Genomic DNA, 52,890 nt, shown 5'->3' with positions numbered 1-52,890 from the left:
GCATCTTTTTCGCTCTATACCCCTTGGGAGTTATTCAAGTTCTTGGAGCTACAGCTGCCATTGGAGCTGCAGGAGCCTTAATTGCAAGTCCAACTTACGCAAAAAGTGTTGATAAATTTATAAACAGTGCATGGTCTAAATATCAATCAGGAGACATTAAAGGAGCAATGGTTGATTATCAAAAAGCTATAGATATAAATCCGAGAAGCCATGCTGCTTATTTTTATAGAGGGAATATAAAGGTAGATCTTAATAATAATTAAGGAGCAATATTAGATATAACTAATGCTATTAAAATCAATAAATTTCAACCAGTTTATTATGGTCGTAGAGCAGATGCATATATGGGAATTGGAGATTCTGAGTCAGCCTTAAATGATTTAAATAAATCTATAAATTTAGATAGAAGAAGACCTTCTACCTTCTATTCTTTATCTCGTGTCCACGCAATGATGAAAGATCTCGATAAAGCAACTAGTGCTATCGATTAATCTTTAAATCTAGATGCTAAAAATGAAAAAGCTTGGGCTTTAAGAGCGAATTTAAGAATTCAAAAGTTTGAACAAACTGAAGAGGAAGAAAACTTGGAATCTGCATTACAAGATTCAAATAAATCTATAGAGATAAAGGCTACGGCTGATGGCTATGTTCAAAGAGGGTTAGCTTATTTATATGCAGGCGATTAAGAACAAGGATGTGCTGATATTGATCAAGCCAATTCTCTTGGTCATCCAACTATCAAACAATCTTTAGCTCATATTTGTTCTTAAATATTGTCACTAGATGATCCGCTTCTTTTTCATAGCTATAGCAACTGCACTTCTCCTCCCCACCCCATTACAATCAGACACAAATCACTAGAGATGGCTCTCTTCAAATCAAGTCAAAGCATCAAATCCTGAACACAAAAGATCCTATTATTACAAAGGAATGATTATGACAAATGCCTGCTTGTTTAAAAGATCAAAGGATCAATAAAAAAACATAACTGTGTTAACAAAGCCTGAAGCAATACCAGAAGTTAATGAAGAATTGGCTGGTTAAAGCATGATGAAGAAATTAGGTTGAGAAAGATAATCTATTTGCTTATGAGTGACATAAGAGATTCTTATAACTAGCTTTTGAAGACAAAAGGTTCCTATCGTCACCATTAATACAGTTTCCATCTCAACTTTGTTAGATTCTTACCCACAAATTTTTTTTAATATGACTTTAAAACTTACCGATAGATACGCTTCCACATTATTAAAGATGGAAGAGGCTGTTGGCAGAAATGAGTATTTGGATTTAGCAAAAGAGGCCAATCTTTTATGGCATCAAATGGAGAGCAAGAACACCTTCCAAGAAATAATTAAGGAACTTGAACAATGGGGCGCTAAAAATTTACGAAACAGAAACGAATGACCAGGAGTTTACAGTTCAACTTCAATTCGAGACTCCGCTGCTTATTCTCTAGAGAAACTTTTTATTGATTCTTTTTTCTAAAGCCTTTACTTGATGCTTGGATCTCAATTGTTTATATGTGCTAGCTCTTCAGCTATGTGGACAAGCATTTGTCTTGCAGCCTTTACAAGCTCGAAGACATACCTATGAGTCTGCTTCATAGAAGAATCCATGGTCGAAGCAGGAAATCTATATGAATAGTTAATAGGGAATAATAACCATTTATTTATGTAAAAATTTAATTTGAGTATTAGTGACCAGAGCCAACCTTTTATCCTATGCGATTAGGTCTCAGACATTTCTGGCAAAAAATTCTAAGAGTAATACCTTGTATAAAAGAAAACTCGCTCTTAATCTCACTTTGTTTTTCTTTAGATTTTTAACGAGCTTCTGGGAAATCTTCATAACGCCTCCCTTGTAGGTTTGTTTCAACGGTATGAAAAATGCATCGCAAGCCATCATTGCCTATTGAACATGCGGTGTAAATTCGAGCTATTGCCTCCTTGCCTACGACAATGAAACGTGTAGGGAAAGGATCTCTAACGGACATAACTTGCACCTCCTTTAGGGTGACTGAAATTACCATCAAAATTCTTTTAGTTGATTAATTAACAAAGAAAGGTTAAGTACCTAGGTAATAGCTACAGCACTAAGGCCAAAATCAATTCTTAGCAATTACACAGAGAAAGCAATAAAAAAAGGGGCTAATTGCCCCCTCATGATCGTCTCTCATCCGCTGACCATATTTACTAAGCAGAGACTTTTTTTTGCTGCTTGTGCATGGAATGGAAATATTCATCACGAGATATATTCTAAATACATTGAAAAGTCATCCCTGAGTAATCTTTTTATTGAGCATAAGTTTGGGGGAGGGGAGGACAGAACTTCTTTCAATCTTCGTATCGATAGCAGCAATATTTTATTTCCGATTTCAATTATGGGAACATGATGATCAAGAACAAAAGTTTTAACAATTTCACTGCTAAGACAAAGTTCAACTATCATTAATTTAAATTATCACACCATAAATTTTCATAAGTTTTATTCACAAGATAGCATGAATAATTACTTAGGCTTTTATTCTCATTCACAGGTTAAATGATTAAATGGGTACTTTACATTTAGTATTAAATAATTATTTTTTGAAACTTTAATGCTAGCTTCGTTGACCATTAAGAGGTGCAAGTTATGACTATTAGAGATTCATTTTCCAAACAAGATGTTGTCATCGAAAGAGATGCTATTGATGATTATTTTGAATGCATTACTGCATGCTCAATAGACAATGAAGGGATGCAATGTATAACACAATGTGTTGAAGTTCATCTTAAAAATGAGTTAGATCAATGATTACCAAAAATCCTCTTTTAATATCTTCTTAAGGTGGAACAATTACCATTTTGAAAGGAGATTCTGGGAAAAAAATTTATCACTCATGCTCTAGAAATAATTGCATCTACTCAGGAGACTTACATACAGCAAAATCATCCTTAGACAATCTTAAGGGTGGCAAACAATATCCTGCTAAAAACAAACTGAGAATATTCAAAGAAATAGTTTACGAATATCGAACATCTATAAGAGAACCTGCTTTTCAGGGGAGGCACTCTTCTCCTTATCTTGAGCAAGCAGTTACTGCCAAAATTAAGTCTTAAACCTAATCAATTGTTTTTGTTTTCCTTCTTTTTTATTTAGCCGTTCTCAAGAAACTCGACAATTTCTTTTTGTTAAGTGAATTGCGAGTTCATTTCCTTGTCAGACATCTTTTTCGCTTTCTACTTTCTCTGCAAGTTCTCTAAGCATCTTTGCAATTACATCTTTTGACCAACTAAACTCTTCTTTCATACCATCGACACAGTCCATGACTGATTCCCAAGCCGCTTCATATTCTTCAGGATTTACTTTTGTCATGTTCCTAATTTAGGAATTTTTTTTATTAAACCTTCAAATTCTATTTAAAGGAACTCCAATCAAAATAAAAAAATGAATTGAGTTTTAAAGATGTTGCATTATGAGCCGTTAGTTTATGAGTAATTACTTGTGTGGTCTCCACATAGATTTTCACATTCATTTGAAGTAGACATGAATTAAGGATATTTAGGAGGTTTTACTATGACCCGCGGAAATCCCTTCAACCATATGCTCAAAAATATTTTGATTGAGATGGTTGATTCTCCTACTCTATGGATAAACATAGACGAAAAAGAAATGGATTGTCTCACTTATGGATTTTGCTCTAAGCCAGAATCATTTCCTCGGCCTAGACGAGTAATTCTTTAGGGTTTTTGTCCTATAGATTTTTTGAATTAAGAGGAGTAGATATAAATCAAGCACTATTAGGAGGTCAAACCATGTCATGCGGTAATCCTTTTAAACATGCAATCGAAGACGTAAAGGAAACATTCTCAAAATCTTGTGGAGTTCCTATGCAAGGGAACGATTGGTGCGATCTGGTTTCGAATTATGAAACTGATTTTGATGAGGTCGATTACGAGAATGAATGTTTGCAGTTTGGCAACTGCTCAATGGACTACTAAAAAACATTGAACTCACAGGAGGTCTAATCATGCATGCAACTCGTAGTTTCAGAACTAATGGTTCTAATACTCTTTCATCGATCTTTCTTTGGTTTTCTGTCCTTTTAATCTCACTTGGAACACTTCCACACCTTGTTCCTTATTACTTTCAGTTGAAATATTGAGGTAAAACAATGATTCTCGATCTTCTCAAACTCATTCTCAGAAAACACAAAGATTATTGGGTTGTTGGTTAAACAGGAGTTTTTTCTCATGTTCACCTGATCTGGATTTGTTATTAATGAATTAGGAGTCACAGCACCTCCTGTGGGTCAAAGTTAAATAAAGGATGGAAATCTAGTTCAGCAAGGGGAGTGCTTGACTCAAAGGGGGCGACCAAAATCTCGCCCCCTTCTTCATGGCTTTTTTTCTTTAAATTTGTAAAAAGCGAACTTGCCAATACTTAGTTCTTCGTACTAAGTAGGTATGAAATGTTTATCCATTATCTGCTATGAGATTTGCAGTCACAATGGTTAATTCAAAAGGAAAGACACACGAAGAGACCGTCATTGCCAACAATAAACAAGAGGCAATGTGGCAAGCACAGGATTGCAATCCATTCTCAAAAATTATTGAAGCCAATTGGGTTTACAAGTAAGAGAATTTCTTACGGGAAATCTTCTTCGCATTTTGAATAGCAGTTGTTATGGCTTCCGTCATATGTATATCATCATGCGTCTTAAAGCAGGTGTACCTGTCCCTGTGATCGCTGCTAACACAGACACAAGCATGAAATATATCCAAGAGCATTACTTCCATTACAGAGCTGATGAGTCGACAGAGATCCTTGGTAAAGGTAGAAACATTCGTCCTGCAGAAGAAAATTTGAGATGGATCGGATCTGTTTGAGCGCTTCACTCTCATCAATTACTTGTTCATGAGATCCATTACCCTAACTACGTTTTGAGCGATCCCATCCCTATAAAGGAGAAGACAGAAAGCGCGCGCTCAACACCCCCTGTCATACCAACAGATTTTTTAACCACCACTCTATAAAGGAGAAAGATAGATATTTCGATCCCTCATGTATAAGGGGGAAGATAGATTTTTGACCCGTCCCGTATAAGGGGGGAGGAAAGACAACTAAGACAACAATTACCTCTACTGATGTCCCCTTAATGGACATCCTGTGAGTACTTTCTTTTATCTCTCCCTACTACCTATTAACTCTTCAATCATGATGATCTCTTTCGTCCCTGAATGACGATCTGGATCATCCCTATTGATACTTACCTAACAACTACAAATGAAAGAGAAGAAGAAACAACAACCTACTACCTCAAAGAAATCAAGTCACAACACTCTTGATTGGGTAGAGAAGCAGTTGAGAGATATCAGAGCATTTGATATGGGTGTATCCATCCAGCAAGAAAGTGAGAATAAAAGTTCTAGTCGAGATATATAATCTAGAAGATTAGTATTTTTAGTTTCCTAGATCAACAAAGAGCAATTCAATGATTTGATGGATTGAATCAACAAATGAGTGATACATCTACACCAATAATCACTTCGAATAACATGTCATTAGGGACATGGGAAGACAAAACAGAAGCTTGGGGGAATGGAGTCATTACGCTTAACACTTGGAAATCAAGCTTAGATACCAAAATATATGGATGGGCAACTAGAGCAGGATTTAATATTAACTACGAAGGCGGAAACTATATTGAATGGGGGAAAGTATATCTTGATTCAAACCAAGATGGTATTTTTCAAATTGAAACGGATGAGTTGATTGTCCATTTTTACAAAGCTGCCCATGCAAATACAAGTACAGGAACTTGGAGCAGAGATGTCAATTTAGATGGAGGTTATGTATACGATCTCAATTCAAAATTATTAGGGATATATGAAGTTATTGTCCCCTTAAAATTTGATGTGACTGCAAATAATGATGAACTAGTAGGCACGGCAATAAATGATGATATTCAAAGCCTTGCAGGAAATGATTTTATAAATTCAAGACCAGGAAATGACACGATTACTGGTGGAGAAGGGAATGACACCATCGACGGTGGATCTGGTTCAGACACTTCTATTTATTCTGGAAAGTTTTCTGATTATTCCTTTACAAGAGAAAGCAATTCTTTAAAAATTGCCGATCAAAGAACAGGTGCTAATGATGGGACAGATACTCTCTCTAATATTGAATACATTCAATTCACCGATCAAACCGTAGAGGAATCCAAAGTAGATATTGTTAAAACCTATAGCGGTGAGTTTAGTGATTACAAGTTCTACAACAAAGGCAATGGTGTCTATCAAATTAAAACCAACTCTGGGTATGACGACATCACAGGACTTCCCTTATTAACCTTTACTGGAGAAGCATCAACAAGTTCCTTTAGAAACGTTAGCGCCATTATTGATATAAAAGGTACGTTTGATCAAGTCACTGGTTTAGAAACTGATGATGCAAAAATGTTCCGTCTCTATAACGCTGCCTTTAAGCGTCTTCCTGATGCTGATGGATTGAAGTATTGGATTGAAAAATATAGTTCTGGGGAAAATGATGAACGAGCAGTAGCATCTTCATTCTTAGTTTCTGCAGAGTTCAAGCAACGTTATGGAGAAAATGTCTCTGACACTATTTATCTCAACAATCTCTATCAAAATGTTCTGGGAAGATTACCTGATACAAGTGGACTGAACTATTGGTTAGGTCAACTCAGTAGTGGCGATGAAACACGGTATGAAGTTCTCTTAGGTTTTTCTGAATCAGATGAGAATAAAACTCTCTTTACTGAAATGACTGGTTTCGTATAACCAATGAAATACTTTTTATTACTCGCTTTAACCACTACTCTTCTCCTCCCCACCCCATCACAATCGGAGACCAATTACTTTGGTGCAGAAGGAGTTTTTCAATTAGATCTAGGCAATAGTGAGATACCTTTAACACCGAAACAAGAGGGGCAACAAAATCTTTTATAAGAACAGTTGAAGTAAAAAGAATCATTACTGAGGTTAGTTTACTGTTTACTACACATGTCTATTAGTGGGATTAGAAAAATAAAAATATGATCATAAAATCAAAGTCAGTTGAGTCTAAATTCTCCTATAATACAGTCTGAAGATGACTTTAGAATGTGTTTTATTTGCTCACAATCAGAAGGATTTGAAACAGATATTGCAACAGTTATCGGACTTACAAAACATTCAAAGGTGTTGGTGAACAACACAGTCTCAAACGAAAATCAACCAAAAAATTATTTAACTAATCTTTCACAGTCTACTTCATTTAAGCCAATAGATCCGAAATATCTGATCATGGGATACGCAGATGGACGAGATGAAATTGCTATTAGAAAAGAATACGCTGGTAGCAAAAGGCAGATAAAAATTTATCTATCAAATGGTGGAGATGAATTAATAGATATTAATCTTGGAGATTCTGAAGAAAAGAAATACTACTCATTAAAACCCGAAAATTGGCAAAAGTCATATGTAATTGATTCTCTTGAAAAAATAAATGAATTTATTGATATTGACTTAAAGCTCATTAGCAAAAAAGATGAAGCTGACTATACAATTGTGATATCTCCTTTAGCCGATAATAACTTTCTCTCAGCAGACCCTGAAAGAGGAAAAAGTGGAAATCTTCTGTCTGTAAGTTACCAAGCTGGACTATATACGACAGAAACTAATTTAGATGTCCTTAATCACACTGATTTCAGCAGAAAGATGCAAAAAGCAACTTTCGTTCATGAACTAGGTCACTTACTTGGATTAGAGCACCCATTTGATTTGATTGATGATGATGTACTTGATCCGTATTATCCAGAAAACTTTTCCTATATCAGGACTGAACCATCATTTCCTTATGAATACACACTAATGGGGTGGAATGGTAGCTATGTGGACGATACTAGCTATGAAGATATTTGGTTCAGAAATGCCGACCTTAAATCACTAGAAGTTATATGGGGTAAATCAGAAGTTCAATCTTTTTCAGATAAGAGCTATGACTATAAGTTTTACAATCTAGGAAATGAAGATTATGGAATCAAAAGTGAATCCTCTGAAAATATTGACTCTCTCAGCGGAATAGACCTTTTAAAATTCAATGATAAAAATTTAAATCTTATTAACGACATTAAAGCAACTTTCGATCAAGTCACTGGTTTAAATACCGACTCTGGGAAAATGTTCCGACTATATAACGCATCTTTTAAACGTCTACCTGATCCAGATGGATTACGTTATTGGATTAATAATTTCAGTTCTGGTAAAGATGATGAAAGAGCAGTTGCCTCTTCTTTCTTGGCGTCAGCAGAATTCAAAGAGCGATATGGAGAAAACGTTTCCGATTCAACATATGTCAATACTCTCTATAAAAACGTTCTTGGACGTGATGCTGATACAGGAGGCTTAAATTACTGGTTAGGTCAATTGAATAGTGGAGCAGAAACTCGATACGAAGTTCTGCTTGGCTTCTCTGAATCAGCAGAAAACAAAGCTCTCTTCACTGAAATGACAGGCTTTGGATAACCAATGAAATACTTTTTACTACTCGCTTTAACCACTACTCTTCTCTTCCCCTCCCCATCACAATCAAACAACAATCACTTTGGTGCAGGAGGAGTCTTCGAATTAGATCTAGGCGATAGCGAGATACCTTTGACACCTAAGCAAGAAAGAGAACAAAAGCTTTTAGAAGAGCAGTTAAAGAAGGAAGAGAAGTAATTCATTAGTGAATTAATCAACTACTTCCAAACGTATTCCATTCCCCACAGGATTATGGATTAAAATCGCCTATAGCCGACATTAAGCTACTTTTAGATAGATATAGTCATCTAATCCTATAAACCCCTTAGCAGCGATTTAACGCGGAAGGTCATTATCTCTTTTTCCATGCTGCATCTCTTCTTTTTTGATCCCTGTCTTTCATCCGTTCATATTCTTTCTCAACATCGTCCATAGTTTTTGGAAATCCCATTCGCTTCTCCCATGCTTGGATGTAATCCTTTTTGCAATACTCTAAAACGTGTTCTAGATAACGATCAACGGCATCCACGCACTTAGCTCTCTCATGGATATAAAAAAAGATCTCAGCTAACAACTCAGATCTATTAGTTTGACAATGTATATCGACTTCTCCTACAGCAATATTCCTCGAAGCACCATGATGTAGAACTCTTTCTACTTCATAAGTTCCTTCCGTATTGCTGGGCTGTCTATTTAATACAACAAGACGTGCTGAACCCATATTCAAATAATCAACTAATTAAATTCTAGTCGCTCATAATCTGGTGAATCTTACCGAGGTCTCCCGTATACAGGAGAGCAAGTCGATGGTCTTTGTATACAGGAGAGATAGAGTCGTCATCTATACAGAGAGACAACAAGATCTACTCCATAACTGAATTATTTTGATACGTCACGTATACAGGGAGAAAAGATAAATCCCTACTAAAAATTGATCGACCTATCGGACGTAACTACCCGATCTACCAACCGTGACAGGCGGCGGCTGGTTAGTAAAGAGACAACATTTCTCTACAGGCTGCAGGCTTCTGAGCGTTAGCGAAGAAGTCAATGAGACTCCAAGACGAGGCGTAAGCCGAGGATTGGTAAGTCGAATTGATTACCAACAAGAGGTTCAGCGAACGTAATCTGAATATTACTTATATCCCTTAATTGGATATATCTAATATACGTATTACTGACGTTGAACCTCTTTGTATATATCTATTTACCTTTAACTATTACCTATCATCTATGCGTACTAAAACTGGATTAACTACAAAAGATCAAAAGTTTATTAATTCAACTTGTCGCTCCATTGCGAAGTTAGATCAGCATGGCGTATCTGAACTCGCACTCAGACAACAAATCTATATGCTCGGCTTATTTACCTTCAGGCAATTTTATAAAGCAGGATTCCCAAGTGATTACAAGAATCCAAGCTTGAACAACTTAGCCAGTGTGAGTCGTTAAGAGCTCACCCATGAAACAAGCAATACGAGTAAGGGGCTGGATATCAACGGCAAATCTAATTAATCCTAGGAAATTATTTACTGATGAATTACCAAGGTATTACTTAGCTATTCAGCCAGAAGATTCAATACTTTTTGATGAGCTCGAATATCAAATAGACCGAAGGAAACTTGAAGCTGAAACTCCCTACTCCTCAACAGAGAACGTTGCAGACGAGATCTTCGATGGCTGCGAAGTCATCTTTCAAACCACAATCGAACCAAGGCTAGAGAATGGATTAATGGACATACAGCATGATGATGAATTCATCGGTAAGTTTGTTCAAGTCGTTGGTCATATACAGATTCTTGAAGCTGGCAATGCCATGCTCTCCATGCATATCGTTGAACCTGCATTCAATTCTTTAGATGGGTTTGATCCCACTGCATAAGAAACATTCAATTCACAATCATCAAACAAATGAAAGCATCAACCCATAAGAACAATCTGAAGATTGGTAAAAAGACAATTAGAGATGGGTCTCTTCAAATCAAGTCAAAACAACAAATCCTCACCAAAAAAGATCTTATGTTTAATGGCTGAATCTATTGAAAAACAATTAATTAATACTTGACAACACCTCCTTACCATTGCTAGTACAGATGTACTGCTACAAATACATGGCTCCAACGTCCTCACCCTATGCCGTTTTTCGCGCATCAGATTGGAATTCAGTGGTAGCAGAACCTATTGGATTAAGGCAATGTCTTCGTACCGCACCCAAAAAGTTTTACCCCAAAAGCGTTACAACTCAGAAGAGGAATGGGACTATCTCGAAGAAGACACTCTTAAGCACACACGTTCAGCTAGCGTTTGCATGACATGTCAACATTTCAATTATTGCTGCGACAGGTATTGCAGAACAATTCTTACCTGCCATCTACATCAACGTCTTATTCCGCAAGGAGTACACCTAACTACTAAATGTCCTCTATGGCACAGAAACCATGAGGATAAATTTGGCCTCTGCCCTGAAGCTGCTTAACAAATGAATAAAGATCAACTCGCACAACAAATCTCTCTAGCGATGCATAAGGCTCCTAATGCTCGCTTAGATACTGTTCACTCCTATCTCAATACCTATCAGTGTTTATCCAATTATTTCAAAGAACTTTCTATTGATGATATTGAAGGGATTGCGACCAAGTATGGAGTCAAGGTCTAGTCATTAGTACTCTGACATGTCGTAGGTTCGGTTGTATTGTTGCAATTATCTCCTTATGTGTGGTAGAGATAGAAGTTCGGATTTAACTACCCAACATGGGATCATTAACGATAAAAGTCTCAGCTAAGGCTGAGGCAATGATTGCAACTCTCCAGAAGGAGATCTTTAATCGTAGACGCAAGAAAGTTACTGCAGTGGGTGTAGTAGAAACTCTTGTAGAAAGCGGTGCGAAGTCTCAATCTGATAAGCGTTATGCAGCTTCTTGGAAGAACCTAATCAAGGACATCGAGAAAGCAGCTAAAGCTTCAGAAGTACATGGCAATAAGCCAGCTAACATCTCTGCTGAAGAGTGGGCAATGCTGGTTGCTCACCGTACACGTAAAGGAGCTGCAGCTAAGAAAGCAGTACCTAAGAAGCGTGTAGCAAAGAAAGCAGCTCCTAAGAAGGCAGCAGCTAAGAATACTGTTGCTAAGAAAGCTGTAGTTAAGAAGGCAGCAGCTAAGAATACTGTTGCTAAGAAAGCTGTAGTTAAGAAGGCAGAAGCGGCTCCAGCAGCAGCAAAGCCAAGAAAGGCTAGACGTGCAAAAAGAGCAACTAAAGCAGTAGCTGCTAAGTAGTCTCTCTGTAATAACTAATGATCTTCTGAGCGTTCTCGTCGCTCAAACAGCTAATCCTTGAGTTAGCTGGAATATCTAATAAAACGCAGATGGCAATGATGTCTTCTGCGTTTTTTTGTATCCTCTCGGACAATTCCAGAACTCTTATCAACTTTCCCATTACTCAGAATCGTTGGCATTGTTAGCGATGTCTTCTAGACGCTGCATTTGTTCTTTGGTTTGTGTTGTTCGACTTGGCTTTTTAAAACCAAACCATCCTTGTTCTTTGATCCCTCGTTAATCGCAGCGGTCAACGCACCGAAGAAGAAAGTCCCAATCATTAACATGATTAGTCTTACGGTATCGAAGCTTGTTACGCCTCCTGCTACTGAATTAAGAGGATCTAATGAATCCAATTAAATATAAAACTCTTATCTCTTTTGCTTAATCTCTCCCATGAGCAGTTCTTAAATTACCTGAAAAATTAAATTGAACTCCGTTATTTCCTGATCCTAAATTCTGAATGAGTTTTGACGTAGTGAAACGAGATTGCTTTGCTGCATATAGGGATTTTTCTCCTAAGTTCAAAGTTTGGATAGATCTTTGAGGAGAGGTCTTTTTAGAAACAGGAGTAGCTACAGCCATGCAATTAAATAAATCATATTTATAAGGTAATTATAAAAAGACGAGTTGGATGCCCTTCTTTACGAATCAAGGAATCCATTAGGAAGCTAAGTAGTTCTAATCACTAATAAGCGACTCGAGAGAAAGATTGGATGGTGTCCCGAGGCTGCTTGATCAAATGACAAAAGAACAACTTGCACTCAAGATTGCTAGGTAAATCTACAAAGGGAATAGGAAAGCTAGAGAGCTTTTACGCCTTTAAATATATTAGGAGTTATTTCGCTGATCTTTCTTTGGATGATCTAGAGGATATAGCTGGACAGTATGGAATCAATATTAATTGGTCGAATTTAAAGGCATCTAAACAAGATCCACACCAGACGGAATTGCAGATCTATACACCAAAAGGAAAAAACTACTAAAGCTGTATAAAGCAAGAGAAGCTATGTTGTTGTTCAAGCTGTTGAGAGTCTTTTTCTGATATTGATCGAGACATGACAAAAAAGAAGCTACCACCACACATAGTGCTTAAAGAATCGAAAGAAGTGATTTTCTACTTGGAAAACCCATTGCCTTCAGAAATCACAATTCCTACATGGATGAAATCTTTCCCTGATGAGTACAAAGGAATGATTATGACAAATGCCTGCTTGTTTAAAAAATTAAAGGATCACTCATAAATCGGAATTAATAGCATTTATTGAGAGTTATCTTCTTTCTTTTCAACAGGTTGAACTTCTTCGCCAGGCTGAGTCTCTTCAACAGACTTAGCTTCTTCAACAGACTCAGCTTCTTTGACAGGTTGAACTTCTTCGACAGGCTGAGTCTCTTCAACAGACTTAGCTTCTTCAACAGACTCAGCTTCATTGACAGGTTGAACTTCTTCGACAGGCTGATTCTCTTTAACAGGCTGAACTTCTTCAATTGGTTGATTTCCTTTAAAGAATTCAGAAATTTTGTCGCTAAGTCCCTTTAAAAGATCAGCGATTTTCTGACTTATCTCTTTTAAGTAGTCAGAAAGTTTTTGCAGAAAGTTTTTCATTGATTTAAAACACCTATAAAAATCAGATAACCTTATGAAGATTGCGGACTCATATAAACATTTTTTATACAGAGTGTCACTGGAGGCTAATACTCAAAACAAATGCAGTTGTGCTTTTTTGTCGCTCAAATAATTAATTCGGATACATTAGGCGTTGAGAATAATATTCTTGGTATCTTCTTTACTTACTCTTATATGTCTAATTCGTACTTTTTATTAAATGAATTAACTCACAATATATCTATAAATCGTAGTTAAAAAAAATGACTCTTGAGATTTCAGAAATTGTTCTCGCTAAATCATTTTTAGTCTTAGGCTTGCTTGCGTTTGCTTGTATCGGATTCGCATCGTTAGTTAATCAAAAACAAAAAGGAGCAGCTGTTAAATAAACTTATGCTCTCCTTTTTAATAGAGCATTACCTTCTGAAAAGAGCCAAATAGTTAATCTCCTTTTTTATTATCCTCACCTGAATAAGGTTGAGTCCCTATATCTGGTGGTGGATTATTACCAAAGTCATCAACCAAAGCATCTGCTTCGCTGGTGAATAGTTTGCTGAACCATTGCTTAGTTGCAATGATGGCAGTCCAAATTTTGTCTCTTTTTCTACTCATAACAATATTACTTTTATAGTTTTTTCATTATAAGACAGGTGTTTTTTCTTATTCTCACCTGTTCCAACAGGGTTTAAAAATAGATTAGGAGACAGGGCACGACAGGTATAAAAAACAAGTGCCTGTCTCAAAGGGGGCGACCAAAATCTCGCCCCCTTCTTCATGGCTTTTTTTCTTTGAATTCGTATAAAGCGAACTTGCCAATAATGAGTTCTTCGTACTAACTAGGTATGAAATGTCTATCCATTATCTGCTATAAGATTTGCAGTTACAATGGTTAATTCAAAAGGAAAGACACACGAAGAAACCATAATTGCCAACAATAAACAAGAGGCAATGTGGCAGGCACAGGATTGCAATCCATTCTCAAAAATTATTGAAGCCAATTGGGTTTACAAGTAAGAAATTTCTTAAAGGAAGTCTTCTTCTCATTTTGAATAGCAGTTGTTATCGCTTCCTTCTAATTAAAATTTGATGACAAAACTTTACCAATATCTCCTTTTGCCAGTCCAGTTATATAGCAACCAAATTACGAACCCAACCATAAACAATGGCATAAAGCTATCAATAAATACATAGGCTGCATAGACAATTATGGGGAATAGAATGACGCGTTTGATATTTAATCGTCTTTGATATCTCATTTATTCTGAATCATTGTGATAGGAGGAAAAGAAGCAAATTACAGCGAGAAGAACAAAGGTATTCAAGACAAATGTTTGAAATGGAAAAAATGAATATTCCTCCTCAATCAATTGATTACACGTAATAAATTTTGGCTGTCCAATGTCCGAATTCGAATCTCTAAAAAGATCTGATCCACCAATATAAGCAGAACAAATTTGATTCATTTGCTCGATACGTTGTCGTGCTCCAAAGGTAGTCGTTACGCCAGCGATACAAGCTGAAACAACCAGATAAATGAAAGTTTGCTTGTTGACAAATCTCATACAAACATCATGACTCTTTTTCTAAAGACTCATTACCTCATACCCCCCTCAAGATTTGTTATTGATCATGAGAGAACCATACATCTTATAGCACTGTTACTTTAGTGTCTTCAAAACTATTGCTGCTATTAAGCTCTAAAGCTAATTAGTTTAAACGGCATTAGTTGGTCTGTACTTGCCTCCAAATAAAGCCTAGAAGTAAACCCATCACAATCAAAGGGAAAAGGGCTTTGAGAATTCCTACAGTAATGAGAACACCTAAACCAATCGCTCCATAAACAAGCCATCTAGGAATTGAGCGAACAGCATTCGAGCCAGCATTACTATATGGAGGAATCACTTCAGGATCAATCGACATTGATTTTCTTAGGTCATTAATTTCAAGATAATTCTTCCCAATGATTTGAGTAAATAATTTTACAAATTAGAAAGAACAAAGATAGTAAGTACTAAAAATTAGGAACAGAATCAACTGCTTTTTTTACAGTCTCTTTCACTCCTTCAACAGCCTTCTTCGCTTTATCTTTCAACGTCTCAGAAGCTGATGGAGAAAGTGCCTTGATCTCTTTTTTAATTGCACACTCACGTTCTTCCAGCCATTGACTTTGACGCTCATAAGCTTCATCTAATCTCTTTCTTTGATCAAGAATTGAATCAAGTTCTACCTGATTCTCTTGAAGTTCTAACGTCTTCATCTCGCTATCAGATATGACATATACAGGACTTCTACACACATAACGAGGTGAGAGTAAATATTCGAATGTTGAATACATGGTAATAATGCGAACGACTCTTTAACTATGAGACAAGTTCCCAAAATAAGAGTGCAGTAAGCCGCAATAAATCATTCGGTATCTACACCGAATTTCGGTTTATACCAATTAACCCACAAGCAATAACCGTAAAAATTCAGTTCTTATCACTAAAAATAAACCTAAAAGTTCTTAAGCACGTGAGAAAAGCGGAAATGCACTTGTCAGATGAATTCTTCTTTTTTAAAAGTTCTATTCTGATGCAATCTCTATAGCTATGACTAAATTCTCTGTTATCTACAAATCTTGTAAACGTTTAAAGGATCCCAGAGACAACCAGCATCTGCTTAATAACCACGCCAACAACACAGAAAAGGATTACTCGGCTTAAGACATAAAAGGGGAGGTTATTCATCTAACTTTTAAACAGATCGATCAATCACCAAAACGATAATGTTTACGGACTGCTTTATGAACATCCCATCGACAGTCCATACCTGCGGGGAAGACAACTAAATCACCTGCACCAAACATCACAGGATCTCCTCCTTCAGGAGTAACTGTGACCTCACCCTCAAGCAATAAGCAAGTCTCCTTATCGTCATATGTCCAATCAAAAGAGCTGGCATCACACGTCCAGATTGGCCAGTTTTTAATTCCTAGTTCATCAACGATACTCTCAGGACAAGGAGAGGTGACTGATATAGACAAGAGATAAAAACTTAGTGGACTTCTTTTTTAGCTACTAATAGAAACAGTTGTCTAATAGCTACTCAATTTATGACAAAAATGTTTGAAAGCATATTACGTATGGAGTGAGAATCGAGAGTCCCCCATACCCCCTTCTATTAGCAAGATAATACGTCTTGAAATACTGTTACCTTAGTGTTACCCCTTTAATCTATACTCTTCAAAAGCTTTAGTATAACTGTAGTCTTGAGCTAGGTTGTATAATCGGCATTATTAGAAACATATAATACTACTCTAGTTATAGCAATGCTTTTAAAGCATGCTACTATGATTACCATAAGATTACCAAGTCGTTTCTCAAGCTGAAAAGCTTGTCACTGCGATGGCATCGTTACCAAAAGATTACCAATTGGCTTAAATCTTGCCTAAGAACTCACTAGCGAAGAAAGAAAATATCCTCGATAGAAAAGAGATTCCAGGAGATCCTTATGCATACGTCTACAGAAGAGTAGACAGAAATAATCGTTGGTTCTTATATTACCTTGATGCGGATAAAGGTAATAAACACAGATTCACTCTAAAGAATAAAGATGGGAGTTACCCTCTGCCAACCAAAGGAGGACAAGAAGAAGCTTGGATGCTTGGTGTGGCAAAGTTTATTGAGCTAAAGGCAAAGACTGATCGAGGAGAGGAGATCAAGGCATTAACGTTTGGAAGTATGGTGCATCAGTTCTTAGATAAAGAGAAAAGAAGAATCAGTTCTATTCCTCAAGAGGGTATTACGAAAGAGAGTTATCGGTTAATTGATACGCAGTGTCGTTGGATCAGAGATTATATAAATGACGATAAGAAAGAGATTCATAAGCTCAGGAAGAATACCTTCATGAACTATGAGACCTGGAGAAAAGAAAGAGCTGTTCAATTCAACAAACCCATCCCAAAACAAACAACCATCACAGCTGAGATGTCATGTCTTAGAAGAATGTTTAAACAGATAGCTGTAGACAACAACTTTATGCATCAAGATAATGTTCCATCTATACCTTCTATCAAACAGTCAAAAGATAAGAAGCACAGACGAGATGATCTAACCGCTAAAGAGTGGGAAGAGCTTGAGAGAGTTGCTCGCCTCTACTACATCAAAGGCAAAACAAGGATATTGGATGAGAAGTACACCATCAAAAAAGACAGTCAGGGTAAGTATGAAACCATCTCAAATATTGCTTTCAAAGGACCACGAGGTAAGAAGCAATTAGTGCATAGAGAGTTGTCTTACTTAGCGATGAGAGTATCTATGGATACTGGGATCAGACCAGGCTCAATGCGAAAACTTAAGTGGAAAGACATCAGTGAAAACACAACCATTCCAAAGGAAGAAAGAAAGATCTGGGTGAATATTGATGTGCCAGCTGAGAAGACTAAAACAGGAAGGTCTTATCGAGTAGCCGCTCCCATTGCCAAGTTCTTAGAACGCATAAGAGTCCTGACTAAATACAAAAAGATGGAGGATTACATCTTTGCCAATCAAGACTCAGGTAAACAAATTAGTGAACGCATATGGCAAAACAATCTTTGTGAATTATTAGTTGAAGCCAGACTCGCAGACTGGAGAGAAGACCATGACAGTCAAACCAAAAAGGTCATTGTTCACTCTGGTAAAACACTGACTTGGTATAGCTTCCGCCATACGTATATCACCATGCGTTTGTCTGCAGGCGTTCCACTCCCAACAGTTGCAGCAAACACCGACACGAGCATGAAATATATCCAAGAGCATTACTTCCATTACAGAGCTGATGACTCCACGGAGATCCTTGGTAAAGGTAGAAAGATCAAGCCAGCAGAAGAAAGTCTTAGATGGATTGGATCAAGTTAGATTCACAATCACAATGTCAAAGAACAAGCTGAACTCGGAACAACGATTCATTAGAAATCTCCTTATTGGATTTTTCTCAGCACTATTTATTGTCTTTGTAATAGCGATGATTGCGCTCTTCCAGACATTGACTACTTATCCAAGTACGCCTGATCTACCAACAGTCACCATACAAAAATGCTACGACGGAGATACATGTACAACTACAGAAGGAGAAAAGATCCGACTCGCTTGTATAAATACTCCTGAGTTAAGAGGTAAGAAGGCTGATCCAATTCCTGCAAAAGCAGCAAGAGATTATCTAAATGATCTAGTTGCTGGATCAACAGTCACTATCAGAAGAATTACTGAAGATCGATATGGAAGAACAGTCGCTGAATTATCCAAAGGTCCTATGAATATTCAAGAACACCTAGTTGAAAAAAGCTTTGCGAGTATCTATGAAAGGTATTCAAGTCAATGTGAGTGGAGCATTGCTAATGACTAATTCTTGGGATGCTTACTACGACGCTTTTAAAACTCTCTTTAAAGATGAAGATGGTGAGGAAGCAACGTTCGATGAAGAGCATTCTTTAGATATTGATTTATTCATTGAGCACGAAGATAAACTTATTTCTCTTGGATATAAAAAAAAGGTTCCAAAAGATGGGAAGTATTCAATGTATGAGTTAGATGATGGGGAGTATTACAAGTTTGATGAAGATGGACATCTCACACTTAGTTTTGGACTTCCTTGGACATTTTATGAAATTGATGATTTTGATGAGAAAGCCCATAAGCTTTTAGGTTTTAAAAAAGAATGTATTAAAGAATCTGCATGTAATGGTTGAGCTATGACTGAGCCATCTATAATTGAAATTATCAAAAGTTCTTATGACTTAGAGGCATGTGAACTTATAAGAGCTAAAGGATGTGTGAGTGGTGCTTGTAATAAACACAATGACATCAAATCAACTAACAAGTTATTTGATCATATAAGTGGTGAGGATATCACAAGCTTTTTAGAGGAAATTATAAATAGCCGTGACGTTACTGATAGATATATCGAAATTGCACACGCATGTGGATCAACCTTGGAAGATCGTTATGAGATTGAAAGAGAATATAACAAGCTTTTTACCAATTCTAATAATAAGGAAGAACTTTATGGTGCAGTTGATCCTGAGGAAGTGTTATGGGTAATGGAAAAGACACTTAATAAACCACAACTAGAAGAATTTAAAAAAAATCTGATTTGGATGTTAATCGAATATTCAACCGATCTTATTCTTGATGAACATGAGGAGTCTTCAACCGAGAAAATCAAACGGAAAGAACAGAGAACTGCTGCTGAATATCTAGATAGTGGATGCGACAAGGACGATCAAAAAGACTCAAAAGGAGCAATAGAGGATTACTCAAAAGCAATAGAACTCAATCCCAACTATGCAGAGGCATATGCAAATCGTGGATGTGCAAAAGAAGAGTTGGGTGATAAAGGAGGTGCTATTTCTGATTGGCAAAAGGCAGCAGATCTTGGTGATGAAGAAGCAGCAAAGTGGATAGAAGAGTTAAGAGCAAAGAATCCAAAAATAACAACAGATAAGAATGTTTTTACTCAATTAATCAATTACGACCTTCAAAAGGATTATGTGGACAAACTTAGTGAAGAAGAAAAGTTAGAACTTTTTAGGGGGTTAACCTGGGAGATTGAAAAAATTGCTGATAAAAACTGGAATAGTGAAGAGAATTACACTGAGGAATTTATGGTTAATTGGATAACTAATAGTTATGCAAAAGAAGTCTTAACACCATTTGAAAATGCTTTAGATGCAGAAGATGAAGATGATGAATATGAACCTTGGGATGATCATCTACTGATCTTTACCTTCAATGAGAAGTTCAAAGACTTTGATGATTATGAGGTGGAAGCATATCAAATTAATGAGGAAGATAATCAAATATCTTTTCAATGTCCTTCTTTCTGGTTGGATGTTCCAAGAGAATTTTTAATCTCTTGGGCTCTAGAGTTTTATGAGATTGAGGCAAAGTTTGTTGAAGATATGACGATGTATGGGTAATTAGATATGACTCTCTTCCTTGCAGTATTCATCCCAATAGCAATCTTGGGATTTCTCTATCTCTTCATCATTGAAAACAATGGTCTTCCAGACTGGATGGCAAGAGCATCTCGGAATAGTAGTTCGATTTGGACCTATGGAATTATCACAATCACATCTCTCTCAATCATTAAATTCCTAGCGTCTCGTTGAGACAAGGCTCAACTTGCTTAACATAAAAAGCTTGTCATACCAACGTTAAACAGGAATTACAACTTTTACACAACGAAACGGCTGCGTCTCAAGCTGGAATCATGTCATATATCGCAATGAGAATTGAAGACTATTTCTAGTCAATCTAGTTTTGTAGAAATAAGCATATACTTCGATGGCTAAAGAGGAATGGGCTGTCTCAGGTACATATTTACTCAAGGCACTGAATGATCTTAAGGAGCAGGGACACAACGAGCAAATATTCCCAGAACTTCTCGGTTATTGCGATGACAAAGACTTAAGTGAAGCAGTAGAAGCAGCAAAGAAAATTCCTGCAAAAAAGCTAACACCTACAAGGTCTCACTCAGATCTAAATAATCCTGACTTTAATTTCATACCAGACTTTTTCGTAATAAATGATTTTTTAGCTCACACGCTTTATGAAGAAGCTATCGTATTCATGACAAAAGAATATTTTGACAAACATCATGAAGATGATGATTGGGGATACGATTTGGACTGGGAAGAACTAGAGGAAGATGAAGACAGTTATGTTTATAGCAAAATAGGTAAAGAGGCTTTTGATGCTTTTGATAAGCCAATGGTCGCTACTTTTATTGATCGATTGATCTATGCAGATGGTGAACCAGTCGAATTTGATGACATATTGGAGCACAATGGGAATCTAAAAAAACATTTTTTAGATTTAGATAATTCCTTTTGGTATGGCAAATCATTTGTAGCCCAGAGGTATTCAGGAGTTAGCACGCCTTATGGGATACAGGATAATTAAGAAAAAAAAGAGTAAATGATCAATCTAAAAAAAGTCACAACTATCAGATTACCAGCTTCCATTGATTTAGGACTCCCTTGGGTAGGCGTTTGGAATATGAGAAATGAAAAAGAAATTGTGTTATCACATATTCCAAGGAGTATTTGCAATGAGTGAATTAACCAGTGAAGAAAAAGCTAAAAAGTATCTCGAGCTAGCTGATGAAGTTGATCCAGTGAATTTCTTTGATAAGTATCCAGAGGTATTTGAGGCTTATCAACAAGGCTTAGATAATGCAGCTGAAAACTATGTAGAAATACTCTCCGTTGATGAGGGTAGGGATTTTATTGCTTATGAATACAAAGAAAAAATCCTGACAGACGAGCGCACGAGTCTTCCCGATGAATTTAAAGAGATAGCTTTTGAAATGATTCTTGATGATATAGAGCTTAATGGTTGGTCTGAAAATGATGGCTACGAAGCTGGTTCCTTTAAACATGCAGAGCGAAATTTACCTCGTAATACAAACAAGACAGGGAAAGGACTCAAAAGCTACTGGCAATATTGGGAAGAGCAATTCGATCAATTAACTGAAGAAGAGGCAGAATTAGCTGATGGGAGAGCATGGAGTGAGAACTGTGATGAATATTTGAATATTGTTCTAAAGGGAGAATCAGAGAAATATTTAGGACAGCTTGGTTTTTATGAGGCTAACGATGTTGATGACGATGGTTTTGTTTTTAAAGTATTTGAGGGAGAGGTTTTTATTGAACTAGACGTACCATATAACAAAAATGAAATTGATGATTTCGAAGAGAAAGCACTTGAATTACTAGGCATAGATGAAGACTGGATTATTTCTATAAATTAATGAACAACCTGACAAAAATCACAACTATAGGATTACCAGCTGCGATTGGCTTAGGACTCGCATGGGTAGGCGTTCAGATTATGAAAAATGAAAAAAGGCTTGCAACAAGAGAAATGGAATTACGACTTCAACTCGATGCAAAGGCAATTAAGGGTTTATAAATGAAACGTTTCATACCACTCGCCCTATTCTCTACTCTTTTCTTCCCTACCCCATCACAATCAGACACAAATCACTTTGGTGCAGGAGGAGTCTTCGAATTAGATCTAGGCGATAGCGAGATACCTTTGACACCGAAGCAAGAAAGAGAACAAAAGCTTTTAGAAGAGCAGGTGACGAAGAAAAGACAACAATCACTAGATCAATAATCTTGCTTTGAGGATTGGCTTTTGTTTTAAAAATATCCAAACTTAAAAAGTAAATAATGTCAGAAAAGCAATTACTACACGAAATAAATTCAAGTCGAGAAGCAACAGAAGAAATTAGGAAACAAGTTCTCCAAGCAAAGCAGAAAGGTTATTTCAGCAGCACAGAATTTGGAAGACATTTCCTAAGTATCTTCGTTCCCGATTTCGCGAAAGAACTTCTCCAAACAACAAGCAAAACAGCTTGGGGAAGAGCAACAACTACAAATATTGTTGTGGCATATCCATTGATGCAGGATGCAATCTCATTGCTTGATCCTGAAGGATATATCCTCTCAGTTATCTGTCTAAAATCAATCCTTGATAGCTTTGGAGTTTGTAAGTACGACTTACCCAGAACAGCAGAAGCGGCAAGCTTTATTGGTAGAAGAATAGAGGATGAACTGAGAACCAATTACTACATCGAGGTAGCCCCAGAGTCGCCTGTGACAGCTCTAATTAAAGAGTTGGACACCAAAGGTTCCAACCCTCACTTCAGGCAATACGGAGGCAAAAAGACCATCGAAAAACTACTGAAGGAGGGAGGCTGGAAAGGAGACGACCTTTATCCAGATTGGACAAACCAACAGAGTCAAAGAGTAGGTCTATTTGTTTTAGACGTAGCCTTGAAGCTTCAGTTCATCTCAAAATCTACAAAGCAACTCACACCTAATAAGAAGCAAAGTTTTCTTCAACTATCACCAGAACTAGAAGCTCACTTCGCTCATTATCAAGCTGAGTTAGAAGCAATTAGCGTTAAAACTCATCCGTTAATTGAGGTACCAATTGATTGGGAATATGAGGTTGGAGCATCTTGCAAAAACTACACTGGCGGCTACTACCACCAATGGATCAGACAACTTAATCCGCTTGGTCGTAATGGATCTAAAAGCGAATTTGGAAATGATGCAATCAATCTCTTAAACACACTCAACAAGACATCATGGATCATTGATCAAGACATTCTCAATGTTGCAAGTAAGGCACTTGAAAGAGGATCAACAATCGGTTCCTTGAATGCCATCAAAAGAAGTGAAGTTCTTGATCAGGAGATGCCTGAGCGAATTAAGCAACTAGAACCAACAGATATCGAAAGAGTTGACTGGAGAAAAATGAGAGCAGTTGCCTATACAAAACTTGCTGAATCAAAAGAAAAGAGCGTCAGATCAAGACGCGTTATCTCACTAGCTAATAGATACCAAAAAGAAGCTCGCTTCTACTTGAGTTGGAGCTGTGATTCAAGAGGAAGAATGTACAGCCAACAATCATTTCTCCATCCACAATCGAGTGATCTTGAGCGTGCCATCATCAGCTTTGAAGAAGGCTGCAAACTAAATAAGAGAGGAGAAGAGTATGCAGCTCAAGCAGTCGGTGCGGCATTTATTGGGAGCAAAGTCTCGTATGAAGAAAGAAGCAAATGGACTTACAACAATAAAGAGCTCATTCAAGAGATAACTAAAGATCCACTCAAGATGAACGAGCATTGGGAAAGCTGTGATGAACCTTGGCAGTTCTTACAACTCGCATATGAATTCAATAAAGTTTGTTTCCTTAGGGAAACAAATGAATGGAAAGTAGGAATAGGAGCTGACTCAACTGCCTCTGGTCTTCAGCTATTAAGTGCAATGAGAAGAGATCCAAAAGGGATGAAGTTTACCAATCTCTTAGCACCTGATCATCCCGAAGATCCTCCGCAAGATGCCTACAAAGAAGTCTTGAGAATTGCTCGAGAAATAGTCTCACAAGACCCAGCGACCGAATGGCTTGCAGAGTATTTAGTAAAAAGAGAGCTAGGGAAAAAGATTCTGATGAAAGCAGTGTATGGAGCAACATTGCAAACCTACAGATCCGACATCAAACAGTTCTTCATCGATGAAGGCTTATTCCCTGACACCATCAGCTACAAACCACACATTGAATACATCACGAGTGTCTTAGATAAAGCTTCAAGAGAAGTATTCCCTATGGCATTTGAAAGCTTGAGATGGATTAAAGATTTATATAAACAAGCTCGAAAGAATGGATCACAATCAATCCAATGGACTACACCTAACCAAGACAAGATCCATTTGTCTAAAAATAAGATTGATGTCGTGCAGGTCAGAACAACTCACCTAGGCAAAGTGACACTCGGCATCGGTGAAGGTAAGAGACCTGATTACAAAGCCATTGAAAAAGCTTTAGCACCATCATTTGTACATAGCTATGACGCTGCTGTTCTTAAATCATCCTTCCAAGATTGGATGCAACCAATCGCATTGATTCATGACTGCTTAAAAGTACTTCCGAACGATATGGACAAAGCAAAAGAAAGGATTAGGCATGGATTCGTTCACACATGCAGCGGGGATCCTTTATCGAAACTAGCTGATGATTTAAATGTTCAACCAGAGCAATTGCCTCGTTTAAGGCAAGGTTCAGGTGATCTTTTAGAGGTTTTCAAGTCGAGTTACATGTTCAATTGAGCTTGAAATTAGCTTGTTTTTGCTAAAATCAACATTTTGTAATAAAAAATCAGACCAAACCATGATCTGAGCAAATCCACTGCACTACAGCCAGTTTCAGAAGAATATAGGAAGGAAATCTTGGTGTTTTATAAACTTCTGGGCTTAGAAGTTTCCGGAAGTAGTTGCTTTTTTCTTTCTGGATGATGTATAAATAGTTCATACAAACAAACAAGCTTATGCTTACCACAAAACACTTCGGATCTCGCATCCAACAAAGAGGCATTCTTCAATCAACCATTGAGATGGCTCAACGCTACGGATTCCCAAAAGGGGAAAAAATAGTTTTAGGAACAAAGCAAATTGATTCCGCTATTAAAGATCTTGACCAAGGGAAAAAAGACTTGGAGCAAGAGAAGAAATGCTTGGACAAAGAGAAGAAAAATCTACTCAAGGCTCGTGACCAGGGTGGGATTGTCGTAGTCCAAAGGAATGGAGCATTTATTACCGCTTATCGCGTTGACTCTTACGTCAGGGGTTATGGAAAATGATTACAAAAGGCAAACTTGTAAAAACATTATTCCGCTTCAAGCAAGTACGCGGTACCGGAGTAATCGTAAGAATGAATGTGAGAGGCAAGGAGACGGATGTCATTGCTTATGAAAAAGACTTCCCTTGTGGACTCTTAGCAAGCAAAAGTTTTCTTATTGGTAAAGATCTAGAAATCCAATTCTCTCCTCAAATAAATAGTCGTTCAAAGATTCGCTACGAGCTATTGAAATGGGGTAATCAAAGTGATCAAATACGACTCGGAATCATCAATCACTTGATCACCGGAATAGCTAAAGCTTGCATACAGGAAATTCCTTGGGAAAAGGATTTAAACGAGGAGCCTTCCAAAGATCTAGAGATTCGGAAACAACTTGAAAGGATTTACTTAGGGAAAGATAGCACCCAAATTAGTCAGGAAGATTCCCTAAATAACAAAGGCATTGAGGAGAATCAATAAATGGCTAGAAATCACGGAAACAAAAAGTACGTGCAGCTTTTGCTCGATCCATCTAGATTCATGCTGATTGAACAGATCGCTAAAGATAAGGGAATGAAGCCCAATGCACTTCTACGACAAGCAATTTACGACTGGCTTGGATTCATGATGCCTAAAGAAATTATCTTGGCAGCTGAAAAACTTGATGAAGCACGCTGGCAACAGTCAGTACAAAATAGAATTAAAGGTCGCCAAGGGAAGTACATTCAGGGAGGAGTAAAAATATGAAACTTTCTCAGTCTCAAATAAAAGCACAACAAGCAATATGGTCCTCAGTAGAGCCAATCAGAGGACGCCTTCAGATTCAGGAATTCATGTCGCTTGTATTGTTTTTGCTGATATGGGCGAAATACATCCCACAATCGAAGAAAGACGTAATTGGTTATTTCGATATATTAGAAGAACTTGATGATGATAAAAAACTAAATCTAGTTATCAATGCACTGAAAAAAGAAGTTGAATTCGAAGTTGATTATCTTCTAGGCAGACAAGAATCTCGCAAGCTTATCATTGAACTTCTAGGGACACTGAGAACGTCATTAATGCCTGCTGCGACACTACTGGCAAAAGGAACTCAATTAGACACTGAAAAAATCATAGACTTTTTACAAGAATATTCCCAAACAAATTCCGGTAAATCTTCTATAGGAATAAAGGGAATAAATAAAGCAATACTAGATTTCTCAAATAAATTATTTGACGATGAATTTATTGAAGCTATTGATATAAATTGTCTCTATTCGATAGGCACTTCTTCAGCATATAGCTTTGCTAATAAAAGAAACGTATACTTTTATGAGCCACTTATTAGTCTAAACCACTTTACGAAAGGAATAATTAGTCTTTACGGTAAGCCTCTAAGGTTTAATGATCGATATAGTGATCAAGAAATAGCTTTTGCTGCTCCTCCATTTGGGCTCAAATCTGACTTAGATATACAGACATATGCTCCATTTGAAGAAGATGAAGAATCTAAATTAATAAGTGATTTGCATTGCAAACTTCTATATCTAGCTCATAAGAAGACGAAGAAAACAACCATAGCAATTACAAATCTTGGAACACTTTTCTCCAAGAGTAAAGGAATTAATTATTTTCGAGAGAAAATTATAGATCAAAACTGGGTTGATTCAATAATCACTCTACCTTCAGGTATATTTCCTAATACTGGAATTAGTAGTGCATTAATTGTCCTTAAAAAAGATAGAAGTAAAAACGAAAAAATTCAATTAATAGATTTCTCAGATTGTAAAAAAGATGATAAGAGTAAAAGGGGTGTCATACAAATAGCTAATGATGAAATCAATTCTCTATTTAAAGTATATAAAAACAAGAAGGCAACCAAAAATTCAATTCTTATCTCAAGAGAGCAAATTAAAGAGAATGATTATGATCTAAATTTTAATAAATATATTATCTCCAATGAAGATCAATCAATTTTAGAAACCCTGAAGAATAGAAAAGTCGTCTCCTTAGATTCATTAGTTAATTTTGTCCGTCCGTTAGCTATTTCTAGAGATATAGATGGTCCAGAATTAAATGAAGTAATGATTTCAGATATCAACGCTATTGGAGAGTTAACTAAAACAAATAAAAAAACACCCGTCAGTGAGACCTTTTTAGCTAAAGCGAAATCTACGTTTATAAAAAAAGGTGATTTAATAATTTCAATAAAAGGAACATTAGGAAAGATAGGAATGGTTCGCGGTGATCTAACTACTGCTATTCCAGGTCCCTCATTATGCGTTTTAAGAGTTCATGATTCAGCTTTAGTAGATGCTGAATATTTGTTCCAATATTTACGAAGTGATGTCGGCCAAAGAATGATCACCAAATCTAGTCAAGGAGCGGTAATATCCTTCCTATCTATTCAAGACTTAAAAAATCTTCAGATTCCTATCCCAGAAATTGCTGAACAAAAGAAAGCAGCAAAAATAAAAAAAAGATCTCAGGAATTATTCAACTCCATTGATGAGATGCAAAAAGAATTGAATCAACTGATTGAGAAAGGATGGCTAAAGATTGAAGACAAGTCAAGCAAAACATCACAAGGAGGTAAATAAATGTACGAAGAAGCTTTTAAACAAATTGATAATGCACTAAGGAACGATTCTGGTTGTAGCACTGAGCTTGATTACATAGAGCAAACCAGTTGGATACTTTTTCTGAAATATCTCGATGACTATGAAAGCGATAAAGAAACAGCAGCTCTCTTGAATGGAGAGTCTTACGAAAGGATTATTGACAAGGAGTTTCGTTGGGAGAAATGGGCATTCCCAAAAGGAAAGAATGGGAAACTGGATACAGATGCACTAACTGGGTCTGACTTGATTGATTTTGTAAATCAAGATCTTTTCCCTCATTTAGCTCGATTCAAGCAAAGTGCAGATGAAGCACGCAGCATTAATTACAAAATTGGTGAGATTTTCTCTGAACTCGGAAATAGACTACAAAGTGGTTACTGTCTTCGAGATGTAATAAATAAAGTCAACGACCTGAGGTTTAGGAGTAATAAAGAAAAGCTTGAATTAAGCAGCCTATATGAAGACAAAATTAAAAACATGGGCAATTCTGGACGAAACGCAGGAGAGTACTACACCCCTAGACCTTTAATTAGAAGCATCATTAAAGTTATAAACCCAAGAATAGGAGAAACCGTTTATGACGGTGCAGTGGGCAGTGCAGGATTCTTATGTGAAGCATACGATTGGATGAGTAAGAGTAAAGAGTTAAATACTGCAGAATTTCAACTTCTACAAAAAAATACTTTCTACGGAAAAGAAAAGAAAATACTTGCTTATATCATTGGAATCATGAATATGATTCTTCACGGAGTAGAAGCACCAAATATTGTTCGTACGAATTCCCTTACACAAAATCTTGAAAATATTCAACAGAGAGAAAAAGTAGACGTAATACTTGCTAATCCACCATTTGGAGGCAAAGAGCGTAAAGAGATTCAGAAAAACTTTCCCATCCCAACCTCTGAAACCTCTTATTTGTTTTTGCAGCATTTCATCAAGATGTTGAAAGTTAGGGGAAGATGTGGAGTTGTAATCAAAAACACTTTTCTAAGTAATGTCGATACTGCAAGTGTTTTACTCCGTAAGCAGCTTCTAGAAGAATGCAATCTATTCGCTCTTTTAGAGCTGCCTCAAGGGTCCTTTTTAGGTACGACAGTTGGGACGGTTGTATTGTTTTTTGAGAAAGGCAAACCTACAAAAAATATTTGGTATTACCAGCTTGATGTTGGAAGAAATATAGGTAAAACTAATCCATTAAATGAAGATGATTTAGCAGATTTTGTTGAAAAATATAAAACACAGCAATTAAGCACAAATAGCTGGTTGTTAAATATTGAACAGATCAATACAGAGACTTTCGATTTAACACCTAATAATCCAAATACTGTTGAAGAGATTGATAGTCGAACACCTCAAGATATTATCGCTGAAATTGAACAGCTAGACTTTCAAGCAACTGAGGCTCTTCAAAAAATAAAGGAGTTATTATGATGTGGCAGATGGTAAAAGTAGGAGCTCTTATCGAGAAAACAGTCTCAATAAATCCGTCTATTAAATTTCCAGATAGCTTCTTTAAATATATTGATGTCTCTTCAGTGAATAACGAGACCCTTCAAATTGAGAAAACACAAACTATTTTAGGATCTGATGCTCCATCTCGTGCAAGACGACAAGTCCAAAAAGGAGATGTCATATTCGCAACAGTACGACCGACGTTAAAAAGAGTAGCAATCGTCAATAATGAACTCGATGGACAAATCTGCAGTACTGGCTACATAATACTTAGAGCTAAAAGAGATTTGATTGACAATAAATTTCTTTTTTACTTGATCTCCTCTTCCGAAACTCTTAAATATATGGAGGCAGTTCAGACAGGAGCTAGTTATCCAGCCGTTACAGATAAGCAAGTTAAAGAATACAAAATACCTCTTCCTCCACTACCAGAACAACAACGCATCGTAGACAACCTTGATTCTGCTTTTGATGATATTGACAAAACAATATCAAACGCCAATAAAAGTCTGACTAATTTGCAATTGATTTTGCCAAAGTATTTACAAGATATTTTCTCAATGAAAGAGAATTTTTTTAGCGGGACCATTTCAGATTGTTGCTCAATTAAGAGTGGGAAAACTGTAAATAAAAATTTAGAAAAGGATTCTGGAGATATACCTTATTTAAAAGTAGCCGATATGAATATAAAGGAGAATGAAATAGAGATAACAACTTCAACAAGGTTTCTAAATTATGAAAATATCACTAAAAGTAATATTATTGAAAAAGGAGTAACTATATTTCCTAAAAGAGGAGGTGCGATAGCAACAAATAAAAAAAGAATTACATCTACTGAGGTAGCTTTAGATTTGAATATCATGGCTGTCAAGCCAAAACAAGGACTGAACCCAAAACTTCTGTTCTACTATTTCTTATCTATTGATCTTGGACATTTAGGTAGTGGATCTTCAGTTCCACAAATAAATAATTATGATATTGAGCCACTGAAAATCCATTTCCCAACTGATTCTTATGTGCAAAAGATTTTAGTCGAAAAAACTGATCATCTCACGAATAATCTTAATAAGTTGGAAGCAATATACTCTACAAAAATCCAAAAACTGATTGCTCTAAAATCTGTTATTTTAACCGCGGAGCTTCAGCATTAGTATGAACGAAGCAGATACTCGAGCTGAACTTATTGATCCACAGCTATTAGCAGCTGGATGGAAAACTGATATTGCTACTGGTGTTCGTGTACGTCGTGAGTACCGTATAACTTCAGGTGAAATCAAGCCTAGTGGAAGAAGAGGAAAAGAATGGAAAGCCGACTATGTCTTGGAGTATCGGAATAGAAAATTAGCAGTCATTGAAGCTAAAAGAGACGAAGCGGATGTCTCTGAAGGTGTAGGTCAATCTATTAGAGATGCACAAAAACTAAAGCTTAAGACTAGCTACGCAGCTAACGGCAAAGAAATCTATGAGATAAATCATGAATCAGGAGAGAGAAGATATGTCGACAATTTCCCTACTCCAGATGAACTATGGAATCGAACATTTAATGTTCAATCAAAGTGGATTGATCGCTTCAATGAGATTCCTTTTGAGGAGAAGAATGAAACAATGCCCATTCGCTATTACCAAGAACTAGCTGTTAATTGCGTTGTAGAGGCAATTGCAGATGATAAAAAAAGAATTCTTCTGACTTTGGCAACAGGAACAGGCAAAACATTTATCGCTTTTCAGATTGCATGGAAACTGTTCAAAACGAAATGGACTCTTAACAAAAATCATAAACGTCATCCAAGAATACTCTTCATCTGTGATAGAAATTTTTTAGCCGATCAAGCATTAAGAGATTTCTCAAGCTTTGATGAGGATGCTCTGATTCGTATCGATCCAGGAGAGATAAGTAAAGAAAAAGAAGTCCCTAAAAATGGAAATATTTTCTTCACTATTTTTCAGACATTCATGAGCGGTCCAAATGATGATCCCTATTTTGGACAATATGAAAAAAACTTTTTTGATTTAGTAATTATTGACGAGTGTCACAGAGGTGGGGCTAACGATGAAAGTCAATGGCGTGCAATCTTAGATTATTTTTCAGACTCCGTACACCTTGGTCTTACAGCAACTCCAAATAGAAATACTAATTCAAATACATATAAATATTTTGGAGATCCAGTTTTTACTTATAGCTTAAAAGATGGTATTCAGGATGGTTTTCTTACACCGTTCAAAGTAAAGAGAATCCAATCAACAATAGACGACTATCAATACCACCCAGGTGACGAAATAATAGAAGGAGAAATAGATGAAAATCGTGTCTACGAAGAGAGAGATTTTAATCGCATCATTGTTAGTAAGGATAGAGAACGAAAACGTGTTCAAGAAATTATTCGATCTATAGATCCACAAGAAAAGACAATTGTTTTCTGTGCAAGTCAAGCACATGCTGCAATGATTAGAGATATGATTTGTGAAGAATCGAGTATTAAGTCAGTCGATTACTGCGTACGAGTTACCTCAAATGACGGCAAGCTTGGCGAGACGTATTTAAAATATTTTAAAGATAATGAAAAGAGTATACCTACAATACTTACTACAAGTCGAAAATTAAGCACAGGTTTAGATGCTCGAAATATTAGAAATATTGTTCTTATGAGACCAGTTAATAACATTATTGAGTTCAAGCAGATTGTTGGAAGAGGCACAAGGTTATTTGAAGATAAATTCTTCTTCACAATCATCGATTTTGTAAACGCATATCATTTATTTAATGACCCTGCCTGGGATGGAGAACCTGAACCTGAACCTGAACCTGATGGTGATGGCGATGGCGATGATGATGGTGATGGAACGGTTAGACCTCCTCTACCACCAAGACCACCTAGACCTGCTCAAATCAAGGTGAGATTAAGTGACAACCGAATACGAGAAATAGAAACAATGACTAATTCTTATTTCTATGTCAATGGAAGACCATTAAGTGTAGAAGAGTTTTTAAATTATTTATTTGACGAAGTAAAACTCTCAGAACTATTTAAAAGCGAAGCTGAATTACGCAAAGTGTGGTCTAATCCAATGACAAGAAAAGATCTAATAGAAAAACTAGAATCGCAAGGATGCGGTATCGATGATTTGAGGAAGTTGCAGGAAATGATAAATGCAAAAAATAGTGATCTTTTTGATGTTCTTGAATACATAGCTTATGCCAAAAAGCCTGTCACAAGAGTTCGACGCGTAGAAACGAACAAATCAAATATTCTAAACTTACTCAACAAAAACCAGCGAGAGTTTGTAGCCTTTATTCTTCAAAATTATGTTGAGAAAGGTGTAGAGGAGCTGGACCCAAGCATTCTAAGTACAGCTCTGGTTTCAAAATATGGAAGCCTAAATGACGCTCAGGAGAGGCTTGGCTCTGTTGAAGATATCCAAAAAACTTTTATCGATTTTCAACAATACCTCTACAAAGAAATAGCAGCATAGCTTTTGAAATTCATACTTTTCAATTCGCTTAATTAGTACATCCAAACTCTTGCGAACCTGATCAAGATATTGCATGATCAGGAACCAACTCACAAATTGGCACAATCATCAAGGCTGTGCTCATGGGAAGCGAAATACCAGTTCCTTGGTCAATCAACGAAAGCCAGAGATTCATTTATTCGAATTGAATTGATTTTTCGCTAGATACAACTCCTCACAACTTCGACAATTAATCCAATGAAAGTTTTATCGCTTTTGAGGGCTTTACCTGCCAATTCGGTTCAAATTATTCGTCGTACTCCTCCTCTTGTTTTCGCTACAACGGTTTTATCAATCGGCGGTCTTATTGGATTTACAAGTGCATCTAAGATTTTGGTCGATGGACTTAAACCAGCTGCAAACACAATCACAGTAACTGGAGCGAGCACCGAACGAATCGAAAGTGATATCGCAAAATGGGATATCAAAGTTGAAACAGAAGGTGATTCACAAGTTGATTCTTATAAAAAACACAAAGTATCAATCGATAAAACAATTGCATTCCTTGATCGACTTGGGGTAAGAAATAATGACTCCCAGTCTGTAGCTTTATTACCTGCATCCACATCAAAAAAAATAAACAAAAACCCTAAAACAGGTGAAATAATTTCTAAGAAATGGATCACCAATCAATGGATCGAAATTGAAAGCAATGATGTTTTTAATATTGATCAAACATATAGACAAATGAGTGAACTACTGGGTAAAGGAGTTCTTGTAAGACCAAGTCGACCTGAGTTCACATACACAAAACTCGCAGCTAAACGCGTGGATATGCTTGCCAAAGCTACTAAGGATGCGCATACAAGAGCAGAAGCCATTGTCTATCAAACGGGTTCAGAACTCGGCAATGTAAGAAAGGTTGATACTGGCGTTTTTCAAATTACAGTTCCCAACTCAACAAGAGTCAGCAGCTGGGGGTCATACGACACAAGCACAATTAATAAAGACATCACCGCCGTGATGGGAGTCACATTCGAAGTCAATTAAAAGAGGTTTAATAAATGTCGTTCATGGAAACAGGTGACTGGCGCATCGTCATGTTTATTGATGGCACTGACACTGAAGGGAAAGCTACGTATCAACAAATCTACCAACATCAAGATGGTAGGAAGGCTTGTGTAGGTCCTGGGTATTGCAGTGATCCAGATTTGGAATGGCTTCTATTACAAAAAGATAGAAAGATTAAGGCATGGAATACAAGACATACAAAAAGAAAAAAAATCATTCGTTATGTTTTTTATGCAGCTTGGATCTTCATTCTCATTCAGGGAGTCTTGGAAATTCCAGAACACGGAGCTTGGGTTCCATTTTCAGTATGGGGATATGGAGCAACACAAACATTCAGTTTTGGACTAATTAATGGCTTTAGAAACTTACTAATTTCTAGTCCAAATTATCTAGGCAACCCAAGAGACATTTCTCTCAATATCTTTGGCTGTTTGATTTTTCTATTTCTTAGCCACTGGCTTATTGATATTGGCAGATTTAATAGCTTATCGATTTTGTTTGTACAGCTACCGCTTTTCTGGTTTGGCTGTTTCATGGGATTCTTCGAGGAGTTATTAAAAATATGGACAGATGCAGAGCTTTCAACAAAACCCCATTCACCTACTACCCGAAAAAAACTATGTGTTTAGAACCAGAGGACCATATGGTCTGGTACGACAGAACAAAAGCTCTTTCAACTGAAAGACTCCATAACTTAGATCTTTACTGGAGAGACAACTTTGAGAACTCCGTTCATCAAGAACTCCATTCAATGGTTCAAATGATCTTGGTTGAAAGAGGTGAACAAACCTTAGAAATGAAAAGGCAAGAACAAATCAAAGAACTAAATCGATCTCTCAGGCTATCCAATCCTTTTGGTCGAGTTCTTTCAGGATTGAAAAGTGTATTCACTACGAGAACAAAGTCATGAGTAAAACAAATAAAAACGAGAAGGCACAAAGACAACTCCATTTAGCAAAACTCGATGAAATGCTTTGGCTTTCAACCCCACTAGGGAAGTTCATGAGTTCTATGAGTCAGCAAGCGAAAAAGGTTTTCCCTTCATCAAAAACTAATAGATACACTCAAAGAGATTGGGTTGTTCGCATCCCGAATTCTTTTGTAATGGATAGTTCTAAGGACTCTCCTGGCTTCCAAACTGTTGTTATGGCTGAAACACCTGATCAAGCATTAGAGATAGCTTCCGAGTCTACTAATTGGGAAGTATTAGATTTCGCAGTAAGTGATTTTCAAGTTTTCCCAAATACACCTCTTTAGAACTTCGTTGATCTGATAGAGACAAAGCTAATGAAATAGATTGCGACTGATTACTTCACACTAAAGTTGCCATTATTATAGAGAAAGAAGCATTTACACTATCTCGCACTCGATTGGCATCGAGAATAAAGAAATGGGTCACTGCGAATATCGAAAGAAGTAGCTCGTGATTTGGTTGGTTGAAGCCTTGGAACTGAGACATAAGGCAACTCAGGTTATACCTATAATTTCAACCCTGTTAGCTAGACGCAATTAGAACGGCGGATACATAAACCTCTCCAAAGTGAAAAGACAACTTAAGAAGGTAAAACACAGGACGTATAAGGCGGCGCCAACCGTCTCCCACGGTGGTGGGTGAGCGATTGGAGAAACTTCCTTTTTACATCCAAGTGAATACCTATATAAACAGCGGGTAAAAAGGCTCTCTTCCCATTAATCCTTTACATCTACAAACAACACATGATCAAAACATCACTCAAACCAAAGACCAATACACTCAAACTAAAGATCTCAGAGGGTAACCCTTTAATGAGAACAAGGAATCATGATATGAGCATCTCTAACAGAGTAGTGAGAAGAACATTAAAGATTAGATGATTACTGAAGAGAAGAAGAGAAGAGAAGCATTTAAGTTTAATGCTGACTTGTCTGATAAAGACATCAGGTCTATCAGAGCTTCAGCTCAAGGTATCACTACACATCAATATGAATTGTTTCTTAGAGATATAGGCATTAGGTTCAAATAATCTTTAGACCAATGAGGTGATGTCTTTAAAAGCATCCATCGACATTAAAAAAGCCGCTCTACCATAAGTCCAATCGGATATGGATAGGCACGAGTTATTTACTTTGGGATCTGGGATAGAGATTGCTGACCTCTATCTCTAGGTCCTTAAAAAATTACCAGAAATGTCTGAAAGGTGATTACGTATGGAGCTAGGACTAGCTTCCCCCCATGGGGTCCCATAAGGTCAGAAGATAGGATTGAATATGTCGTTTAGCATGATTACCATAAGATTACCAATCTTTTCCTGTCTTTAACTTGCTGCTATTACTAGCTTTTTAGTCTAAGTTGTGTAATCGGCATTGATACGCATCTCCTGAATATAGACTATTAATCTTTCTCTAAACGCTTTCTAATACTACAGTTTTTTAAGAACATTTTAGTCGCAAGTTAGTCGCAACTCGTTTTATTTTAGTCGCAGTTTGTAAATTAGTTCTTGAACTCGCTTCCCCAATCTAACCAGGCAAAGGGATTTAAAATGATTAGAAAAGGTGCGTATTAGTCATTTCATCGCAACATGGTCGCAATTTGTTAGACGTTTGTATTAGTAATAACAAAACAAAAACTATGCTGCCTCATCATTAATTTGATGCTCTATCAATTCCCAATCATTCGATAGAAGTTCATTCCAAGTTTCATAGGCAGATTCATAGTCCAATCTTCTTGTGTTCTTTAATTTGGTTGGTATGCCTTCTTCGGTGCAATACCAAAGTTGAGTGAAGACAGTCGGAGCAACCATGACCGACTTGGGATCACGAATAAAGAACAGACAAAAATCTCTAGTAGGTGCGACTAACCATCCTGTTGGTGTTGGCAATGCTTCTCTGATTGGTTGATTCATACTTCTCTCCTTAATTCAAGGCATCAAAAAAGCACCTTGCTCACTGGTATTACGCAGGTGCTTTATGAGTTAGGACTGCTTGTGTGAGGAATGCCCTAGTACAGATATACTATTAAATCTTTTGTGGGTCGTCAAGCATATAAAAATAATTAGGACTATTTTATTGATCTTTGAGAACGAACCATACGATTCTCACTTCCCTCTTTCTATTTCAGAATCTCTTCTTCTCTCCTAAGTTTCCGATGCTTCTTAGAGTTGAATTCGACAATATCGATAGAATTGTTCCACCAATATCTTCGACTTTTCTTGCAGTCATCACAATGACAACGTGGATCTTCTTCTTCCGAAGTCTCTGAAGACCAGCGTTCGTGCAGCGTTCTTTTAGGACAAACTTTGAATAGGACTTCGTCGCTAATCACTATTCTCTTTCCTTATCCAAAACGATTTTTATTTGTCTAATATTTTTCATTTTATCTTCTGAAAGTGAACTATCCCATGCTTGTTGGACGACATAAATTACCATCTCCCAATTTACATCTGAGATGAAAGATTCTTTATCTATATATTGACATGATTGAGAACTACCTATGCTAAAACTCTGCTTTATTTCCTCTTCGTCTTCACACTCACAATATAAGTCTTCAAAGAATTCTTTAAGGGAATCTATATCTGTAGTTTCATTCTTTATCTCCAACAAGTAATCAGTATCATCATTATCTGCAAAATCAATTATTTCAGGATTACACTTATCTTCAATTGATCCAATAGCAAGGTATGTTGCTACACTCATATTCCTCTCTTTGTTTTGTTTGAATAACAATGAAATTACTTCCAAAGAAATAGAAAATGCATCATAAGTTATTGGATTTTTCTTGAGTTCTTCCTCATTCCTAAGAGTATCTGGATGTTTAACTTTTTGATAATTCCCACAATGCTTCTTCACTAATTTAATAGAAGTTTGATCACCTAAAGATGCTCCTCTTCTCCAATCAAAGCATGCATTTCTTATGTCAGATTGATTAAATCTTATGTTTCCCCTTGCCCTATATGCACTGACATTTTCAGGATTTAATTTAATACATTCTGTTAAATCATCAGTTGCCTTTATTTGATTACCAGAATTACGTAAAGCAATACCTCTCTCGAAATAAGCACGATCTGATTTAGGATTAATTTCTAATGCTTTGGAATAATCTTTAATTGCATAATCTAATTTTTCAGATATATCATTATAGTTTGCTCTATTTACATATAAATCAGAACAAAAGGAATCACTAGAAGAGCAAGTATTAATTGCGATAGTAGTATCCTCTATTGCTCCTTGATAATCTTTCGTCTCTGCTTTACTTATGCCACGTAAATTATATTCATCAGAATTCAGTGGAATAATATTCTGATTAAGTCTTAAAATATTTCCTAATAAATCATCTACATTCTCCAAAACCTCATAATCATCATTTAATAGATAATTAAATAGATTAAAGTCATTTTCTTTGCTTTGATACTCCCTGTCTCGTTTGATTACTTCTCTTAAGTCATTTACTGAGTCTGAACTTTCACCAAGTTTATTTTTTGCCCTCCCTCGAAAAAATAGTGCGTCAATATTATTAGGATCAAGATCTATTGCTATTGAGTATTCATTAATTGCCCCTTGAATATCAAACTTCTCTTGAATTATTCCACGAAAAACATTATTTATTGCAGAGTTAAATACTCCATCAATATTTGGGTAGGAATCCTTTAATAATTTTTTGGCATCTTTGCTCCCTAAAATCATTGCTTTTCGCAATTCATTACGAGCACTTTTCGTATCTCCTTGAGTTAATTTGCGTTTTCCTTCATTTAAATAAGAGAGATATGAATTCTGGTCGAACTTTTGATTTACGTTATTTTGTTGGTTGGAATATTGATCTAAAAACTTCTTTGCTTCTTGACTACCTAGTTCAGATGCTTTATTCCAGTCCATGCATGCAAGTTCAATATCACCACGAAGGGCATGCAGCATTGCACGTCCCATGAATGCTTCTTCACTTTGAGGGTTGATTTCTATTGCTTTTGAGAAATCGTCTATGCCACCTTCATAATCACGGTTTTCATACTTTTCATTTCCACACTTAATTAACTCATTAAAGGAGAAATTAGTCATTCGCAATGCTCCTCCACTAATTTCGCAGCATCTTCATCACCTAATTCTGCTGCTTTTTTCCAGTCTTCACATGCACCTTTGAGGTCTCCTAATTTTTTCTTGCAATTGCCAGATTTGAGAAGGTGCCCCTCCTTATAATTCGGGAAACCTAACTCGATTAGTTGTTTGTAATCACTAATTGCGCCTTCAAAATCATTCAAAAGTTCTTTTATTTCTGCTCGATTAATCATCGCTGATTCTGCTTCTTCAAATTCGTCAGATTCAGAGATCTTCTTGTTTGTCGCATTCAACGCAACCATAAGGTCTGATTTTGCACCCTCTATATCTCCTAAGGCATTTTTATAACGACTAAGTTCTATATAAAGAGGTTCATACACATAATCATCGTACTTTTTAATTTCTCTATTGATGAAATCAATTGCTTCTTCATATTTACCTAGTTGATAACAATCTGAAGCAATCATGGATTCCATTTCATCTCTATATTCAGGATCAATTTCATATGCTTTAAGAGCATCAGATAGTGCTCCTTTGAAATCTTTAAGTTCTCTTTTTACTTGAGAACGATAGTAATAAGGTTGTGCTGCATATTTGTTTAATTCAATAGACTTATCTAAATATGGTATTGCGTCAATTGCTGTTTCTGTAAAGTCACCTACTTCGTCAATAAATATTTCACCTATGTTTGCATATGCATCAGCATATTCTGGATCCATCTCTATAACTTTTCTAAAATCTGATAGTGCTTCCTTAAATGCTTCGGAGTTCATTTCTGCAACTCCTCTCAAAAAATAAAATTCTATATTTTTAGGATCAATATCTATCGCTTTTGTGTAATCTTCTATAGCACCTTTTTCATTAAATAAGTTTATCTTTGATCGAGCACGATTGATATAAATATTTGAATCATTTGGGTCAATCTTAATTGCCTTATCGTAGTTCTTGATTGCACTTTCATAATCGTCTAATTGATTCATCGCATAACCTCTGGCACCATATAAATCCGTGCCATATGACTCTGCAATATTAGGATCAATTGCTATTCCATTGGATAGGTCTGCAATTCCTCCTTCCCAATCCTCTGTATCAAGTTTACAAAAACCCCTTAAACAATATAATCGAGCATCATTTTTCTCAAGATCAATTGCTCTTGAATAATCTTCAATTGCACCTTCATAGTCTTCTGAATTATGCTTCTTATGAGCACTCTGAAGAAATTTAACAGCACGGTCATGATCATCTTCCTTAAATATATTAGGCAACTCTTTTTGCATTAATTCTTTAAGTACATAATCAGCATCAAACTCTCCATATAAGTCCGTGATTATTGTTCCAATTATTGCAAACATATGTTGCATATTGTTTATATTTAATTCTTCACCAGATTCTTCTACTTTTACTTTCCCATCATGTTGAATAGTATAAAAACAAGACACTTGAATTCCATTAGAATAACTAAAATTTATTGTTCCATCTTCGTTCTGACTTTGAAGCATTGTTGGCAATGAATTACTTCCTGAGAATGGAGTTAATTCCCAGAATTTTGTGAGAAGATTATTTAATCTATTTTGCATAGATACTTCAGATTGATTGTTAATTCCTTTCCCTTTCAGTTCTTGAATCCACCTCGCTGCTTCTTCATCTCCTAGATCTGCTGCCTTTTGCCAATCAGAAATAGCACCTTCCTTATCTCCTAACTCCTCCTTTGCACATCCTCTATTTGCATATGCCTCTGCATAGTTGGGATTGAGTTCTATTGCTTTTGTGTAATCCTCTATTGCTCCTTTTGAGTCTTTTTGATCATCCTTATCGCATCCTCGATCTAGATATTCAGCAGCAGTTTTAGGTTTCGACCTCCTTCTCAAATCTTCAATCACTTCTGTGTAATCATTCCATTCTCCTTCTGAGATTTTTAAAATATCTGCAGGGATAAATGATTCTTCTTGATTTATTAAACCTTGTGCTCTTGCGTGTTCTTCATAGAAAGCAAAGTAATTGACTCGATCACTACCATCTTCTCTCTTGGATATATATCCACAACGCATAACAATATCCATTCTTCTCAAAGTATCGAGATCTCCAAGTTCCTCGATTTTGTCTAATAGTTCTTGACCTACAAGAGGAGAACTTGGAAAAACTCCTAAAGGAGATTGATTCTCTTTGGGAGGTGAATTTTGAGGTTTTTGTTGAGGAGAATTTAATAATGAACTACCACTTTCTTGTTTAATAGACTTCAGTTTTTTTTGAACGTCTGCTTCCCAGTAAGCACGAAAATCTGGATTGGGAGGAAAAGCACCTCTCCCTTTCGCTACTAAGAATGCTTCCCACCACGCAGCGAAATCTTGGTAATCATTACCATCCTTATCTTTGGATACATAACCGCAAGTACGCATTAATTCAAGTTCACTAAGTAAGTCTTTGTTTTCTTCTACTTTTCTCAACAATTCTTCTCCAGTTAGAGGTTGATTATTAGTCATTCGCAATGCTCTTTGCTTATATTCATTAATTACCTTCTGCTAGTCCATCTATCTTTTCTAACTTTAAAGAGATCATCCAGTTCTTCAACGATTCAATTTTTACAAGTAATAAATCTCTGACTTTGATTGAAGGTGTATAAAAAAGCAAGATTTTCCATACACCTTCTGATGGACCACTGTTACTGGTGTCTTAATGTATGAAATATGTGTATGAGAATGTATTACAATACAGGTATGGTTTAAAGGCGATTTGATGGCGTTATTTGGATATTGGAGATGCTCCACAGATTTACAAGACCAAGAGCGTCAGGTGCTTGCTCTTAAGGCAGAAGGAGTTCCCGATGAAAATATTTTTGGCGACAAAATTACAGGAACAAGCAACTACGGAGATAGAGAAGAACTCTCCAAATGTCTTGATTTACTTCAGCAAGATGATTTGTTAATTCTGGAGGATATGACGAGACTTGGAAGAACAATGGTCACGATGTTGGTCGAAGTGAATAACCTCATCGAGCGTGGAGTATTCATTAAGACGCTGGACGGCAGATTAGACACTTCACTTATGAATGATGAGATAGTGAGATTGATTGTTGGAGTGATGGGATACGCTGCGGAATGTGAGTTGAGAAATATTCGACACAGAACATCTGAAGGAAGAGCAGTCGCAAAAAGTAGAGGTGTGAAGTTTGGAGCGAAGAGGAAATACAACCAACATCAGATACAAGAAATTATTAGCAAGAGAAAGGAAGGGCAAGGATATGGAACTATTGCAAGAGCGTTGGGAATGAGTAGAGCAACTATTCAAACCATCGTCAAAAGAGAATTGGAGGTAGCAGTATGACTGACAAAAATATTGGTGGATTAAATGACTACATTGTTTTGAAGAAAGAGAAGGAAGTTATTTTTTATTTGCATAACCCTTATCCAGAGTGCTTAAAAATCCCAGAGATAATGAAAAGGTTTCCTCCTGATTTCCAGAGCATCGTCACAAGTGATTTGGATGAGTTCAAAAAATATAGAGGGCAGGTGTGATTAGCAAGAAAGAACTAATTCAGGCAATGGATGAATGTGTAGTGAACGCTTGCGAGCGAATGAAATCCCTCAACTCTGAAGACAGATTTCACCTTCTGTGTGAGATGGGTGAGTGGATGTATAACCCTCTTTCTGAAGAGATAGATGATGTATTGATTGTTCCTAATTTTGGAGAGAAGGAAGCAGCATGATTCGCAAGTAAAGAGAGGAATTTAGATATATGCACCACCTTCAATTTCTTTATCAGTGACTTCTCCATCCTCAACCATTCTCTTTAATTCATCAAAAAGTTTTTGTGCTTTCTTTTCATCAAAATGTCTCACCCTTTTGTATTCCTCCATTAAAAGAACGTATTTGCTCATTTAATAACTTCTTTTCTTTTTGATGGTTTCATCTGAATGATTCCTGTGCTGCCTTTAGTAATTGTTTAATTGTCTCTGCTTTCTCCTCTAATTCTTTTTCGTTAATTCTTAATCTATAGGCATTGTATCTCTTGTCGTAATCCAAAGTAGTTATTTCTGCTTGATTGATTAATTCGTCATTTTCTTCAGTTTGAGCAACTTTAATTTCTATGCGGATGTGACTTTTTTTAGGTCTAAAAATGGCATAGTTTTTTGATCTACCATTAATCTTTAATCCTATATAAAACTTGTTGTAATTAAGTTGTGCATCAGGATCAAACTCAACAATATAAGAAAGAACTTTGTCTGCCATTGCAACTGTTTTAGGTGTCCCCCGTTTCAACCAATAATCTCTATCCGTTATTTCAGCAACCTCTTCATCCTCGTCAACTAATCCAAGAGGTTGAACATCTAATACTTTGGTGAAATGTAAACCTACACCTTCTGAAGTTTCTATTGCATTTACTTGAATCGCCATTAGAGGAATAGAACCGTTAAACAAACTAATCACATTCAGGAATCGACTCGTTATGTCCTCTGCGATGATTACTGCAGTGTGGTTGTACTGGGGATAACGCTTTCTTTCAATATCCCAATATTCAATAGTTCTAATAATGTGAGATTCATCCGTTGCACCTAATTGAATTTCCACCTCATACCTTTCGTTCCCATCCGCATCTTGAAGTAGTAGATCTAATCTTCCAGCACCATGATGAATTCTTTCTTTATCTTTGAGGATTACATCGCCAATCCCAATAATCGAAGGATCGTCAGCAATTATGTCTTGCAACCATCGCTCAGTAAGTACTGGATGATTTTTCAGTTGAATAGTTTTTAATTGAATATGCTTCATTCTTCCTACTCGTTTCTACCAAGAATCAAAATCTATAATAGAACTATAAGGAATAGAAGATGACCAATAAAAACAGATACCCAAGAATGAGGAATGGAAAATTTGAAGGCGGTGGTCTTCCTCCTCATTATTGGGATGAGAAAAACAAAGAAGTTGTCTTTCATATCAAAGGAGGATTCCCAACAACGATGGCAATTCCTCAATGGATGAAAAGATTTCCACCTGATTACAAAGGTGTTGTTGTTCGGTGCGAAGAAACTTTCTACAAGTTGAGAGCGAAAGTAAATGAAGGTTGAACTTACTTACTATCAAGGCGGTAAGACATGGAAAGAAACAGTTCATGCCAACAATGTTCAAGACGCAAAAAAAATAGGTGAGGCAAGAAACCCCACCATAAAAATCATTGCTTTGAACCCTATTCCTTAGGTTCTACCAACCCACCCTTTTGCCAAGCATCACCATATAAATGGGTTAGTCGAACATACTCCATTTGTTCTTTCAGATGAGTCAGATCCCATCCGTTTTGCATTCCATACAAAATCTTGTTCAAGTAAACATCCCTTCTTGCTTCACTTTTGATGAGTTGTAATCTTTCATTCCACCATTGCCATTCTGGTGATTTCATAATCACCTTTCGATTTTTTCCCATTAGTTTTGTGCCTCCTCATTAGTAATGACCTTGAGGTCTTCTCTGATGAATCTTTGTTCTACATATATAAGTTCATCTATTGAATGTAAAAGACGCTCTATTTGAGTATCTTGGTGCTTACTGTCAGAAGATTTTAATTCAATAAGCAGTTCTAAGTTACCCATAATCTGAAGATTTTCCCTCTCTAATTCCTTTGCAACATAGCAATATCTATGAAAGTTTGTTCTCAGTAATTTAGAGAATAATGATTCTTGCCTAAAAGTCATATTAGGCATGTTTTTACGTAATCCCTTTGGCATTAGTTTTCCTCTAATTTGTAGGTTTATTTGATATTTCCAGTAGGGTTTTAAGACGGTCTGGTCGTCACACCATAAGGACACTTTAGAGGTTTCAGTTAGTAACACTTTTTTTACTAAGTCTGTTTCTTATGAATTCATGAAATCAGGCAAATGTTAAGAAAAATACACAATAAGTAGTAGTCTAATACTAAATATATATAACTAACTCTGTTAGGGTTAATGATTATTCTATCTTTAACTTTATCCTTTAGATAATAAATAACTCTAGAGCAAGTGAATTTAATAATTTATATCCAACTCTTCTTCAATTAAATATCCTATAAAACATACTTTGCTCTTCTATCTTAGAGAACAATCTATTACTTTAAATTCAATTAAAACAATCTCTTGTAATCACTTCAATAACAACAATCGTACTAAGAATGAGACCACCAACAAAGCAAAGACACGTTACATATAAGAAACGTGAGATACCAATTTATTCTCCTATTGAAGAACAATTAATGGAAGAAATGGGATTAACTTTTAGTGACCTTGCAAAGACAGGAATCAAAAGACTATGGAACTCAAGACAAAATCAAAAGGTAATGATGCTATGAAACAAGTAAAGATAGGTGCGATCTACCATCAAATGGCACAGGAGAAGTCAAAGAAGAAAGGACAGCATATTGAGTCCTATTTAAATGATTTAATTGCTGCTGATTACCAGAAGAAGAAATGACTAATAAAAGTAGGTCCTATATCCGATTGAGTTTGGAAGAGGTTGAGAAGTTGAATCTTTGCCGTAAATCCATCATTGGAAATTATTCAAAGCATCAAGTTATGTCTGGTTTGATTGATGTTGGATTCGCTAATGCTCTAGAGAGTCTTTATGAAGAAGATCTAATTACTGAGGATGAGTTCAAAGAGGGATTAGATCAATTGCCTGACTATCTACAAGAGAAGGTAAAAGCAAAATTACATAGGTGAATGCATTGGTACCATTAACCTACAGAGGTGACAAATAGAGTTAGAAATATCAATCGAAGCGTGGTTCTATCAGTTCTGAAGTCTTAGTGAAAAAAGTTCTGCCTTTATTTAATTCATCCGTCGACATTTCAGATTCGTGATGATAATAAAAACCTTCTATATACCTCAAACCTGTTCCTACATTACGTGCCAGTTTGAGATGGTTCACGCCACGCTGAACAGCAAATGAAATTGCACTATGGCGAAAACTATACCAAGTTATATTTTTGCTCTCCATCCAGTCTCCACCTGCATTAATTACACGTTCTTTTATCTCTTGCCAGCATCGATTCCATGTCCCCACTCCAAGAGGTTGATCCCCTTTACCCTCTTTGCATAAAACAAAATCCTCCTTATGACTTGCAGGGACAAATGGAAAATGTCTACCCGTTTTAGGTATATGGGAAAGTTCTCTAAGTTTATTGAAGTATTCTTGCGTAGGTGAATTAACTCTTCTTGATTTACCTGTTTTAGTAGTAGCACCTCGAATACAAATAATATGGTGCCTCTCAGCATCTTCGCCTTTTAAGACTGGGTTACGTTCAAGGTCACTCCATCTAAGTTGCTTGAGTTCTCCTTTCCTCAAACCACTATTGATCATGACCACCATTGCGTAATACAGAACATTTCTGTTATACGACTGCCTTGCAGTAATACTTTTATCTTTTCGATAAGCATTCAGAGTAGGGATCATTCGTTTCCAATCTGCAAGCGTTAAATAATCTCTTCTCAACTCTTCTGACGCTTCGTTCTTAACGCTCTTCAATGAGGGAGTCTGTTCAATCAAATGCTGCTGATAGAGATAGTTGAAAAACCCTCTAATCGTTGAGATCTCAGCATTAATGGTGTGATTTGTTTTAGGAGGTGTTTTACTTTCTTTTCTTCTCCAGACGCCATATTCAGAGACACTAGTTTTATTACCTTTGCCACCAAAGAATATTTGCACCAACTTGGGACTTCGTGATCCATAAAACTGTCGTAACCAATCCAAATGAACTCTCTTCTGCCTGTAAGTATCTTTGGTAATACCCTTCTTAGGAATCACCTCTATACGTTGCTTCTCTGCCTCTAGAAACTCATCAACAAAATCAAATAGCAACTTCTCCTTCTTGATGATTTTCAGACCACTGCGTTGACGAGACTGAATCTCATACCATCGATCTCTTGCATACTCCAATGCCTCATCTAATTTTTCTTTCTTGGTACTTTCACGAATAACACCCTCACTCAAGGTTTTCAGATACAACTGATATTTCTTACTTGTAGGACGCTTATAAACATACAAATCCTTCTCGCCATCAAAGACTTCAATCGGGTCTAAAACCCAACTTCCTGTTTCCCTCGCTCGTGGCATCCGAAAGGACTAAAACGTAATTATTTTAGTCGCAGTTTAGTCGCAATTGCAAATTTAGACTACAAAAATCTAATTATTTACAGTCATAGCAATGCTTTTTGATAGTCGCAGAAACTAGGTCGTGTAGTCGGCATTAATACGTACATATTGATCAGACAAATCGCACCCCCAAGCAGTACCAGAACCTTTTCCTATCCCTACCCTTAGTCTGATACTTATCAGATCATCAATTAAATATTTCCCTTTTAATCTTGCTTTCATAAAATTACTAACTATTTGTCTATCAAAATCAAGAGGTATTCCATTAGAAAAAAGTTCATAAGGTCCAATCCATAATTGGACCTCACTAATATTAAAAAAGATACCTGCACGACCAAGTGCAGCAATAATTCTTCCCCAATTAGGATCGGAACCATGAATAGCAGTTTTAACTAAAGAAGATGAAGCAATTGTGCGAGCCATAACACGAGCATCTAAGTCACTTTGAGCACCTTCAACCTTTATCTCCAGTAAACAATTAGAACCTTCTCCATCTCTAGCTATTGCCTTAGCTAAATGTTGGGCTGTTAAATGTAGTCCCTCTTCAAGTATTGCTAAATATTTTGAATCTAATTCTGCACCAGAAGAAAAAGCTAAAAAAGTGTCATTTGTACTCGTATCTCCATCAACTGTAATGGAATTAAAAGATGATTCTGCGACTCGCTTTATCATATCCGACCATAGAATATGATTTACGCCTACATCACAAGTAATATAGCTCAACATTGTTGCCATTGAAGGATGAATCATACCCGAGCCTTTAGCCATTCCACCAATAGATATTCTTCTTCCTCCCAACACTGCTTGATACGCAATTTGCTTGACTTCAAGATCGGTTGTCAAAATTGCATTCGCCGCATCCAGGTATGCCTCCTTATCTAAACTGCTTACAAGGTGATCCAAGTGCCTTTTAACTCTTTCTACTGGTATTGGCTCACCAATTACACCCGTAGAGCATATCAAAACTTCTTCATTAGATAATCCCAGTCGTTGAGCAAGCTCATTTGTAATAATCTCACTATCAATTTTACCTCTACTACCTGTGCAAGCATTTGCGTGTCCAGAATTGATAACTACAGCACGTATTTTTCCCTCAGATGCGTTGATGCGATCAATACACAGATCCACGCAATGAGCACGAGTCACTGATTGAGTAAATGTCCCACTACAACAAGCACCATCAGGTGCATACAGCAAAGCAAGATCTTTCTTCCCAGAAGGCTTCAATCCTGCGGATATGCCAGCTGCTAAAAAACCATCAGGGGTAGTAATACCACCGGATATTGGAGACCATACAGAAGATGTCAAAAGACTCAAATTCAGAAGAGCATTTTTCACTTACTATCAATATTAATGATTGACCAAAAACAAACAAATAAACTTTGTCTTAGATGGAAAGGCAAGCAAAGAAGAATTGGTATCACTGGAGGTATTGCCAGTGGAAAAACAATCATTGGAGATTTTCTATTTCAAACAAAGCAATGGCCTATTTTAGACGCTGACATATATGCTCATGAAGCATTAAGAACTGAAAGTCAAATATTCAAAAAAGTCTTGTTGAGATATGGAAATAAAATAATTCAAAATTCGAGTAAAGATGATCAAATTATTAATCGAAAAGCATTAGCAAAAATAGTTTTTAAAAATGATGCTGAAAAAAAATGGCTAGAAGAATTAATACATCCATTTGTGAACAGAAGAATTGAAAAAGAATTAGAAAAATTGAAATCAAATTCAGTAGTTATTTTGATTATTCCTCTTCTATTTGAAAAAAATTATACAAAATTATGTAGTGAAATTTGTTATGTAGATTGCCCTAGAACTATTCAATTAGAAAGACTTCAGTCAAGAGATAAGTTAAGTTTTGAAGAAGCAAATCAAAGAATTGATGCGTTATGGGACAACTCTTTTAAAAAACAATTCGCAGATTATATAATTACAAATTCTAGTAATGATGATACATGGAAGAAGCAGTTAAAAAAATTATATAATTTTTAGGCCTGTAATTTTTTATTTAATATTTGATTAGCGAGTTTTGGATCCGCTTTACCTTTTGTTTCCTTCATTAATTGACCTACAAAAAACCCTAGCAATTTCTTTTTACCAGCTCTAAAAGATTCAACCTCATTAGGATGATTAAGGATCAATTTATCAATAATTTCCTCAATAACTTTCGGATCACCAATCATACCTAAACCACGTTCTTTGACTAATTGCTTTGGAGAACCACCTTTACGTAATAGTTCAGGCAAAATTTCTTTAGCAATTTTTCCACTTATTTCTCCTGCTTCAATCATTTGCAACATTTCTGCTAATTCATTTGGCTTAAACGATAATTGATCAAATGATAATCTATTAGATTTAATAAATGCTGCTAGATCGCCAGTTATCCAATTTGCTGAAGATTTTGGTACTCCACCTTCATTAACAACTTCTTCAAAATATTTAGCCATTGAAGATTCATCAGTCAAAACTCGAGCATCATAAATAGAAAGGCCAAGATGTGCTGCGTATCTATTCCTTTTTGCAGCTGGCAATTCTGGTAATTCTGATCGCCATTTTTCTTTTAATGCATCACTTACTTCAATCGGACCTAAATCAGGATCAGGAAAATAACGATAATCGCTACTACCTTCTTTTGATCTCATGCTTTTAGTTAGTTGCTTACCTTCATCCCATAACCTCGTTTCTTGTTTTACTTCTTCTCCAGATTCATAAGCTTTAATTTGCCGCTTAATTTCATATTCACAAGCTTTCTGAATAGCTGAAAATGAATTCATATTTTTAATTTCTACTTTTGTACCAAATGGGTCATTAACAGTTGGTCGAACTGAAATATTCACATCACATCGCAAAGACCCCTCCTGCATATTCCCATCAGATACTCCTAGATAACGCATAATTCTTCTAATTTCAGCTGCATACTCCGCAGCCTCTCTACCTGTTCTTAAATCAGGTTTACTAACTATTTCAGCTAGTGCTACACCTGCTCTGTTGTAATCCACCAATGAATGGGTGGAGCCTGACAACTGATCACTACCTACGTGAACAAGTTTTCCAGCATCCTCCTCCATATGTAATCTTTCAATACCTATTTTTTTGACATAAGTTTCTTTGCCTTTTTCGGCTACTTCAACCTCTATCCACCCATTCTCTGCAATAGGTTCATCAAATTGAGATATTTGATAATTTTTTGGTAAGTCTGGATAAAAATATTGCTTTCTATCAAATTTACTGTGAGAGGCAATGTTTAAATTCAAAGCCATCGCTGCTTTTACTGCATATTCCAGAACCTTTTTATTTAGGACTGGCAAAGTGCCTGGTAAGCCACATACCACTGGGTCAATATGAGTATTTGGATCGTCACCAAAATTGGTTGATGCACTAGTAAATATTTTGCTCTTAGTTCCCAACTGCACATGCGTCTCTAATCCGATTACAACTTCCCAAGAAACATTGGATTCTGACATTAATTTGACCTAGATATATGAATCTTATGAAAGAAAAGCTCAGTCATGGAAGCTAACGTAATCTAAAACATTGAAAATAACATTTTCCAAATCCAAGTAATGGGTGAAGTAAACGAAAAACCATTGTTAATTCTGGGAGGAGGATTAATGGGTCTTGCAATAGCCCATGAACTTGCTCAAAAAGGCAAACGCGTAGAAATCTTAAGTAGAAGCAGAAGTGAAGCAGCAGGCTTTGTCGCTGCTGGAATGCTAGCCCCTCACGCTGAGGGACTTCAAGGTGAGCTTTTAAGTCTTGGTCAAACTAGTCTTCAAAGACACCCGAAATGGATAGAAAGCATTGAGACAAATAGTAAAATGTCGTGTGGACTCAAAACTTGTGGAATTGTTGTCCCATTTGAAAACCTAAAAGACTGTGAATCCCACCCAACATATAAATTTGGTGAAAAGCTAAACAGGAATGAGCTTCTTGAAGAAATTCCAGGACTCTCAAAAAAATGGAAATTAGGTTTACTTTTTAGACAGGACGGTCAAATCGATAATCGAAGACTTTTAATGAGAGCACTTGAAAAAGCTTGTGTTGATTTAGGTGTTCACTTTCAAGAAGGAGTTGAAGTAATTGAAATCATGAAAGATTCAAACACTTTTCATGGAGTCAAAATTAAAGACATTAATGGAAATATCAATCATTTAAAAAGCGAAGAAGCAGTTCTCTGCTGCGGAGCTTGGAGCAAACAAATATTTAAAACACTCCCTATTTTTCCTGTTAAGGGCCAGATGTTATCTATTCAGGGACCAAAACAGATTCTAAAGAGGATTATTTTTGGACCTGGCATTTACTTAGTTCCAAGAGATGACGGCCTAATAATCGTAGGGGCAACCAGTGAGCCTGAGGCAGGCTTCCAAAAAGGACTTACTCCAAAAGGACAACGCGAGCTACAAAAAGGAATTCAATCTCTTATTCCTGAACTTAATCAACTACCTCATATGGAGAGATGGTGGGGGTTTCGTCCGTGCACACCAGACGAGGGCCCTTTACTGGGAATGTCATCAATTAATGGACTCTGGCTTGCTACTGGTCATCATCGTAATGGAGTTTTATTGGCGGCGATAACTGCAGAATTAATTGGAAAATCTATTTGCTCGAGCTCCTTAAGTAATGAGGAAAGTAGTTTTTTGTCCCAATTCAGATGGGACAGATTTCAAAAACCACTCACCAAAAGATTGTGAAGTTCACCAATAATTTATTCCACTCTCCATGATTGATCTGATGGGGTCCAATCAACAAGTTCATTTTTCTGGAACCATAGATCAATTTCAAATACTGCCGTATCAGAACCATCAGAACCATGAATGACATTACGACCAATATTCACAGCCAAATCACCTCTAATAGTTCCAGGTTCAGCCTCAAGAGGCTTTGTTGCTCCAATCAATTTTCTCGCACTTGCTATAACTCCTTCGCCCTCCCAAACCATTGCAACAACTGGACCACTTGTTATAAAATCTACTAAACCTGAAAAGAAAGGACGATCTTTGTGTACACCGTAGTGTTTTTCGGCAAGTTCTTTGCTTGGTGTGAGTTGCTTTAGGCCTACTAATTTGAATCCTTTGGTTTCAAAACGACCAAGAATCTCAGCGATTAAACCTCTTTGTACACCATCTGGCTTGATAGCAACAAAAGTTCTTTCCAAAGTCATTGCGGTATTCAATAATATGAAGCCATAGTCTTCCTAAAACTACCCTCTTGGCAAGTAAAACATGACACTTAATAAAACTGTTCTTAGATTTAATTGTATTAATCGTGAATGATCAAAACTTGGCAACTTTGTTATCGCATAAATGGCTGTGAAAAATACTAATCAATCTCTCTCTTGGACTATCCAAAACAGCTCAGACCTCTATGGAATTGATCGCTGGGGAAAGGGTTATTTCACAATCAATGAAAAAGGGAATATTGGTATTTGTCCCAACGGTTCCAAAAACAAATCTCATGATTTGATGGAACTATTAGATGAACTCGAAAGTCGAAAACTAAAATTTCCTCTGTTAATAAGATTTGACGATATTCTCGAAGACTGCTTAAAAAACTTACATAAAGCTTTTGAAAAAGCAATTAATGACTATCAA

The 52,890-nt window shown here is 36.4% G+C and carries 77 protein-coding genes (2 of these 77 cut by a window edge); 55 read left to right on the top strand and 22 right to left on the bottom strand.

The features are described from left to right. The 3 genes from AC6EI2_RS08400 to AC6EI2_RS08390 form a co-directional block, all read left to right on the top strand. Positions 1 to 263: the 3' portion of a tetratricopeptide repeat protein gene (locus AC6EI2_RS08400; protein ID WP_498461897.1), read on the top strand. The gene continues 22 nt to the left of window position 1, outside the view; the window shows 263 of its 285 coding nt (coding positions 23-285); its start codon lies beyond the left edge, outside the window; the stop codon is at positions 261 to 263. Between the two features lie 81 nt (positions 264 to 344). Continuing rightward, a complete protein-coding gene (locus AC6EI2_RS08395; RefSeq protein ID WP_498461896.1) occupies positions 345 to 491 on the top strand; it encodes a hypothetical protein in 147 nt (48 codons plus the stop codon). A gap of 715 nt (positions 492 to 1,206) precedes the next feature. Continuing rightward, positions 1,207 to 1,404 (top strand): hypothetical protein, encoded by a 198-nt coding sequence (locus AC6EI2_RS08390; RefSeq protein ID WP_498461895.1) that lies wholly within the window; start codon positions 1,207 to 1,209, stop codon positions 1,402 to 1,404. A gap of 418 nt (positions 1,405 to 1,822) precedes the next feature. Here the strand turns inward: AC6EI2_RS08390 and AC6EI2_RS08385 are convergent, their stop codons facing one another. Continuing rightward, a complete protein-coding gene (locus AC6EI2_RS08385) occupies positions 1,823 to 2,032 on the bottom strand; it encodes a hypothetical protein (RefSeq protein ID WP_498461894.1) in 210 nt (69 codons plus the stop codon). A 599-nt stretch (positions 2,033 to 2,631) separates the two neighbouring features. On the opposite strand from AC6EI2_RS08385, the gene AC6EI2_RS08380 reads away from it, so the two are divergent. Together AC6EI2_RS08380 and AC6EI2_RS08375 are read left to right on the top strand one after the other, a co-directional pair. Beyond that, entirely contained in the window at positions 2,632 to 2,793 is a 162-nt protein-coding gene (locus AC6EI2_RS08380; RefSeq protein ID WP_498461893.1) for a DUF8642 family protein, read from the top strand. Positions 2,794 to 2,843: 50 nt separating this feature from the next. After that, positions 2,844 to 3,098: a hypothetical protein gene (locus tag AC6EI2_RS08375; RefSeq protein WP_498461892.1), complete on the top strand. Its 255-nt coding sequence runs from the start codon at positions 2,844 to 2,846 to the stop codon at positions 3,096 to 3,098. Between the two features lie 100 nt (positions 3,099 to 3,198). Here AC6EI2_RS08375 and AC6EI2_RS08370 read toward each other — a convergent pair whose 3' ends face one another. After that, positions 3,199 to 3,354, bottom strand: coding sequence for a hypothetical protein (locus AC6EI2_RS08370; RefSeq protein WP_498461891.1), 156 nt, complete (start codon positions 3,352 to 3,354; stop codon positions 3,199 to 3,201). A gap of 201 nt (positions 3,355 to 3,555) precedes the next feature. On the opposite strand from AC6EI2_RS08370, the gene AC6EI2_RS08365 reads away from it, so the two are divergent. The 9 genes from AC6EI2_RS08365 to AC6EI2_RS08325 all read left to right on the top strand — a co-directional run bounded on the left by AC6EI2_RS08365 (position 3,556) and on the right by AC6EI2_RS08325 (position 8,705). Beyond that, entirely contained in the window at positions 3,556 to 3,723 is a 168-nt protein-coding gene (locus AC6EI2_RS08365) for a hypothetical protein (protein WP_498461890.1), read from the top strand. A 5-nt stretch (positions 3,724 to 3,728) separates the two neighbouring features. Further along, complete coding sequence (locus tag AC6EI2_RS08360; RefSeq protein WP_498461790.1) at positions 3,729 to 3,980, top strand: hypothetical protein; 252 nt, start codon at positions 3,729 to 3,731, stop codon at positions 3,978 to 3,980. Between the two features lie 490 nt (positions 3,981 to 4,470). After that, positions 4,471 to 4,617 carry a hypothetical protein gene (locus AC6EI2_RS08355; protein ID WP_413684268.1) on the top strand — a complete coding sequence of 49 codons (147 nt, stop codon included), beginning with the start codon at positions 4,471 to 4,473 and terminating at the stop codon, positions 4,615 to 4,617. Then, a complete protein-coding gene (locus AC6EI2_RS08350) occupies positions 4,602 to 4,868 on the top strand; it encodes a hypothetical protein (RefSeq protein WP_498461889.1) in 267 nt (88 codons plus the stop codon). Before AC6EI2_RS08355 ends, AC6EI2_RS08350 begins: the two co-directional genes overlap by 16 nt. A 397-nt stretch (positions 4,869 to 5,265) precedes the next feature. Next, a complete protein-coding gene (locus AC6EI2_RS08345) occupies positions 5,266 to 5,424 on the top strand; it encodes a hypothetical protein (RefSeq protein WP_498461888.1) in 159 nt (52 codons plus the stop codon). Positions 5,425 to 5,498: 74 nt separating this feature from the next. Then, positions 5,499 to 6,785: a DUF4214 domain-containing protein gene (locus tag AC6EI2_RS08340; RefSeq protein WP_498461887.1), complete on the top strand. Its 1,287-nt coding sequence runs from the start codon at positions 5,499 to 5,501 to the stop codon at positions 6,783 to 6,785. Between the two features lie 3 nt (positions 6,786 to 6,788). Further along, a complete protein-coding gene (locus AC6EI2_RS08335) occupies positions 6,789 to 6,953 on the top strand; it encodes a hypothetical protein (protein WP_498461886.1) in 165 nt (54 codons plus the stop codon). Positions 6,954 to 7,061: 108 nt separating this feature from the next. Continuing rightward, positions 7,062 to 8,510, top strand: coding sequence for a DUF4214 domain-containing protein (locus AC6EI2_RS08330; RefSeq protein ID WP_498461885.1), 1,449 nt, complete (start codon positions 7,062 to 7,064; stop codon positions 8,508 to 8,510). A gap of 3 nt (positions 8,511 to 8,513) precedes the next feature. After that, positions 8,514 to 8,705, top strand: a complete 192-nt coding sequence (locus AC6EI2_RS08325; protein ID WP_498461884.1) for a hypothetical protein — start codon at positions 8,514 to 8,516, stop codon at positions 8,703 to 8,705. Positions 8,706 to 8,859: 154 nt separating this feature from the next. On the opposite strand, the gene AC6EI2_RS08320 is transcribed toward AC6EI2_RS08325, so the two are convergent. After that, complete coding sequence (locus tag AC6EI2_RS08320) at positions 8,860 to 9,228, bottom strand: hypothetical protein (RefSeq protein ID WP_498461883.1); 369 nt, start codon at positions 9,226 to 9,228, stop codon at positions 8,860 to 8,862. 250 nt (positions 9,229 to 9,478) lie between these two features. On the opposite strand from AC6EI2_RS08320, the gene AC6EI2_RS08315 reads away from it, so the two are divergent. The 6 genes from AC6EI2_RS08315 to AC6EI2_RS08290 all read left to right on the top strand — a co-directional run bounded on the left by AC6EI2_RS08315 (position 9,479) and on the right by AC6EI2_RS08290 (position 11,780). Next, a complete protein-coding gene (locus tag AC6EI2_RS08315; RefSeq protein WP_498461882.1) occupies positions 9,479 to 9,634 on the top strand; it encodes a hypothetical protein in 156 nt (51 codons plus the stop codon). A 106-nt stretch (positions 9,635 to 9,740) separates the two neighbouring features. Further along, positions 9,741 to 9,959 carry a hypothetical protein gene (locus AC6EI2_RS08310; protein ID WP_498461881.1) on the top strand — a complete coding sequence of 73 codons (219 nt, stop codon included), beginning with the start codon at positions 9,741 to 9,743 and terminating at the stop codon, positions 9,957 to 9,959. Positions 9,960 to 9,969: 10 nt separating this feature from the next. Further along, positions 9,970 to 10,389: a hypothetical protein gene (locus tag AC6EI2_RS08305; RefSeq protein WP_498461880.1), complete on the top strand. Its 420-nt coding sequence runs from the start codon at positions 9,970 to 9,972 to the stop codon at positions 10,387 to 10,389. A gap of 312 nt (positions 10,390 to 10,701) precedes the next feature. Then, positions 10,702 to 10,983, top strand: coding sequence for a galactose oxidase (locus AC6EI2_RS08300; protein WP_498461879.1), 282 nt, complete (start codon positions 10,702 to 10,704; stop codon positions 10,981 to 10,983). Positions 10,984 to 10,986: 3 nt separating this feature from the next. Further along, positions 10,987 to 11,163: a hypothetical protein gene (locus tag AC6EI2_RS08295; protein ID WP_498461878.1), complete on the top strand. Its 177-nt coding sequence runs from the start codon at positions 10,987 to 10,989 to the stop codon at positions 11,161 to 11,163. 95 nt (positions 11,164 to 11,258) lie between these two features. Further along, positions 11,259 to 11,780: a hypothetical protein gene (locus AC6EI2_RS08290; protein WP_498461877.1), complete on the top strand. Its 522-nt coding sequence runs from the start codon at positions 11,259 to 11,261 to the stop codon at positions 11,778 to 11,780. Here AC6EI2_RS08290 and AC6EI2_RS08285 read toward each other — a convergent pair. Both AC6EI2_RS08285 and AC6EI2_RS08280 read right to left on the bottom strand, forming a co-directional pair. After that, the gene (locus AC6EI2_RS08285; RefSeq protein ID WP_498461876.1) at positions 11,773 to 11,940 is read right to left on the bottom strand and encodes a translation initiation factor IF-2 N-terminal domain-containing protein; all 168 of its coding nucleotides are present in this window, start codon (positions 11,938 to 11,940) and stop codon (positions 11,773 to 11,775) included. The genes AC6EI2_RS08290 and AC6EI2_RS08285 overlap by 8 nt on opposite strands. Positions 11,941 to 12,203: 263 nt before the next feature. After that, positions 12,204 to 12,404, bottom strand: coding sequence for a hypothetical protein (locus AC6EI2_RS08280; protein ID WP_498461875.1), 201 nt, complete (start codon positions 12,402 to 12,404; stop codon positions 12,204 to 12,206). 473 nt (positions 12,405 to 12,877) lie between these two features. Between AC6EI2_RS08280 and AC6EI2_RS08275 the strand changes: the two genes are divergently transcribed. Then, a complete protein-coding gene (locus AC6EI2_RS08275; protein ID WP_498461874.1) occupies positions 12,878 to 13,063 on the top strand; it encodes a hypothetical protein in 186 nt (61 codons plus the stop codon). A 17-nt stretch (positions 13,064 to 13,080) separates the two neighbouring features. Here the strand turns inward: AC6EI2_RS08275 and AC6EI2_RS08270 are convergent, their stop codons facing one another. Next, positions 13,081 to 13,425, bottom strand: a complete 345-nt coding sequence (locus AC6EI2_RS08270) for a hypothetical protein (protein ID WP_498461873.1) — start codon at positions 13,423 to 13,425, stop codon at positions 13,081 to 13,083. Positions 13,426 to 13,688: 263 nt separating this feature from the next. Here AC6EI2_RS08270 and AC6EI2_RS08265 point away from each other — a divergent pair, with 263 nt between their 5' ends. Beyond that, a complete protein-coding gene (locus AC6EI2_RS08265; protein WP_498461872.1) occupies positions 13,689 to 13,814 on the top strand; it encodes a hypothetical protein in 126 nt (41 codons plus the stop codon). Between the two features lie 52 nt (positions 13,815 to 13,866). Here the strand turns inward: AC6EI2_RS08265 and AC6EI2_RS08260 are convergent, their stop codons facing one another. Next, entirely contained in the window at positions 13,867 to 14,037 is a 171-nt protein-coding gene (locus tag AC6EI2_RS08260; protein ID WP_498461871.1) for a hypothetical protein, read from the bottom strand. A gap of 273 nt (positions 14,038 to 14,310) precedes the next feature. Between AC6EI2_RS08260 and AC6EI2_RS08255 the strand changes: the two genes are divergently transcribed. Beyond that, entirely contained in the window at positions 14,311 to 14,439 is a 129-nt protein-coding gene (locus AC6EI2_RS08255; RefSeq protein ID WP_498461870.1) for a hypothetical protein, read from the top strand. Positions 14,440 to 14,681: 242 nt separating this feature from the next. On the opposite strand, the gene AC6EI2_RS08250 is transcribed toward AC6EI2_RS08255, so the two are convergent. The 4 genes from AC6EI2_RS08250 to AC6EI2_RS08235 form a co-directional block, all read right to left on the bottom strand. Next, a complete protein-coding gene (locus AC6EI2_RS08250; RefSeq protein ID WP_498461869.1) occupies positions 14,682 to 14,987 on the bottom strand; it encodes a hypothetical protein in 306 nt (101 codons plus the stop codon). A 160-nt stretch (positions 14,988 to 15,147) separates the two neighbouring features. Next, complete coding sequence (locus AC6EI2_RS08245; protein WP_498461868.1) at positions 15,148 to 15,345, bottom strand: hypothetical protein; 198 nt, start codon at positions 15,343 to 15,345, stop codon at positions 15,148 to 15,150. A gap of 91 nt (positions 15,346 to 15,436) precedes the next feature. Next, entirely contained in the window at positions 15,437 to 15,760 is a 324-nt protein-coding gene (locus tag AC6EI2_RS08240; protein ID WP_498461867.1) for a hypothetical protein, read from the bottom strand. 414 nt (positions 15,761 to 16,174) lie between these two features. Further along, positions 16,175 to 16,450, bottom strand: a complete 276-nt coding sequence (locus AC6EI2_RS08235; protein ID WP_498461866.1) for a cupin domain-containing protein — start codon at positions 16,448 to 16,450, stop codon at positions 16,175 to 16,177. Positions 16,451 to 16,850: 400 nt separating this feature from the next. On the opposite strand from AC6EI2_RS08235, the gene AC6EI2_RS08230 reads away from it, so the two are divergent. The 22 genes from AC6EI2_RS08230 to AC6EI2_RS08125 all read left to right on the top strand — a co-directional run bounded on the left by AC6EI2_RS08230 (position 16,851) and on the right by AC6EI2_RS08125 (position 36,156). Then, entirely contained in the window at positions 16,851 to 18,305 is a 1,455-nt protein-coding gene (locus AC6EI2_RS08230; protein ID WP_498461865.1) for a tyrosine-type recombinase/integrase, read from the top strand. Positions 18,306 to 18,411: 106 nt separating this feature from the next. Further along, positions 18,412 to 18,792: a thermonuclease family protein gene (locus AC6EI2_RS08225; RefSeq protein ID WP_498461864.1), complete on the top strand. Its 381-nt coding sequence runs from the start codon at positions 18,412 to 18,414 to the stop codon at positions 18,790 to 18,792. Beyond that, on the top strand, positions 18,785 to 19,135 hold the full coding sequence (locus AC6EI2_RS08220) for a hypothetical protein (RefSeq protein WP_498461863.1): 351 nt from the start codon (positions 18,785 to 18,787) through the stop codon (positions 19,133 to 19,135). Before AC6EI2_RS08225 ends, AC6EI2_RS08220 begins: the two co-directional genes overlap by 8 nt. A gap of 3 nt (positions 19,136 to 19,138) precedes the next feature. Continuing rightward, the gene (locus AC6EI2_RS08215) at positions 19,139 to 20,365 is read left to right on the top strand and encodes a tetratricopeptide repeat protein (protein ID WP_498461862.1); all 1,227 of its coding nucleotides are present in this window, start codon (positions 19,139 to 19,141) and stop codon (positions 20,363 to 20,365) included. Positions 20,366 to 20,371: 6 nt separating this feature from the next. Then, on the top strand, positions 20,372 to 20,557 hold the full coding sequence (locus AC6EI2_RS08210) for a hypothetical protein (RefSeq protein WP_498461861.1): 186 nt from the start codon (positions 20,372 to 20,374) through the stop codon (positions 20,555 to 20,557). Between the two features lie 175 nt (positions 20,558 to 20,732). Then, positions 20,733 to 21,350, top strand: a complete 618-nt coding sequence (locus tag AC6EI2_RS08205) for a hypothetical protein (protein WP_498461860.1) — start codon at positions 20,733 to 20,735, stop codon at positions 21,348 to 21,350. Between the two features lie 103 nt (positions 21,351 to 21,453). Continuing rightward, positions 21,454 to 22,200 carry a hypothetical protein gene (locus AC6EI2_RS08200; RefSeq protein ID WP_498461859.1) on the top strand — a complete coding sequence of 249 codons (747 nt, stop codon included), beginning with the start codon at positions 21,454 to 21,456 and terminating at the stop codon, positions 22,198 to 22,200. Beyond that, on the top strand, positions 22,200 to 22,361 hold the full coding sequence (locus AC6EI2_RS08195; protein WP_498461858.1) for a hypothetical protein: 162 nt from the start codon (positions 22,200 to 22,202) through the stop codon (positions 22,359 to 22,361). Before AC6EI2_RS08200 ends, AC6EI2_RS08195 begins: the two co-directional genes overlap by 1 nt. Next, on the top strand, positions 22,362 to 22,568 hold the full coding sequence (locus tag AC6EI2_RS08190) for a hypothetical protein (RefSeq protein WP_498461857.1): 207 nt from the start codon (positions 22,362 to 22,364) through the stop codon (positions 22,566 to 22,568). Positions 22,569 to 22,624: 56 nt separating this feature from the next. Further along, the gene (locus tag AC6EI2_RS08185) at positions 22,625 to 25,069 is read left to right on the top strand and encodes a DNA-directed RNA polymerase (protein ID WP_498461856.1); all 2,445 of its coding nucleotides are present in this window, start codon (positions 22,625 to 22,627) and stop codon (positions 25,067 to 25,069) included. Between the two features lie 218 nt (positions 25,070 to 25,287). Then, on the top strand, positions 25,288 to 25,599 hold the full coding sequence (locus AC6EI2_RS08180) for a hypothetical protein (RefSeq protein WP_498461855.1): 312 nt from the start codon (positions 25,288 to 25,290) through the stop codon (positions 25,597 to 25,599). Further along, the gene (locus AC6EI2_RS08175; protein WP_498461854.1) at positions 25,596 to 26,057 is read left to right on the top strand and encodes a hypothetical protein; all 462 of its coding nucleotides are present in this window, start codon (positions 25,596 to 25,598) and stop codon (positions 26,055 to 26,057) included. The genes AC6EI2_RS08180 and AC6EI2_RS08175 overlap by 4 nt, the downstream gene beginning before the upstream one ends. Positions 26,058 to 26,117: 60 nt before the next feature. Then, entirely contained in the window at positions 26,118 to 26,324 is a 207-nt protein-coding gene (locus tag AC6EI2_RS08170; RefSeq protein ID WP_498461853.1) for a hypothetical protein, read from the top strand. Next, complete coding sequence (locus tag AC6EI2_RS08165) at positions 26,321 to 28,159, top strand: N-6 DNA methylase (protein WP_498461852.1); 1,839 nt, start codon at positions 26,321 to 26,323, stop codon at positions 28,157 to 28,159. Before AC6EI2_RS08170 ends, AC6EI2_RS08165 begins: the two co-directional genes overlap by 4 nt. Beyond that, positions 28,160 to 29,611 carry a class I SAM-dependent DNA methyltransferase gene (locus tag AC6EI2_RS08160; protein WP_498461851.1) on the top strand — a complete coding sequence of 484 codons (1,452 nt, stop codon included), beginning with the start codon at positions 28,160 to 28,162 and terminating at the stop codon, positions 29,609 to 29,611. A gap of 8 nt (positions 29,612 to 29,619) precedes the next feature. Next, the gene (locus tag AC6EI2_RS08155; protein WP_498461850.1) at positions 29,620 to 30,783 is read left to right on the top strand and encodes a restriction endonuclease subunit S; all 1,164 of its coding nucleotides are present in this window, start codon (positions 29,620 to 29,622) and stop codon (positions 30,781 to 30,783) included. A gap of 1 nt (position 30,784) precedes the next feature. Beyond that, complete coding sequence (hsdR, locus tag AC6EI2_RS08150; RefSeq protein ID WP_498461849.1) at positions 30,785 to 33,103, top strand: EcoAI/FtnUII family type I restriction enzme subunit R; 2,319 nt, start codon at positions 30,785 to 30,787, stop codon at positions 33,101 to 33,103. A gap of 237 nt (positions 33,104 to 33,340) precedes the next feature. Further along, the gene (locus AC6EI2_RS08145) at positions 33,341 to 34,132 is read left to right on the top strand and encodes an SIMPL domain-containing protein (RefSeq protein WP_498461848.1); all 792 of its coding nucleotides are present in this window, start codon (positions 33,341 to 33,343) and stop codon (positions 34,130 to 34,132) included. A gap of 23 nt (positions 34,133 to 34,155) precedes the next feature. Further along, positions 34,156 to 34,782 (top strand): hypothetical protein, encoded by a 627-nt coding sequence (locus AC6EI2_RS08140; RefSeq protein WP_498461847.1) that lies wholly within the window; start codon positions 34,156 to 34,158, stop codon positions 34,780 to 34,782. Continuing rightward, the gene (locus AC6EI2_RS08135; protein ID WP_498461846.1) at positions 34,773 to 35,063 is read left to right on the top strand and encodes a hypothetical protein; all 291 of its coding nucleotides are present in this window, start codon (positions 34,773 to 34,775) and stop codon (positions 35,061 to 35,063) included. The genes AC6EI2_RS08140 and AC6EI2_RS08135 overlap by 10 nt, the downstream gene beginning before the upstream one ends. Beyond that, on the top strand, positions 35,060 to 35,410 hold the full coding sequence (locus tag AC6EI2_RS08130) for a hypothetical protein (RefSeq protein ID WP_498461845.1): 351 nt from the start codon (positions 35,060 to 35,062) through the stop codon (positions 35,408 to 35,410). The genes AC6EI2_RS08135 and AC6EI2_RS08130 overlap by 4 nt, the downstream gene beginning before the upstream one ends. Positions 35,411 to 36,003: 593 nt before the next feature. Further along, positions 36,004 to 36,156, top strand: a complete 153-nt coding sequence (locus tag AC6EI2_RS08125) for a hypothetical protein (RefSeq protein ID WP_498461844.1) — start codon at positions 36,004 to 36,006, stop codon at positions 36,154 to 36,156. Between the two features lie 603 nt (positions 36,157 to 36,759). On the opposite strand, the gene AC6EI2_RS08120 is transcribed toward AC6EI2_RS08125, so the two are convergent. The 3 genes from AC6EI2_RS08120 to AC6EI2_RS08110 form a co-directional block, all read right to left on the bottom strand. After that, the gene (locus AC6EI2_RS08120) at positions 36,760 to 37,035 is read right to left on the bottom strand and encodes a DUF1651 domain-containing protein (RefSeq protein WP_498461843.1); all 276 of its coding nucleotides are present in this window, start codon (positions 37,033 to 37,035) and stop codon (positions 36,760 to 36,762) included. A gap of 418 nt (positions 37,036 to 37,453) precedes the next feature. Then, complete coding sequence (locus AC6EI2_RS08115; RefSeq protein ID WP_498461842.1) at positions 37,454 to 39,181, bottom strand: tetratricopeptide repeat protein; 1,728 nt, start codon at positions 39,179 to 39,181, stop codon at positions 37,454 to 37,456. Further along, entirely contained in the window at positions 39,178 to 41,658 is a 2,481-nt protein-coding gene (locus AC6EI2_RS08110; protein ID WP_498461841.1) for a tetratricopeptide repeat protein, read from the bottom strand. The genes AC6EI2_RS08115 and AC6EI2_RS08110 overlap by 4 nt, the downstream gene beginning before the upstream one ends. A gap of 253 nt (positions 41,659 to 41,911) precedes the next feature. Here AC6EI2_RS08110 and AC6EI2_RS08105 point away from each other — a divergent pair, with 253 nt between their 5' ends. Genes AC6EI2_RS08105 through AC6EI2_RS08095 form a run of 3 tightly spaced genes read left to right on the top strand, consistent with a single transcriptional unit; the run spans position 41,912 to position 42,881 of the window. Continuing rightward, positions 41,912 to 42,499, top strand: coding sequence for a recombinase family protein (locus AC6EI2_RS08105; protein WP_498461840.1), 588 nt, complete (start codon positions 41,912 to 41,914; stop codon positions 42,497 to 42,499). After that, positions 42,496 to 42,690, top strand: coding sequence for a hypothetical protein (locus AC6EI2_RS08100; protein WP_498461839.1), 195 nt, complete (start codon positions 42,496 to 42,498; stop codon positions 42,688 to 42,690). The genes AC6EI2_RS08105 and AC6EI2_RS08100 overlap by 4 nt, the downstream gene beginning before the upstream one ends. Further along, positions 42,687 to 42,881 carry a hypothetical protein gene (locus AC6EI2_RS08095; RefSeq protein ID WP_498461838.1) on the top strand — a complete coding sequence of 65 codons (195 nt, stop codon included), beginning with the start codon at positions 42,687 to 42,689 and terminating at the stop codon, positions 42,879 to 42,881. Before AC6EI2_RS08100 ends, AC6EI2_RS08095 begins: the two co-directional genes overlap by 4 nt. Before the next feature lie 21 nt (positions 42,882 to 42,902). Here AC6EI2_RS08095 and AC6EI2_RS08090 read toward each other — a convergent pair whose 3' ends face one another. Then, positions 42,903 to 43,052 carry a hypothetical protein gene (locus AC6EI2_RS08090; protein WP_498461837.1) on the bottom strand — a complete coding sequence of 50 codons (150 nt, stop codon included), beginning with the start codon at positions 43,050 to 43,052 and terminating at the stop codon, positions 42,903 to 42,905. A gap of 28 nt (positions 43,053 to 43,080) precedes the next feature. Next, the gene (locus AC6EI2_RS08085; RefSeq protein ID WP_498461836.1) at positions 43,081 to 43,944 is read right to left on the bottom strand and encodes a hypothetical protein; all 864 of its coding nucleotides are present in this window, start codon (positions 43,942 to 43,944) and stop codon (positions 43,081 to 43,083) included. Positions 43,945 to 44,003: 59 nt separating this feature from the next. On the opposite strand from AC6EI2_RS08085, the gene AC6EI2_RS08080 reads away from it, so the two are divergent. Beyond that, the gene (locus AC6EI2_RS08080) at positions 44,004 to 44,240 is read left to right on the top strand and encodes a hypothetical protein (RefSeq protein ID WP_498461835.1); all 237 of its coding nucleotides are present in this window, start codon (positions 44,004 to 44,006) and stop codon (positions 44,238 to 44,240) included. After that, complete coding sequence (locus tag AC6EI2_RS08075) at positions 44,230 to 44,370, top strand: hypothetical protein (protein ID WP_498461834.1); 141 nt, start codon at positions 44,230 to 44,232, stop codon at positions 44,368 to 44,370. Before AC6EI2_RS08080 ends, AC6EI2_RS08075 begins: the two co-directional genes overlap by 11 nt. Here AC6EI2_RS08075 and AC6EI2_RS08070 read toward each other — a convergent pair. Together AC6EI2_RS08070 and AC6EI2_RS08065 are read right to left on the bottom strand one after the other, a co-directional pair. Beyond that, positions 44,360 to 44,569 carry a hypothetical protein gene (locus AC6EI2_RS08070; protein WP_498461833.1) on the bottom strand — a complete coding sequence of 70 codons (210 nt, stop codon included), beginning with the start codon at positions 44,567 to 44,569 and terminating at the stop codon, positions 44,360 to 44,362. The genes AC6EI2_RS08075 and AC6EI2_RS08070 overlap by 11 nt on opposite strands. 23 nt (positions 44,570 to 44,592) lie before the next feature. Then, the gene (locus AC6EI2_RS08065; protein WP_498461832.1) at positions 44,593 to 44,892 is read right to left on the bottom strand and encodes a hypothetical protein; all 300 of its coding nucleotides are present in this window, start codon (positions 44,890 to 44,892) and stop codon (positions 44,593 to 44,595) included. A 422-nt stretch (positions 44,893 to 45,314) separates the two neighbouring features. Between AC6EI2_RS08065 and AC6EI2_RS08060 the strand changes: the two genes are divergently transcribed. Beyond that, positions 45,315 to 45,491 carry a hypothetical protein gene (locus tag AC6EI2_RS08060; protein WP_498461831.1) on the top strand — a complete coding sequence of 59 codons (177 nt, stop codon included), beginning with the start codon at positions 45,315 to 45,317 and terminating at the stop codon, positions 45,489 to 45,491. 118 nt (positions 45,492 to 45,609) lie between these two features. Further along, positions 45,610 to 45,861, top strand: a complete 252-nt coding sequence (locus AC6EI2_RS08055; protein WP_498461830.1) for a hypothetical protein — start codon at positions 45,610 to 45,612, stop codon at positions 45,859 to 45,861. A 49-nt stretch (positions 45,862 to 45,910) separates the two neighbouring features. Here AC6EI2_RS08055 and AC6EI2_RS08050 read toward each other — a convergent pair whose 3' ends face one another. Together AC6EI2_RS08050 and argJ are read right to left on the bottom strand one after the other, a co-directional pair. Beyond that, the gene (locus AC6EI2_RS08050) at positions 45,911 to 47,254 is read right to left on the bottom strand and encodes a tyrosine-type recombinase/integrase (RefSeq protein WP_498461829.1); all 1,344 of its coding nucleotides are present in this window, start codon (positions 47,252 to 47,254) and stop codon (positions 45,911 to 45,913) included. 114 nt (positions 47,255 to 47,368) lie between these two features. Continuing rightward, entirely contained in the window at positions 47,369 to 48,631 is a 1,263-nt protein-coding gene (gene argJ, locus AC6EI2_RS08045) for a bifunctional glutamate N-acetyltransferase/amino-acid acetyltransferase ArgJ (protein WP_498461828.1), read from the bottom strand. A gap of 15 nt (positions 48,632 to 48,646) precedes the next feature. On the opposite strand from argJ, the gene coaE reads away from it, so the two are divergent. Then, positions 48,647 to 49,291 (top strand): dephospho-CoA kinase, encoded by a 645-nt coding sequence (gene coaE / locus AC6EI2_RS08040; protein ID WP_498461827.1) that lies wholly within the window; start codon positions 48,647 to 48,649, stop codon positions 49,289 to 49,291. On the opposite strand, the gene gatB is transcribed toward coaE, so the two are convergent. Then, positions 49,288 to 50,763 carry an Asp-tRNA(Asn)/Glu-tRNA(Gln) amidotransferase subunit GatB gene (gene gatB / locus AC6EI2_RS08035; protein WP_498461826.1) on the bottom strand — a complete coding sequence of 492 codons (1,476 nt, stop codon included), beginning with the start codon at positions 50,761 to 50,763 and terminating at the stop codon, positions 49,288 to 49,290. The genes coaE and gatB overlap by 4 nt on opposite strands. A 99-nt stretch (positions 50,764 to 50,862) precedes the next feature. Here gatB and thiO point away from each other — a divergent pair, with 99 nt between their 5' ends. Continuing rightward, complete coding sequence (gene thiO, locus AC6EI2_RS08030) at positions 50,863 to 51,990, top strand: glycine oxidase ThiO (RefSeq protein ID WP_498461825.1); 1,128 nt, start codon at positions 50,863 to 50,865, stop codon at positions 51,988 to 51,990. Between the two features lie 14 nt (positions 51,991 to 52,004). On the opposite strand, the gene ndk is transcribed toward thiO, so the two are convergent. After that, on the bottom strand, positions 52,005 to 52,460 hold the full coding sequence (gene ndk / locus AC6EI2_RS08025) for a nucleoside-diphosphate kinase (RefSeq protein WP_413389512.1): 456 nt from the start codon (positions 52,458 to 52,460) through the stop codon (positions 52,005 to 52,007). 142 nt (positions 52,461 to 52,602) lie between these two features. Between ndk and speA the strand changes: the two genes are divergently transcribed. Continuing rightward, positions 52,603 to 52,890: the 5' end (the start) of a biosynthetic arginine decarboxylase gene (gene speA, locus AC6EI2_RS08020; RefSeq protein WP_498461824.1), read on the top strand. Its footprint extends 1,656 nt past the window's final position; 288 of the gene's 1,944 nt are visible here — the first part of the coding sequence; it begins with the start codon at positions 52,603 to 52,605; the stop codon falls past the right edge of the window.

The organism is Prochlorococcus sp. MIT2302 (genome assembly GCF_059772385.1).
The sequence above is the reverse complement of the archived record's forward strand: the minus strand, read 5'-3'. Positions and strand labels throughout refer to the sequence as shown.

Bases quoted from the DNA above. Each gene is read 5' to 3' on its own strand.
- AC6EI2_RS08395 (WP_498461896.1), top strand. From the start codon at position 345: ATGGGAATTGGAGATTCTGAGTCAGCCTTAAATGATTTAAATAAATCT.
- AC6EI2_RS08390 (WP_498461895.1), top strand. From the start codon at position 1,207: ATGACTTTAAAACTTACCGATAGATACGCTTCCACATTATTAAAGATG.
- AC6EI2_RS08380 (WP_498461893.1), top strand. From the start codon at position 2,632: ATGACTATTAGAGATTCATTTTCCAAACAAGATGTTGTCATCGAAAGA.
- AC6EI2_RS08370 (WP_498461891.1), bottom strand. From the start codon at position 3,354: ATGACAAAAGTAAATCCTGAAGAATATGAAGCGGCTTGGGAATCAGTC.
- AC6EI2_RS08365 (WP_498461890.1), top strand. From the start codon at position 3,556: ATGACCCGCGGAAATCCCTTCAACCATATGCTCAAAAATATTTTGATT.
- AC6EI2_RS08355 (WP_413684268.1), top strand. From the start codon at position 4,471: ATGAGATTTGCAGTCACAATGGTTAATTCAAAAGGAAAGACACACGAA.
- AC6EI2_RS08345 (WP_498461888.1), top strand. From the start codon at position 5,266: ATGAAAGAGAAGAAGAAACAACAACCTACTACCTCAAAGAAATCAAGT.
- AC6EI2_RS08340 (WP_498461887.1), top strand. From the start codon at position 5,499: ATGAGTGATACATCTACACCAATAATCACTTCGAATAACATGTCATTA.
- AC6EI2_RS08335 (WP_498461886.1), top strand. From the start codon at position 6,789: ATGAAATACTTTTTATTACTCGCTTTAACCACTACTCTTCTCCTCCCC.
- AC6EI2_RS08325 (WP_498461884.1), top strand. From the start codon at position 8,514: ATGAAATACTTTTTACTACTCGCTTTAACCACTACTCTTCTCTTCCCC.
- AC6EI2_RS08320 (WP_498461883.1), bottom strand. From the start codon at position 9,228: ATGGGTTCAGCACGTCTTGTTGTATTAAATAGACAGCCCAGCAATACG.
- AC6EI2_RS08310 (WP_498461881.1), top strand. From the start codon at position 9,741: ATGCGTACTAAAACTGGATTAACTACAAAAGATCAAAAGTTTATTAAT.
- AC6EI2_RS08305 (WP_498461880.1), top strand. From the start codon at position 9,970: ATGAAACAAGCAATACGAGTAAGGGGCTGGATATCAACGGCAAATCTA.
- AC6EI2_RS08300 (WP_498461879.1), top strand. From the start codon at position 10,702: ATGTCTTCGTACCGCACCCAAAAAGTTTTACCCCAAAAGCGTTACAAC.
- AC6EI2_RS08295 (WP_498461878.1), top strand. From the start codon at position 10,987: ATGAATAAAGATCAACTCGCACAACAAATCTCTCTAGCGATGCATAAG.
- AC6EI2_RS08290 (WP_498461877.1), top strand. From the start codon at position 11,259: ATGGGATCATTAACGATAAAAGTCTCAGCTAAGGCTGAGGCAATGATT.
- AC6EI2_RS08285 (WP_498461876.1), bottom strand. From the start codon at position 11,940: ATGGGAAAGTTGATAAGAGTTCTGGAATTGTCCGAGAGGATACAAAAA.
- AC6EI2_RS08280 (WP_498461875.1), bottom strand. From the start codon at position 12,404: ATGGCTGTAGCTACTCCTGTTTCTAAAAAGACCTCTCCTCAAAGATCT.
- AC6EI2_RS08275 (WP_498461874.1), top strand. From the start codon at position 12,878: ATGACAAAAAAGAAGCTACCACCACACATAGTGCTTAAAGAATCGAAA.
- AC6EI2_RS08270 (WP_498461873.1), bottom strand. From the start codon at position 13,425: ATGAAAAACTTTCTGCAAAAACTTTCTGACTACTTAAAAGAGATAAGT.
- AC6EI2_RS08265 (WP_498461872.1), top strand. From the start codon at position 13,689: ATGACTCTTGAGATTTCAGAAATTGTTCTCGCTAAATCATTTTTAGTC.
- AC6EI2_RS08260 (WP_498461871.1), bottom strand. From the start codon at position 14,037: ATGAGTAGAAAAAGAGACAAAATTTGGACTGCCATCATTGCAACTAAG.
- AC6EI2_RS08255 (WP_498461870.1), top strand. From the start codon at position 14,311: ATGGTTAATTCAAAAGGAAAGACACACGAAGAAACCATAATTGCCAAC.
- AC6EI2_RS08250 (WP_498461869.1), bottom strand. From the start codon at position 14,987: ATGAGATTTGTCAACAAGCAAACTTTCATTTATCTGGTTGTTTCAGCT.
- AC6EI2_RS08245 (WP_498461868.1), bottom strand. From the start codon at position 15,345: ATGTCGATTGATCCTGAAGTGATTCCTCCATATAGTAATGCTGGCTCG.
- AC6EI2_RS08240 (WP_498461867.1), bottom strand. From the start codon at position 15,760: ATGTATTCAACATTCGAATATTTACTCTCACCTCGTTATGTGTGTAGA.
- AC6EI2_RS08225 (WP_498461864.1), top strand. From the start codon at position 18,412: ATGATTGCGCTCTTCCAGACATTGACTACTTATCCAAGTACGCCTGAT.
- AC6EI2_RS08220 (WP_498461863.1), top strand. From the start codon at position 18,785: ATGACTAATTCTTGGGATGCTTACTACGACGCTTTTAAAACTCTCTTT.
- AC6EI2_RS08215 (WP_498461862.1), top strand. From the start codon at position 19,139: ATGACTGAGCCATCTATAATTGAAATTATCAAAAGTTCTTATGACTTA.
- AC6EI2_RS08210 (WP_498461861.1), top strand. From the start codon at position 20,372: ATGACTCTCTTCCTTGCAGTATTCATCCCAATAGCAATCTTGGGATTT.
- AC6EI2_RS08205 (WP_498461860.1), top strand. From the start codon at position 20,733: ATGGCTAAAGAGGAATGGGCTGTCTCAGGTACATATTTACTCAAGGCA.
- AC6EI2_RS08200 (WP_498461859.1), top strand. From the start codon at position 21,454: ATGAAAAAGAAATTGTGTTATCACATATTCCAAGGAGTATTTGCAATG.
- AC6EI2_RS08195 (WP_498461858.1), top strand. From the start codon at position 22,200: ATGAACAACCTGACAAAAATCACAACTATAGGATTACCAGCTGCGATT.
- AC6EI2_RS08190 (WP_498461857.1), top strand. From the start codon at position 22,362: ATGAAACGTTTCATACCACTCGCCCTATTCTCTACTCTTTTCTTCCCT.
- AC6EI2_RS08185 (WP_498461856.1), top strand. From the start codon at position 22,625: ATGTCAGAAAAGCAATTACTACACGAAATAAATTCAAGTCGAGAAGCA.
- AC6EI2_RS08180 (WP_498461855.1), top strand. From the start codon at position 25,288: ATGCTTACCACAAAACACTTCGGATCTCGCATCCAACAAAGAGGCATT.
- AC6EI2_RS08175 (WP_498461854.1), top strand. From the start codon at position 25,596: ATGATTACAAAAGGCAAACTTGTAAAAACATTATTCCGCTTCAAGCAA.
- AC6EI2_RS08170 (WP_498461853.1), top strand. From the start codon at position 26,118: ATGCTGATTGAACAGATCGCTAAAGATAAGGGAATGAAGCCCAATGCA.
- AC6EI2_RS08165 (WP_498461852.1), top strand. From the start codon at position 26,321: ATGAAACTTTCTCAGTCTCAAATAAAAGCACAACAAGCAATATGGTCC.
- AC6EI2_RS08160 (WP_498461851.1), top strand. From the start codon at position 28,160: ATGTACGAAGAAGCTTTTAAACAAATTGATAATGCACTAAGGAACGAT.
- AC6EI2_RS08155 (WP_498461850.1), top strand. From the start codon at position 29,620: ATGGTAAAAGTAGGAGCTCTTATCGAGAAAACAGTCTCAATAAATCCG.
- hsdR (WP_498461849.1), top strand. From the start codon at position 30,785: ATGAACGAAGCAGATACTCGAGCTGAACTTATTGATCCACAGCTATTA.
- AC6EI2_RS08145 (WP_498461848.1), top strand. From the start codon at position 33,341: ATGAAAGTTTTATCGCTTTTGAGGGCTTTACCTGCCAATTCGGTTCAA.
- AC6EI2_RS08140 (WP_498461847.1), top strand. From the start codon at position 34,156: ATGGAAACAGGTGACTGGCGCATCGTCATGTTTATTGATGGCACTGAC.
- AC6EI2_RS08135 (WP_498461846.1), top strand. From the start codon at position 34,773: ATGTGTTTAGAACCAGAGGACCATATGGTCTGGTACGACAGAACAAAA.
- AC6EI2_RS08130 (WP_498461845.1), top strand. From the start codon at position 35,060: ATGAGTAAAACAAATAAAAACGAGAAGGCACAAAGACAACTCCATTTA.
- AC6EI2_RS08125 (WP_498461844.1), top strand. From the start codon at position 36,004: ATGATTACTGAAGAGAAGAAGAGAAGAGAAGCATTTAAGTTTAATGCT.
- AC6EI2_RS08120 (WP_498461843.1), bottom strand. From the start codon at position 37,035: ATGAATCAACCAATCAGAGAAGCATTGCCAACACCAACAGGATGGTTA.
- AC6EI2_RS08115 (WP_498461842.1), bottom strand. From the start codon at position 39,181: ATGACTAATTTCTCCTTTAATGAGTTAATTAAGTGTGGAAATGAAAAG.
- AC6EI2_RS08110 (WP_498461841.1), bottom strand. From the start codon at position 41,658: ATGACTAATAATCAACCTCTAACTGGAGAAGAATTGTTGAGAAAAGTA.
- AC6EI2_RS08105 (WP_498461840.1), top strand. From the start codon at position 41,912: ATGGCGTTATTTGGATATTGGAGATGCTCCACAGATTTACAAGACCAA.
- AC6EI2_RS08100 (WP_498461839.1), top strand. From the start codon at position 42,496: ATGACTGACAAAAATATTGGTGGATTAAATGACTACATTGTTTTGAAG.
- AC6EI2_RS08090 (WP_498461837.1), bottom strand. From the start codon at position 43,052: ATGAGCAAATACGTTCTTTTAATGGAGGAATACAAAAGGGTGAGACAT.
- AC6EI2_RS08085 (WP_498461836.1), bottom strand. From the start codon at position 43,944: ATGAAGCATATTCAATTAAAAACTATTCAACTGAAAAATCATCCAGTA.
- AC6EI2_RS08080 (WP_498461835.1), top strand. From the start codon at position 44,004: ATGACCAATAAAAACAGATACCCAAGAATGAGGAATGGAAAATTTGAA.
- AC6EI2_RS08075 (WP_498461834.1), top strand. From the start codon at position 44,230: ATGAAGGTTGAACTTACTTACTATCAAGGCGGTAAGACATGGAAAGAA.
- AC6EI2_RS08070 (WP_498461833.1), bottom strand. From the start codon at position 44,569: ATGAAATCACCAGAATGGCAATGGTGGAATGAAAGATTACAACTCATC.
- AC6EI2_RS08065 (WP_498461832.1), bottom strand. From the start codon at position 44,892: ATGCCAAAGGGATTACGTAAAAACATGCCTAATATGACTTTTAGGCAA.
- AC6EI2_RS08060 (WP_498461831.1), top strand. From the start codon at position 45,315: ATGAGACCACCAACAAAGCAAAGACACGTTACATATAAGAAACGTGAG.
- AC6EI2_RS08055 (WP_498461830.1), top strand. From the start codon at position 45,610: ATGACTAATAAAAGTAGGTCCTATATCCGATTGAGTTTGGAAGAGGTT.
- AC6EI2_RS08050 (WP_498461829.1), bottom strand. From the start codon at position 47,254: ATGCCACGAGCGAGGGAAACAGGAAGTTGGGTTTTAGACCCGATTGAA.
- coaE (WP_498461827.1), top strand. From the start codon at position 48,647: ATGATTGACCAAAAACAAACAAATAAACTTTGTCTTAGATGGAAAGGC.
- gatB (WP_498461826.1), bottom strand. From the start codon at position 50,763: ATGTCAGAATCCAATGTTTCTTGGGAAGTTGTAATCGGATTAGAGACG.
- thiO (WP_498461825.1), top strand. From the start codon at position 50,863: ATGGGTGAAGTAAACGAAAAACCATTGTTAATTCTGGGAGGAGGATTA.
- ndk (WP_413389512.1), bottom strand. From the start codon at position 52,460: ATGACTTTGGAAAGAACTTTTGTTGCTATCAAGCCAGATGGTGTACAA.